Source organism: Pseudoalteromonas sp. MQS005, assembly GCF_001661605.1.
GTDB classification, from domain to species: domain Bacteria; phylum Pseudomonadota; class Gammaproteobacteria; order Enterobacterales; family Alteromonadaceae; genus Pseudoalteromonas; species Pseudoalteromonas tetraodonis.
In genome coordinates, this window is record NZ_LYRQ01000029.1 from 1 (window position 1) to 55,470 (window position 55,470).

A 55,470-nucleotide genomic window follows, 5' to 3' on the forward strand; every position below is an offset into this window, starting at 1 on the left:
ATTCTTAATTTTAAAATTAATAAACACGAAACCTTTATCCATTATTAAAGGATAAATAGGTCATTAAAAATTAATCTAATTAAGAAATGGGCGGACGAAGTATCGCTTCAAGAAAGGTACTTGTTTGATCAATTTGATAAGGCGTTTTATTGATAATGTTTAGTTTGCCCGTGGTATTTGAATTACTGACTAAAATCCAAGATAAGTGGCTGCCACTGCAATGTCCGCAGTGATGACAATCTTTTTCATTATGCTGCTCATCACCTACATTATCATTTGAGACATTTCGATCATCTGCATGATCATGTTGAATTTGAAGGTGCTCTATATCTATTTGGTGATTCTCAGGTGTTGCGGATACAACAGCAGTTAACGATTGCAAAACAATCGAAACGACTAATAGTATTTTTAACGCAACATTGAATTTCAAAATAAACACCTACTTAAATATGAAAAATTATAATATCAAAAAAAGGTTTTCTAAACTAGCCATGCGCATGTTTTTCATGCTCGTCACGGCAAGTTTCTTGAGGAAACTCAAACTCAATGGTTGTATGAGATAAATTATAAGAAGAAAGTTCCTTAGCCACTTGTTGTTTTAGCCTAATTAATTTATCAACCTCAAAGTTATGGGCTAACTCTAGGTGAGCAGTTAATACGTGACTTTCCCCGTCTAATGACCAAAAGTGCATATGATGAATCCCATTAATTTCAGGTATAGCCTTTATCGCTTTTTCAATATTATTCTGCACTTCTTCATCAGGTGTAGCTTGAAGAAATAGTGCCAATGTTGTTTTCAGGTTTTTCAAAACGTTAAACAATATAAACAGTGTAAAGCCTATAGAAAGCAAAGGATCTAATATTGGTAGATCTACAAAAAGCAGCACGATAGAAACAATTAGGACTGCAACCCAGCCAAGTACGTCTTCAAGCAAATGCCACGTAAGTACTTTTTCGTTCAGCGTTTTACCCGCTTTTAGTTTAAATACTGCATACCCATTAACAGCAACCCCAAGTAATGCAAGACCCAACATTCCTTCAGCCATTGGCATTTCAGGATTAGATAATCTTGGTATTGCTTCAAATAGCACCCAGACAGAACCAATAACTAATACAATACTGTTAATTAATGCGCCAAACAGGGTAAGACGACGATAGCCATAGCTAAATCTATCGGATGCTTCTTTATCCGAGAAACGACTCAGTATCCAAGCGAATCCTATAGATAAACTGTCACCCAGGTCATGTACAGCATCAGCCATAATAGCGGTACTGTTGGTTAGCCAACCACCAATAAATTCGATAATAGTAAATGAAACATTAAGGAAAAATGTCCAACCTATACGGTCGTCTTTTCCATGCGAATGGCTATGGCTATGATTGTGCATTTTCCACCTCAAGAACTTTTAAATTTCTTACATTGACTACGTTAAAATTGATAAAGTGACGGATCACTCGTTGATACATCCAACGTTTGATTCCTGATAAGTTAGTTCCTTTTTCGAGATAAAACTCATCAGGGGAATTATAAACACCAAAATCATCATGAATACCTTCTTTTTGTATATAGGTATCTTGACCACGCCAATCTGTATCTGGCGAAGAGAAACACTTTGTTGCAACACCATAACCACAAAATTCGTTTTTTATTTGACTAAATTTGTGCTGTAGTGAACTTAAATATTGTTCATCTAATATAAAGCCTTCTAAGTTTATCCAACGATCCTTGAAATAAACTTCAATCCAACTATGAATGATATATTTAGGTGCTAACCAAAATACATAAGTTGGAATAGCTCCTTTTTGTAATCGCTGCTCAATAGTAAAGCCGTGAAAACGACATTGAATACCTAATCCTCGTAACAAAGCCATCAGCAAGTTACCCTTGGTATTGCATTGTCCGTAACCATCGGCTAAAACACTGCTTGCTGAAATATCATCACTCTCATTGTAACCAAATAATATTTCATCTTTAACAAATTGGTAGGCTGCACCAATTTTGTTGAAGTCATCGAGTTCTTGCCAATTACGCTCAGAAATTAATGATTGAATTGTAGAGTGTTCAAAATTTACTATCTTGGTTTTTTCTAGATATTTGCTATTCATTGATGTTTCCTTACTTTGAACAACCAAAGGTTGATTGTTTATCTTCATTTGGTGTTTAACGTGTTTTCTCAGCAACAGCTAATTCTTGTTTAGCATCGATTAGTATTCGGTAAGCGCCTCGAAGAATTAACATTGAAATGATGCTACCAATGACGATATCAGGCCAACGCTGTTTCAGCACCATAACGAGTATGCCTGCGATAACGACACCAAGATTTGCAATTACATCATTCGCTGAAAATATCCAGCTAGCTCTCATATGTACTTCATCGTTGTTGTGCTTTCGAATAAGGATGAGACAAATCACATTTGCAACTAAAGCAACCATGCCTACGCCAATCATAAACCAAGAGTGAGGCTCACTTTCACCATACAGCCTTCTAGCAATATCCATTAGAATTAGCACGCCTAACCCCAGTTGGAAATAGCCACTCACTAAAGCAGCATTAGCCTTATGTTGGATTGACTTTCCCACCGCGTATAGTGCAATTGCATAGACGATTGCATCCGCTAGCATGTCTAACGAATCTGCAATTAAAGCCGTTGATTCTGATAACCAACCAAAGCCAATTTCAAAAACAAACATCGAGGCATTGATAGCCAGAAGCCAATAAAGCACCGTTTTTTGCTGGTTATCTTTTAGCTCAACTTCACACCCACAATCGCTCATTTTCATCTCCGATTAACTTGTATGCTCTAACTATAAATCCTATAGTGACTATAGGGTCAAGTTTATTTGGAAATTTTATGAAAATTGGTGAGTTATCGAAAACATCGGGGTATTCAGTACAAACCATCCGATATTATGAAAAGGAGGGCTTGCTGTCAGATCCTGATCGCACTGAAGGGAATTTCAGGTTGTATTCTAATAAGGCATTTAAAGAGCTAGAGTTCGTAAAGCATTGTCGAAGTTTAGATATTCCGCTTAATGATATTAAGCGACTCATTGAATTAAAAAACAAGCCAGAGGAGAGTTGCTCTAGTGTAAATGCATTAATTGATCGGCAACTAACTTTAGTTAATCAACGAATGAAGGAATTGAATGCACTCAAAAAAGAGTTAAAACTAATGGCAAGCTCTTGCGGGTCTGACGGTACAATTGAAGTCTGTGGCATTATCAAGTCATTAGATAGTTGAACTAAATATAACTTTAGATTAGTAGTATTCACAAAGGCAATAATGAAAACCATTGGCAAATTAGCACAATCATTAAATTTAAATGTAGAAACCATTCGTTTTTATGAACGAGAAGGACTGATTACACAACCTGAAAAACCAATATCTGGTTATAGACAATATGACGAATCAATAGCAGGACAACTTAGGTTTATCACAAAAGCCAAAGCGCTCGGCTTTACGTTAAGAGAAATAAAATCGCTAATGTCTATGGACAGCAACTGCGCTCAAGTTGAGCTATTAAACCGACAAAAGTTAGCAATCATTCGAGACAAAATTAATGACCTTCAACGTTTAGAGAAAGTAATTGTGGGTATGACAAATACCTGTATGCAAAACGAAGATCCAACACATTGCCCCATAATTGACTCATTAAAATGATTGACTCCGTACTTGTATACGGAGTTTAGAATGATGGTAATATCAACCAATAGACTTTCAAATGATAAATAAAATATTAGACAGAGTAGGCTCTAGTGGCGTTTGGCTAGCGGCACGGCCTGCCTCCCTGCATTAAGGTCACTTGCATCGGCATTAGGACTAGGCTTCTTCTCTCACTTCGAAGGAATAGCTGTAAATACGCTTTTACCTATTTTTGCATCTTTGGAACTATTGGTAAACTTATACAACTGGCACAAAAATAAAAACCATACCAGAGCTGTCTTCAGCATTCTAGGGCCTGTAGCAGTGCTATTAACGCTTTATCCTCTTTGGCTATATGATTGGAGCACATACCTATTTTACTTTGGTATTTGCTTAATGGTCGTTATGTCGGTTTTGGATATCGTAAAACCAGTAAGGGAGCAAACATGCAACGTATGGCTAATTGCCGTCGTTGAAACGATTAACGGTCAATGTCTGCTTTTCGCTCTTAGCTGCCTGTTAGGTGAAGTCCTAAGCTTTTATTTACGTCTTCTATTCGGCGCTCTTTGCCCTGTAATACGTTTTTTATCACGATCTTTACGCGCTTTGTTGGTGTTTTTGCGGTTATCTTTAGGTGGCTTATTTAAGTCGGGCTCGTAGCCTTCAAGCCATTGTGGTGCTAAACGCGTATCAAGCAGTACTTCAATTTCTTCAAGTAGCCATTGCTCATCAAGACTCACTAACGACATAGCAAGGCCTTGCTCGCCAGCTCGTCCTGTACGGCCAATACGGTGTACATAATCTTCAGCTATGTATGGCAATTCAAAGTTAATTACGTATTTAAGTGCCGGTATGTCTAAACCGCGCGCCGCTACATCGGTGGCTACTAAAACACGTGTACTGCCCTCTTTAAAGTTTTGTAATGCGCGGTCGCGAGCTCCTTGTGATTTATCACCATGAATAGATTCGGTTTTTAAACCATCTTTACACATTTCTTTGGCAAGCTTATCGGCCATTTGTTTAGTGCGGGTGAATATAAGCACTTGGCGCCAGTTTTTCATGCCAATCATGTGCGAGACCAGTTCGCGCTTTCTGTCTTCATCTACTGCGTAAATAACTTGTTCAACCTCTACAGCAGCAGAGTTGCGCTTATCAACTTCAATAAGCTCAGGGTCTTTGAGCAATTTTTTACTCAGCTCAAATACACTGTCATCAAAGGTCGCGGAAAACAGTAAGGTTTGACGATCGCCTGGGATATGACGCAGTATTCTTCTAATTTCGTCAATAAAACCCATATCAAGCATACGGTCTGCTTCATCAAATACTAAAGAGTCGACGCTTGAAAGCACCACACTGCCCTTCACTATGTGATCAAGTAAGCGCCCTGGCGTTGCCACTATTACTTGCGCTGTTTTAAGTGCTTTGATTTGTGGACCAATGCTTGCGCCACCATAAGCAAGCGCACCTTTTATATCTGTACCTTGTGCGTATTTTTCAAAGCTTGCAAATACTTGCTGAGCAAGTTCACGGGTGGGCGTTAAAATAACCACACGAGCAATGCCAGGTTCGTCTTTTTTAGCGATATTTAAAAGCTTATGTAATAGCGGCAAAACAAAAGCAGCTGTTTTACCAGTACCAGTTTGAGCGCTGCCCATAACGTCTTTGCCCGCTAAAATTGGCGGTATCGTTTTGTGCTGAATGGCGGTAGGCGTAGTGTAATTATTTTGCTCTATTGCCGTTAATAGTAACGGGTCTAGGGCTAGTGATGAGAACGATGTGGCAGACATAAGCTTGGCTTTAAAATAACAAAGAACGCTATTATACCTGAGCTTTAGTAATAAAAAAGGCGCTAAATAGCGCCTATATAAAATGAAGTATTTAAGCTGGTTTTAATGTGGCTTTACGTTCATTATAAAATGCAATTAAATCATCTACGGTGCTTTGACAGTATTCACGAATACCCGATACCACCATGTGTTTTTCACCAAAACCCACCTTTTCGCCGTTTTCGAGTAAATTAAAGCGCAAGGTTATTTTGCCGCGTTTACCAGCGTATTCAAAGCTAGGCTCTGCAAACTCAAGGGTGGGTGATTTAATATCAATGTTATTAAGGTTTATTATCATTGATTCATAAATAATCATAGGCCGCGCAGGATTTATCATTACCTCTTGCTTGCCCATTAAAGGAATAATTACATGCGGGAACGCAGCACCTGAGAACTCAACATAATTTTTTATTAAACTGTTTGTAAGTGTTGGGCATTTACTGGTTTTACCGTCGCGTTTAACCTTTAAAATTACTTTTTCGCCATGGTTTACATCAAACTCTTCTCCAGGTTGTTCTGGAAAATTTAGCTTGGTATTTTCATCAACCATACCGGCAAAGGTAAACTCCATTCGCTCACTAATGCCATAGCGGTCTAACACTAGAGAAAAAAGTAAGTCTCCTGGTGCGCAAAACTTTTTAGCGTCTTTATCATGAAGCGGGTTGTAGTCGTCGGCTACACATTTAGCAAAGCGACAACCTTGCTCACGAGAAATTGAAACATAATCAGCATGCTGCTGATAGTAAGGACTTAACATAGTGTGTTCACTGCTTAAACTGCTTATAACCTAGCTATACTACCAGAAAAAAAATCTTGAGAGGTCGAATCTGTTTAATAAAGGCGAAAAATGATAATTTGCAACTCGCTAATTAACTAAGTAAATTAAGCAAATACGAGTTTAAGGGATTAACTAATGAAGTATTTTTCTTTATTAATATGCGCGGTTTCATTATTAACTGGCTGTAATAACATTACTTACACAACCAATATCGACGACGAGGTTTTATCAGAACACGTTTCAAGCCACATTAAAAAACGTGGTCTAGAGCAATTTTACAGTGTTCAGGACGCTCTCGATAGAGGTGCAAGCCCCCTTGGTGGAATAAAAGGCGAAAGCTGCGATGTATCAGATGATACGCGAACATCCTCAATTAGCTATAACCGTTTGAAATCACAAGCTATAGAATCCCTTAAAAACGATGTGCTTTATTTAGGTGGCAATGCATTTACACTAGAGCAGTGCCAATCAGTATCCCGCTACAATTGTGATTTAGCCGTTATTTGTACCGGACAAGCCTATAATTATTAATAGCTCAAAATTATCTAATTGAGACTATAACGCTATGTGATTCGTTTTCTCTCATTTCCCCTATCAAACAACAAGCAGTATTTGCCAATGACTTTTTACTTTTTAGCTGCCGCTATTTTATGTGTTTTCCCGCAGTGTAAACTCACTGTATTTCGCCAACCATTATGGCGATACTTATTGCTGCTAAGTATTATTAGCGCCTATTATCAAGAATATATAAATTTAAACGCGGTTGCTGTTATAGCTGTTTATGTGGGATTGTTTCACTTTACGCTATTGGCAACCTCAGCGTTAAAACGTAATGTTCTAACGTCTTTATTTATAACAGCCTCACTCGGGTTGGCCTTACATTGGTTTGCGGGTTTTAATAACCTGCCTATTGTTGTTAATGAACAAATCACCAGTAACGCAATTGCATTTACCCTGTATGCTAATTTCGATAAAGCATTAGCGGGTTTAATGCTGAGCGCTTATTTTTTTGCAAAAAATAAAACGGCAAAGCCAGTGACTATCGGCTACCCCGTTTTAATTATAACTATCACTATTTTAGCGGCGCTCATAACTGCTTTAACGTTAAACCTTGTTGAATTTGCGCCAAAAGTACCTGAATTTTGGTTGTTATTTATAGCCATCAACCTACTTTTTACCTGCGTTGCAGAAGAGGCATTATTTAGGGGAGTGATACAAACTAAGCTTTCAAAACTAATAACCCCGAGCAGGTTTGCACTGCTCGCACCGGCTATCAGTACTTGTGTATTTTCACTGGCACACTTTTCAGCGGGTACTCATTATATGCTTGTGGCGGCCGTTGCAGGTTTTGGATATGGCTATATTTACTATAAAACAAGCCGGTTAGAATGGGCCATTTTATGTCATTGGCTCGTTAATGTGTTTCACTTTTTCTTATTTACTTACCCTATGCTGGCAACTCCATCTTAGAATTACAGGCACAAAAAAGCCGCTTAAATTAAGCGGCTTTTGAATCTGTATACGCGATTACGCACTTGGGTAATCGCGGTATGCGCGCTCAATCTTTTTAGCCTGCTTTTTAGAAATACCTAAATGGGCAAGCGCAACACGTAAACGTGCACGCGATAGGTCAGACCCTAAAATTTCCATTGCATCTAATACCGAAGTTGATGATGTTTTGCCGGTAATAGCCACAAATATAGGCTCTAAGAAATCTTTAATTTTAAGCTCGTGGAAGGTGGCTACTTCTTTTGCAATTGCAAAAATAGCAGGCTTTTCAAAGCTACGTAAGCCTTCTAGCTGCCATACAAAAAATTGTAATGCTTGGCGAATAACATCTTCGTCAGCTTTACCGGCTGTTAATAGCGCTGGATCGTAAGTCGGGATACCGCCTACAAAGTGCCCTGCTAAATCAACCATGTCAGAGAGTGTATTTATACGCGTTTTAGCTTCAGGTAAGACTTTAGCCAGCATGTCGCCATTAAATTTCCAGTCAACAAAACGCTGCATTAGCTCTGCATCAGTTAGGTTTTCTCGGATCCACATACCGTTTAACCAGCTTAACTTGTCTACGTCGAATACTGGGCCACCAAGCGATACACGCTTCATGTCAAAATGTTCAATCATTTCATTAAGGGTGAACTTTTCACGCTCATCAGGCATTGACCAACCCATACGGCCCAAGTAGTTAAGTACCGCTTCTGGTAGGTAACCCATTTCTTTATAGTAATTAATAGAGGTTGGGTTTTTACGCTTGGACAATTTTGATTTATCTGGATTACGCAATAATGGTAAGTGACCTAGTACGGGTGCTTCCCAACCAAAATCTTCATACAGTTTTAATAGCTTAGGCGCTGAGTTTATCCATTCTTCACCACGGAAAATGTGGCTAATTTGCATATGGTGATCATCCACCACGTTAGCTAAAAAGTACGTTGGAAAACCATCCGCTTTTAATAGCACTTGCATGTCTACGTTTTCCCACGGGATCTCAATTTCACCACGTAGGTAGTCGTTAAATTTAAACGTGCCTTCGCTTGGGATTTTCATACGAATAACGTAAGGCTTACCGGCTGCTAAGTTTGCTTTAATTTCGTCTTCGCTATGGTTTAAGCCTCGGCCATCGTATTTAGGACGCAGACCTTCGGCCATTTGTTCTTCACGCATTTGGTCCAGCTCTTCGCTGGTTGCGAAACAATAAAATGCTTTGCCGTCTTCAACTAACTGATGAGCGTATTTTTTATATAAATCACTGCGCTCAGATTGACGGTATGGACCAAACTCACCACCTACATCAGGACCATGATCCCACTCAAGGCCTAACCAGCGTAAGCTATCCATGATGGCTTGTTCAGATTCAGGTGTGCTGCGAACTTGGTCAGTATCTTCAATACGAAGTACAAATTCACCGCCTTGCTGTTTAGCAAAACAGTAGTTAAATAAGGCAATGTAAGCGGTGCCAAGATGCGGGTCACCAGTTGGCGACGGAGCAACACGGGTACGAATTGTCATGGTAATGTCTCTTTTAATAAGTGAGATGGTATGAAATACCAATAAATATTTTAAGCGGCTACTTTGTTTAAGTAAGCAATAATATCGTTTGATTCATAAAGCCATTTTACTTGGCCATCTTGCTCAATACGTAAACAAGGTACTTTAACTTTTCCGCCTTGCTCTAATAGCTCTTGGCGGTATTGCTCATCATTTTTTGCATCGCGTGTTTCAATTTTTAAGCCTTCACGCTTAATTGAACGGCGCACTTTTACACAAAAAGGGCATGCTTTGAATTGATAGAGCTTAAATTGTGCGGTTTGCTGATCAAGCTTAGTTTGCTCTTGCGGATCACGTTTTTTGCTACGCGGCGTAAAAACAAAATTAAAAAATAAGATGATACAACCTAAAACCCAGCGAACTAATTTCATCTTCAATACTCTTTACAACAAATTTAAGGTGCAAGATTTTAACACAAAAAAGCGCAACACTATAAGCGGATTATACGTTGCGCTATATCGTTAAAAAAGTGCTTAATTACAACACCACCATATCATCTCTGTGTAGTACTTCCACGCCGCTATCGTAATCAAGTAATTGGCTGATTTGATTAGAATGTGCGCCTTTTATTTTATCGATTTCAAGATGGCTAAAGCGCGTTAACCCGCGTGCAATAATTTGCTGGTTTACATCAATTAAGTTAATTAAATCTCCACGTTCAAATTCACCTATTGCACGCGTAATGCCTTTAGCAAGTAAACTGGCGCCCTTAGATTGCAATGCATGCACCGCACCGACATCAATTAAAATTTGGCCGCTACTTTTAGGCCCTGCTAATAACCATTTTTTTCGGCCATCTTTAGGAGCAGTAAGTTTTAAAAAACGGGTGCCTGGCAGTTGCTCGCTCATGCATTTTAAAATCACGTTTTCATCAGCGCCTTTGGCAATAATCACCTCAACCCCAGCTCTTCTGGCAATATCGGCTGCCTGTAGTTTGGTTGCCATACCCCCTGTGCCTAGGTTTGTACCGCTGCCACCCGCAAGTTGGCGTAACTCATCATTAATATGAGTAACTTCGTCAATCAAGGTGGCGTTAATGTCAGTGCGCGGATCGCTGGTAAATAACCCTTGTTGATCGGTCAGCAATAGTAATTTATCGGCATTGGCCAAAATAGCCACTAATGCCGATAAGTTATCGTTGTCACCTACTTTTATTTCACTGGTAGCAACCGCGTCGTTTTCATTGATGATCGGCACAACATCATAATTTAATAAGGCATTGAGAGTATCGCGGGCATTTAAATAACGCTCTCTGTCGTCAACATCGGCGCGCGTTAGTAGCATTTGCCCCACGTTAACACCATACAACGCAAATAAGCTTTGCCAAATATGAATGAGTTGCCCTTGCCCAATAGCGGCCAACATTTGTTTGTCTATTAATGTGCGCCCACAGGGTTTTAATAACTGTTCGCGACCTGCGGCAACCGCACCACTAGAAACTAAAATAACCTGGTGACCTTGCTTTTTTAGCTCACAGCATTGGCGAACAAGTTCCACCATATGTGCTTTGTCTAACTTATCGGTACCGCCAGTGAGTACGCTTGTACCTAGCTTTACAACTACGACCTGATCCCTTTGCATGTTTTTTACTTAGCGCAATAAATGATGAATTTATTTATACCAGTTCGGTATTTTTGAACAAGTAAAAAATATTCAAGCCCCCCCTCTGCGTGCTAGGATCGCACTATATTCAACCGATTAAATTACACCTTATGCCTGCCAGTTTATGTTTAATTATTGCCACCTTTTTGTGGGGTAGCTCCTTTATTGCACTTAAATACGCGATTGCGATTTATGATCCGGCCTTGGTGATATTTTTACGTATGCTCACCACTTTACTGATTTCGTTATGTTTATGGCGTTACGTAATTCGTTTTGAATATTTAAAAGGCGATTGGAAGTATTTATTAGGCATGTCGCTGGCAGAACCTTGTTTGTACTTTTTATTTGAAGGCCACGCAATGGAGTACACCTCAGCGTCCCAAGCGGGGGTTATTGTGTCTTGTTTACCCATTATTGTGGCATTTTTAGCATTTTTCATGCTCAAAGAACATATTAGTAAAGCTATTGTGGTGGGTTTTACGCTATGCATTGGCGGCAGTATTTTATTGACCTTACTTTCACCCAGTTCAAGCCAAGCACCAAACCCGTTACTGGGTAATTTTTTAGAATTAATGGCCATGGTGTGCGCGGCATTTTATACCGTGTGTATAAAACATTTAGCTAACCGCTATTCCCCACTCACATTAATTGCTCTGCAAGGCGTGAGTGGTAGTTTGTTTTTTGCTCCATTTTTATTGTTTATTGACCTACCCAGCGAAAACCAACACGATTTAACCGCACTAATGAGTATTTTGTACTTAGGCTCTTGTGTTACTTTGGGTGGGTACGGCATGTACAACTACGCGATTAGTAAAGTGTCGGTGTTAACCGCAGCAGCTTATTCTAATTTAATCCCAATTTTCACTTTAATTTTGTCAGCCATTATTCTTAACGAAGTACTGACACTTGGCCAGTGGATCAGCATATTTGTGGTGTTTATAGGCGTAATGATAAGCCAACGCCATCAAGAACTAGTGGTCGATATTCCTAACGCCACCTCGGGTGAGGATATTTCAGCCGACACTAGCCACCTTAAATCGGTCCCCGAGGCCAGCGAATCAAAAGGGTAACAGGTCAGTAAATACAGCCCTGCTTGATGCAAAAAATCGGTGTTGTACTGATTAATTACCTCAACATGTGTCACTGAATAATGCTGCACTTGGCCATTTTGTAATTGCAGAGAAAATTGCTCCCCCACTTTAGCGTTTTTTAAAAATGCAAAGTGGGTATCGTTGTGCCCGGCAATAAGTGCTCCTTGCGAATTACCAACATCAGCCCCACCCAATTCCCCCGCAGCTAAAAAATGACTGGGCGCAAACGCTAAATTTCTACCACTTGCGCCATCGAGCACGGTTAGTCGTTTATTATGCTTTGGCCATATTATTTGTGCCACTGGGTAACTATCAGCATAAAACCACGGCTTAATTTTTTTATTGGGTGATTTAAGGGCTGTTTGCCATGCTTGCTCTATTAACACTTGTGCAAGCCATGCCTTTGCCTGCATATATGCACCATGGCCAAATAAGGTCAGTCCTAAGGCTAGTAAACCTATGCTCAACCACTTTTTCATTTACAGCGCCTTACTAACAACAGGCCAGCTAGTAGCATTAAAGCTCCAAACACAATATGCATTTTGCTTTGCCCATCAGTTTGCGGCAAGCGCATACTCATTCCTTGCGGCATTGAATTAGCCACTTGTGTAGTTTGTTTGGCAACTTCTTTAATGGTGCTCTCTTCTATGGCAATAAACGCAGTAAATGGGCTAAGTAACTGATGCTCAAGCGCAAGTTGCTGCACTTGCTGTTTTACTTCACTTTGTTGGTTGTATAGCAATAATGACTTTATTTTTTGACGTGCCCAAAGCTTATCAATTCCTGTGGCTTTTGAGCTTGCTTGCGAATTAAGCTTAACCTTAAACTCCCCATGCGTTGTTTGCCCAGTAAAAGTAATTGTATCGGTATTATCTAATTTAATAGCCACCATAATAGGCTCAGCAAAATACAGATCCGGTAATGGGGAGGGCCAAAAATCTAAGCTGTCTCCATTTGTATTTGTTAACGCTAAATTAGTCATCGCCGGGTGAGCGAGTTTATCAAACAACTGCTGCATTTTTGGCTGCACATCAAAGGTGCTACCAATAAAGGTATACGACCCCTTGCCTATATCAGCAGCGCGGCGCATAAAAAAGCGATTAGGTGCGCTACCAATGCCGACGGTAAATAAGCGGCTGTCACCTAAAGTGCGCGCAATACTTTTAAATAACTCATCTTCGTTACTCACGCTACCATCGGTTAAAAACACCACTTGGCGTACAAAACCCTCAAACTGCGCACCATTAAGTACGGCATCAAGCGCACCTTGTATTTCAGTACCACCGTCGGCTTGCAAGTTATAAATAAAGCGCCTTGCACGGCGTAAATTAAAGTCACTAGCAACTAAAGGGGTATCACTCATGGCAGTAACCTGATTATTAAAGCCAATAATATTAAAGCTATCATCACTATCAAGTAACGAGAGTGCGTAAAACAATGCTTTTTTAGCTTGCTCCATAGACTGCCCATGCATAGAGCCCGAGGTATCAACCACAAACACCATTTCACGCGGCAAACGCTCAGACTGGGTAAACTGATCGCTTGGCGGCATCAACATCGCTAACGCAAACTGCTCACCATTTTTTGCTTGCTGAGTAAAAAGTGCGGCTTGAGCTTGCGCTTTTTGTAGTGGCTTAAACTCCAGTACAAAGTCTTTATTTATTGCTTGCTGTGGTTTTAGCACAATGCTGTATTGCCCAAACGCAGAGTTTTCAATATTTACCTGATGGTACTTAGCGTTTATATCAACCAATTCTAAGCCTATATCCATGTTAATTGTTAAGCTTAAATCGCTGGCATTAGCCGCCTCATTGGTTTGCTTTGTATAAATAGGGCTTAACCATCCTTGTGGAGTAAACGAAGATGTATGATCACTTTTTACCGTACGCTTATCTTGATCTTCGTTCAGTTTCCCTGTTGTTGCATGATAGCGTGGCGTTATTGTGGTTGGAAAATGAATCGCAAAGGTTCCATGCTGGTAATCAATAATCTCTTGATATTCAAGCGTTATAACAATCTCTTCACCAGGCCCTATATTCGCCACATTTGTCATAAACATATTTGCACGCTGCTGACGAACCAAAGATGCCTGTTTCCCTGCTTGCTTGGCAGCTTGGTACTGTTTTTCTGCTTGGTGTTTTTTTGCTATTTTACCGTGAATCACTCGCTCACCAATACGCATGGTCATTGCTTGCACGGCACTTTCATCGGGTAAAGGAAAAACATAACGTGCATTTACTGCAAAAGGATTTTCATTTATGTAGTGCTGCGTTACTACAACATGATTAATTAGTCCTGTTAGGGTCATTTTTGCATCACTTTTTAAAATAACCCCCGGATTAACCGCCACTCCTTGGCTATCAAACAAGGATAGTTTTGGCGACTGTGCATGGCTTTTAAAGCTGGCCAAAAGCACGATAATAATAAAAATAAAAAGGCTTACCTTGGTAAGCACTTTGGTGGGTTTACTCAACATAAATCACTCCCTCGAACGCACGTTGTTAATTGCTTGCTGTTTGATTACTTGACTGATTTAACGCACGGGTAGTGAGGGTAACGCGTCTATCAAAAAAGTTATCTTCAAGGGTGTTACTGTTTGCTATGCTTTGCTGCTCGCCAAATGCTTGTGCGCTTAAGCGTGTATGGCTAACCCCCTGTTTAATTAAGTAACTTTGTACGGCGTTTACTCTGGCTTTTGAAAGTAATAAATTTGCTTGCTCTTCACCACGCTGATCGGCAAAGCCACTTAAATCAAGTGCGAGTTGCGGCTGGCTTTTTAATAACGCTACCAATTGATCAAGCTGCTTGGCAAAATGAGGAGCAATATCGCTAGAGCCTGTTTTAAATTGCACTGTCATCGCCAATAAATTATTAAGCTGTGATTGCGTTAGTTGCTCATTTTGCTGAGCCAGTAGCTCAAGTTGCGCTTCTAAGTGGCTGTTATGATTAAGAACATGTTGGTAGTCGTTGGTTTTCTCTGCCATAACTGTTAAAGCTTGTTGCTGCTCGGCAATAGTTTGCTCAGCCACCTTGGCATCGCCAATTAAGCCACCAGCAAATGCGCCTACAAACGCGCCAATTGGCCCACCAACAACACCACCAATAATGGCACCTGTGCTCAGGCCGACTATGGTTTCTTTTTTTGCTTCTTTTGATGGGGTATCCGCGGCAAAAGCAGGAGCACAAAAAGTGCTAACAAGTGTTAGTGCGATTAATGTTTTCTTCATGGTCTATTCCTTACTATTAATAATGGTTGCAAGCTATTGGTTGGCACTTGCGTTGTATCTGTAATTTCAATATTTGTATTAAAACACCATGAAGTGGCAACAAAGGGGATCAAAAATGGCAAACTGCTGAGCAATTGTGGCAAAAAAATGGCAATTGTGTTTTTAACCGTACTTAGCGCAAAAACTTCGCTATAGTGCGCCTAAGTCAATAAGAGTAATTAATAAAAATGAAGAAAATAGCCATCATTGAAGATGAAACCGCTATCCGCGAAAACTACATAGAAATGCTGAGCGCTCAAGGCTATCAGGTGAGTGGTTATGAAAACCGCCCTCAAGCAGAAGCGGCCTTTAAAGAAGCGCTTCCCGATTTAGCCATTGTTGATATTGGTTTAGGCCATGAAATAGATGGCGGCTTTTTACTGTGCCAAACACTGCGTTCACTTTCTAAAACCTTACCAATTATTTTTTTAACCGCTCGCGACAGCGAAATAGACACCGTATGTGGCCTGCGCATGGGCGCCGACGACTACTTAACCAAAGACATTAGCTTAGCCCATTTAGCTGCGCGTATTGGCGCGCTATTTCGCCGTATGGAAGCATTAGAGCAACCCGCCGATGCTAACGCACTGATAACACGCGGCCAACTAACACTCGACACGCAACGTATGCAGGTGCTTTGGCAACACCAATTAGTTGATTTAACCGTGACTGAATTTTGGATGCTGCATTCACTCGCTCAGCGACCAGGGCACGTTAAAAGCCGTAACGATTTAATGAGTGATGCTAAAATTTATGTAGATGACAGCACCATTACCTCGCATGTAAAACGTATTCGTAAAAAGTTTATAGCACTCGATAGCCAGTTTGACTGTATAGATACCGTGTATGGCATGGGCTATAGGTGGGAGCAACCCACATGCTGAGATTTGGCCTACGCAGTAAATTTATCCTACTTTCGTGCTTTTTGTTTTTGTTGCCATGGCTTGGCTACGAATATGTATGGGAAATGGAAAAGTTTTTACGCCAAGGCCAAGAAAAAACGTTGGTAGGCACTACACGCGCACTGGCCACGGCCCTGCATGAACGCCCCGCTTTATTTGACGAACAAACCAACTTTTTAGATCAGGTGGTAAAAGGTCGCGATCTCTATGCTTATAATTTAAAAAGCCCGATTCAGCTCGATGGCAAACTCAACGACTGGGACGCTTACCAATCGCTGTTTTGGCTTTATGATAAACGCTACTTACAAACAGCCAATGATAACCATCAACTGAGCGACTTATCATTTGAGCACATGGTGGGTAAGTTTGATAATTACTTATATGCTTTATTTAAAGTCACAGATGACACTGTAATTTACCGTGCTAAAAACAGCCTCAGCATTACCAATAATGACTATGTAAAAATTGGTCTAAAAAATCCTGATGGGCTATTTAATACTTATATTATTGCTCCGCGCCAAGATGGCTGGGTCAACGCATTTGATGCCTACAGTAAAATGCCTTTTACTAAAATTCAGGGTTTCTTTAAAAAAACTGAAACAGGTTACAACCTTGAGCTGCGCTTTCCTTTGAGTATGCTTGGCAATAAACTGGGGTTTGCCATTGCTGATGTTGATAGTAAACAGCCAAGCCAAACACCTAATATCATGTCTACATCCAACTTAAATAACCCAAATGATTTAGGCTCAGTACTGGTGCCCTCCCCTGAAATAAACCGTATATTAAAAGGCATGGGCCACAGCGGCAGTCGCATTTGGGTGGTCGATAATCATCACCGTGTTTTAGCGCAATCGGGCAGTATTCAAAATGCCGATGGCGTATGGGCTGATGGGCTAAAAAATCAAGCGCCAAAAACCGCATGGCAACGCTTTGAACAAACCTATTTGCATCCTTTGTACTATAAAATTTTAACCCGTCCCGAAGATGAGTTTATAGACACCCTACACGATGTCGCCTCAATGCAAGGCACTCATTTAGCCAAAGCACTGAAAGGCCAACCCGCATCGTCGTGGCGACTCACCCCCGACAATAAAGCGGTGATTTTATCGGCCGCGTATCCTATTTGGATTGAGGATAAAGTTATTGGGGCAGTTATAGCCGAAGAAACCACTAATGGCGTGCGCACACTGCGTAATAAATCGCTGGAAAAACTGTTTAATGTGATTTTAGCGGTCATGTTAATTGGCACAGTCACTTTGTTCTTTTTTGCCTCACGTATATCAAGTCGTATTAGGCGACTACGCGATACAGCAGAGCAAGCCATTGATGCCCAAGGGCGGGTAACAGGCCATATAAATTACAGCGATGCCAATGACGAAATAGGCGATTTATCGCGTAGCTTTTCAAATATAGTGAGCCGACTTGGAGGGTATACCGATTATTTAGAAAATATGTCGTCGCGCTTATCTCATGAGCTGCGCACACCGGTTGCTGTTGTACGTTCATCACTTGAGAACTTACAAAGCTTGCAGCAAAGTGAACTGAGTCAAAAATACCTTGAGCGTGCCAGTGAAGGAGTTGAGCGTTTAGGGAAAATAATTACCACTATGAGTGAAGCGACCCGCCTTGAGCAAAGCATTCAAAGTAATGAGCCAGAGCCGTTTGATTTACAAAAAGTAATTAGTGGCTGTATGCAGGGCTACCAACTTACTTATCCTAACCAGTTATTTACACTCAACATTTGCCAAAGCACACTGCCAATGCAAGGTGCCCCTGAATTTATAGCGCAACTACTCGATAAGCTAATAAATAATGCCTTGGAATTTAGTGAAGCCAACACCGCGATTGAAGTCAGTCTGAAGCAAAGCGAAAACAAAGCAACATTAACGGTAAGTAATACAGGTACTTTATTGCCTGAGGGACTTACTGAACATATTTTTGACTCTATGGTATCGGTGCGCAGCCAGCAAATGCAGCAACAACCGCATTTAGGTTTAGGACTTTATATTGTCAGGCTGGTGTGTGATTACCATAACGGTACAGTAACAGCACACAATAATGAGCAAGGCAACGGTGTGGTGTTTACCGTGAACCTGCCTTTAAATAATTAAACAAAAAGCGGTTTAATTATAAACCGCTTTATTTTAAAGCTTTGCAGTTACAATTTAATTCACACTCAAGTGTAACGATTCACTTTTAATTCATTCGCTCAGTCTTAGTCTACTCACCTAGGAGGAGTCAAAATGAAAGAGTTACTAGAACCCGAAGAAATAGAGTTTATTCTCGATTTATATCGTCCTAATGCAGCCAATAACCATGCTCAACAGGGCGCGACTAAAAAACACAAGGTAAGTAATAAACAAGCCATGCAAGCTGAGGTTTTAGCTCGTAGTGCTTAACTACACAAACCTTACAAGTTAGCCATTAAGCTGTAAAAACGCTTTAATACAGTCTATTTCTGCCTGTTTGACCGTTTCGCCTATTTCGGGGCCTTTTTTACCGCTTTTAAGTGCATGTTGCACAATTTGTTTTTTATCCATTTTTTGTAGTTCGTTGTGAATAGCACGTAATTTAGCGGCTTGTGGATAAGGCTTATCTACCAGCGTTTCGCCTCGTCCTTGTGCATCACACTGACATGCTTGAGTAAAGGCAATAAAACGCTCTGGGTGCACTAATGCATTTAAATTAGTGACGATTAATTTATGAATAGTTTGCGGTCTTAATTGTTCAAGCGTGTGACAAAGGGTATGGTTATCACTGGTAAGCACGCCGATATCGCGAAAGCGATTAGGCACTTTTAGCCGCTCACAAAACGCCTCAACTACAGCAACCCCTTCACGTTCATGGCCGCGTAAATTACCGCGTTTTTTATAACTGAGCGCTTTACCAAAATCATGAGTTAAAGCAGCAAACCGGGTTTCTAGGTTAAAGTTTAAATCGGCTGCTCGTCTAAGGACTAACATAGTATGTACAAACACATCGCCCTCTGGGTGATGATTTGCCGGCTGTGGGGTGTTTTTCATCTGTTCAATTTCAGGAAAAATACCTAAGCCATCTAATGCTTGAAAATAAAGCTCTGGGTGTTTTTCACCAAGCGCTTTTTCAGTTTCTAACCACACGCGCTCTGGCACTAAATGCGCCAGCTCGCCTTTATTTTTAAGCTCCTGCATTAATGCAGTAGTACTTGGATGAATAGACCATTCACTGCCATAACGGGCTAAAAAACGGGCAATACGTAATACCCGAACCGGGTCTTCTACAAATGCGTGTGTGGTGTGGCGCAGCACTTTATTTTTTAAATCATCTTGACCATTAAAAGGGTCAATAATAGTGCCGTTTTCGTCAAGTGCCATAGAGTTTATGGTTAAATCTCGGCGTGCTAAGTCTTCTTCAAGGGTTACGTTTGGGCTCGCATCCACCACAAAGCCGGTATAACCTTTACCACTTTTACGCTCGGTACGCCCTAGTGCATATTCTTCTTTGGTTTTTGGGTGCAAGTAAACGGGAAAATCGCTGCCAATGGGTAAAAACCCAAGCGCTTCCATAACCTCTGGCGTTTCACCAATAACAACGTAATCGTTATCTTTTGATTGTATGTTTAGCAGTTTATCTCGCACTGCTCCGCCAACTAGGTAAACTTGCTTTAAGCTTTGTTGCACTTTATCCCCAACCACTACTTTTAAGGTTTTCTTTGATGTTAATCATACCTAATCGCAATTTAAAAATCAGTGTTGTTTGCCAAGCTTTAGTAAGCTCATTACAATAGTGCATTATTTTTTTATACCTCAACTCATCTTAACTAATGAAAAAACACTCAGCAAAAAAAGAACTTAGGTTACTGCCCATCCTTTTGATCGTTATTATTATGTGTGTTGCGGGGCATTTTTTGCTGCAAGCTAATTTTCAAGACAGTCATCTGGTCGAATACCTATTAGCCGCTATTCCATTTGCCATGTTTGGTTTAGTGATAGTGGCCTTTAAAATGGCCGCTAAAAGTGAGCAACAAGAAAGTGATGAGTAAATAAGTTACTGATAGTTTTTTTCTGCTTTAGTGACTTTATATAGGTAGCGTCTTGATTCCGCACGTGAGTGCTTAGTGGTGAGAATGTTATAAAATTGGCTTGAAGTAAGCTGATTTATTTGTGAAAACGCCACACTTCTATTTTTATTAAATATACGCAATACATTACCCGCCCCACCGTTATAAGACGAGATCATGGCAAAGTGCTTACTTTTATCGGTATTAATTTTATGTAAGTAATTATTTTTTAAAATACTTAAATACGCGCTGCCAATATCAATATTATGTTTTGGATTAAACAACACCGCTTTGGTTGGCTGCCCAGGTACTTTTTTAATTTTTTGATACACATCCCGCCCGGCAGTTGCGGGGATCACTTGCATTAATCCATATGCATTTGATGAGCTCACCGCATGTGGATTAAAGCTACTTTCGGTTTCAATAATGGCATAAATAAGCGCTGCCGATATTTGATATTTTTTCGCAGCCGCCAATACATAATCACTGTACTTTTGCTTTCTTAAATGGGTGTTTTGCTCGACTAAATCAAAACTAACCGACGAAATAACATGTCCATATTGTCGTTGCTTTTTTAAGTTATTATTTACTAAATAACGCGCAAATCGATTAGCACGCCAGCTATATTTTATTGGTAACTTATCTTGGTCGAGTACTTGTTGGTATAAAAACGGCTCACCTTCTAAAATGGGCGCTTCGCTGGTAAAAATATCGGTTTTATCGGGATCGCTAGAGGTCAGTAAGGTCATAACAATAGCCTGCTGTAACAAGCTTATTGTATTTTTTAAAGCGATGGTTTCTACTTTTACAGTGCCTTGCTCAAAATCAATAATGGCACGAGCTTGGTAATCATTGCTGTATTTGACGTATATTTTTGCACTAGGCTGTTGCGTATTTTGCTTACCCCACTTGCGCCCAACAACGCTTTCTAATGCGGCTAAAAGCTGTTTTACGCTACCAACCTGCGCTTTAATAGAGCGGTGTGTTTTTTGAGCTTGCTTGTGAATTGCAACCACATTGGTCGGGTCGTTTTTTACTTGCTTTACCAGTTTATTTAAATCAACAACGGGCGGTAAACCCGACAGTGATTTACAGCCACTTAAGCCAACTAGCAAAAGTATAAACGCATACTTTTTCACACAATATCCAAACAAATGCTTAGCAACTATAATACATGATAACCGAACCAGTCCGGTTTAATTGGTTGCGCTTGGCCGCTTGGGGTTAGCTTAATATTAAGCTGACTATCGAGTAAATCAATCGCAAAGCAGTCATCAACATCATATAAATCATCTTTATGAAGATGACCCAGCCCTGCTAATAAGTCATTTTTAGCGCGTTGTTTCGCTTCTTCACTACTACTGGCAACATACAAAGCAAAGTCGTGTTGCTCTGCCATTGAGTCGCTTCTGTAAGCACCTAAGTTAACAAAATAAAGTTGCTTATTTTGCTCTACATAACTATCAACCACCTCGATTTTATAACCATCAATATGATTAACCGCCATGTAGCTATCCATGTGTACACTGTTTTTATCACCCACCCATTGGCTTTTTAGTTTGGTATAGGTTTGCTCAATATTTTGGCCTACCACAAAACGTACGTCGTGCATTTCTATGTGACAACCTTGAATGCGTCCACCTAAATACACCATGAATAACTGCATGCTCACTTCCTTTTAAAAACCAAATTAAATTAAACTATCTACGTCAATCTCATGCTTTTTAATCAACTTATAAAAATCAGAACGATTACGCTTGGCAAGTTTGGCGCCTTCTGCCACATTGCCCCCTGCCATTTTCAGGGTATTAATTACATAGTCTCGTTCAAATTCTTTTTTAGCTTCATTAAGTGATAATGGCTCAACGTTACTTTCATTACTGTTTAGCGCACTAAGCACTAAATGTTCAGATATAACCTCACTAGGAGTCAACGCAACCACCTGCTCCACTACATTTTGTAATTGACGTATATTCCCTGGCCAATCATACCTTACTAGGGCATGCATGGCATCGTTTGCAAAGCGCTTTTCTTTTTGCTCCATACGCTTTGCGATGTTGGCACTAAAAAAGTTGGCTAATAAGCTAATATCTTCACGGCGTTCACACAGCGGGGGCAACTTTAAGTTTACGACGTTTAACCGGTAGTATAAATCTTCTCTAAACTGTTGATTACTTATCGCTTCAGGCAGGTTTTTGTGGGTTGCAGAAACAATTCGCACATTAATAGGAATTTCTTCTTGAAAGCCCACTGGGCGAATGGTTTTTTCTTGCAGCACACGCAACAACTTAACTTGTAAATTAAGCGGCATATCACCAATTTCGTCTAAAAATAAGGTACCGCCTTGCGCTTGCTGAAATAGGCCTTGGTGATCTTTTACAGCTCCTGTAAATGCCCCTTTTTTGTGACCAAATAGCTCTGATTCTAATAGCTCACCAGGCACGGCCCCACAGTTTATTGCCACAAATGGACCATCACTAACATGGCTATGCTGATGAATCGCCTGCGCAAGCAACTCTTTACCGGTACCGCTGGCACCAGAAATAAGCACGTTAACTTGTGTAGGCCCTAATAGTTTAACTTGCTCCAGCAAATGCAGCATAGCGCCACTGCGGGTGACAATATTACTTTGCGGCGCGACTTCATCATTATTAACCCCATGTATCTCAATGGCTTTGGCTAGGCTGTCAAACAGCTCATCTTTATCAACGGGTTTTGTGATAAAGGCAAAAATACCTTGCTTGGTGGCCTCTACCGCATCAGGGATAGATCCATGAGCCGTCATCATAATAACAGGCAACGCAGGGTAGCGGTTTTGCAACTGTCGGTGCAGCGCCATGCCGTCCATTTCATCCATTCTTAAATCGGTGATCACCGCATCAAACACTTGGTTTTTAAGTAGTTGTAATGCGTTCATACCACTATCACAGGTCGTTACTTCATAACCCTTTGATTGAATTCGAATCGCCAGTAATTGCAGCAAGCTGGCATCATCATCAACGAGTAAAACTTTAGCACTTGATGGAAGTGTGACTGACATAGTTACTGCTCCTTGGTTTCTTCACGTAATAAAAGTTGCTGTTCAATTGCGGCTAATGACGACAAGGTTTTTTGCATTTTGGCGTTCAATGCTTGCTGTTGTTTTTTTGCATCTATTTGCATTAATACGTGCTGTTTTTGCAGCCATAAATAGTGCTTTATATCATCGGGCCAATAGTACGCCTGATCCAGCTTAAGTAATTGACTCATCACAGTATTGGGGTCACTACTAAGCTTTAAACATGCTGTACTAAAAAACGCTTTCAGTGCTTGCTCCCCTAAGTAGGTTTCATTGCTAGGCGCTAATTTAAAACCACCGCACTGATTGGCATGCCAAGCAATAACTTGCGCTGCAGAGGGATATATTGGCTCTGATTTTGGCCGAGGTTTGGGGTTTGGCTGATTCGTTTTGCTATCTGGCTGAGAGGGTACATTTAATGCTGATTCACCCTGTGTTTGAGTGTTTGTTATTTCACACCCAGATAAAAAAACAAGACTGCTGGTTAGCCATACAATAGCCATTAAACGCGCAGACATATTATTTAACTCCTTTATTTTTATAGGGGATGACAATGTTAAATCGACAGCCTTGCGGCTCATTATGCTCAATTTTTAGTTGCCCATGTAACTGTTCAACTGACTCTTTGACTATAGTAAGACCTAAACCACTGCCTTGTAAGCTAATCTCTTTGGTATGTTTACCTTGATAAAACGCCCCAAAAACATGCTCTCTTTCATGCTCTTTAATGCCACAGCCCTCATCTGCTACCTGCATATTTAGGCCGTTATTTTCTAGACTCAAGCTAATAGTAACGACTTGGTTTGGCTGAGAAAACTTTAAGCCATTGGAAATTAACTGAATTAAAATCATTTCAATTAACTCCCGTGGCAAACTAAGAGAAATATTAGGTAAACTATTGTGCCAAATAAGCGATTGTTCTCGCGCATTTAAGCGGTGCTCAAAGTGGTTATTTACCTTTTTTATTAGCTGATTAAATTCCACTTCACTGACGTTGTCTTTACTGGTGCGAATGGCGTTATAACTCAATAAACTGTCTATCATAGTACGTAACCTCACCATCGATTGACTGATCAGCCCAAGTACCGCTTTTTGCTCGTTATTGATGGGGCCAACGATTTCATCGGCTAGTAATTCAGTGCCCTCAACCATAGAAGCCAAAGGGGTTTTTAATTCGTGAGTAACGTGGCGTAAAAATGTATCTTTTTGTTGTTCTAACATATGCAGCTGCGCTTGCACCCACTGCAACTTGTTACCTAACTCTATGAGTTCAGCTGATCCCTGCACCGATATTTTTTGCTGCCAATCTCCTTGGCCTAATTTATCAATCACTGAGGTTAAGCTTTTTAAACGCCCGCTTATACGCCACAAAAACCCGCCACCAACAAGTAGCGTTAAAGGCGTAAGTGCAACCAACCAGTTTATAAAGGAAGCTTGTAAATTTGTGAGCCTAATTTGGTTTTGAGTGATTTTTGCTTCATTTTCCTCACGTAACCACAATGTTAGCTCCGCTAGTATTTCGCTGATTGGCACAAATAATTCAGCTTGTTGACGCGCTTCAACCACAAGTTGAGTATGTGCCGTTTGCAAAGTATCCGTTAGCCGTTGCCATTGGTGTGTATTTGCTTGGTTATTTGAAAGCTGTTTTAGCTCATTGATGTTTTGCAATGATGATTGCCATTTATCTACGATTAGCTTATCGAGTGAGTCGCTCTTTAATACCCAGTTTTGCCTAGTTGCCCTTTCTAAACTATTAAGCTCTTGCTTAAGCACATTAAACGACTTAGTTACTTGGTAATTATTACTCACAATTTGCTGAGTGACCGCTAATTGCTTATTTAATACATTTAAAAACACAATAACCACTATAGATAAGGGCAACAGCGACAACAGCATGCTCATTACAAATTGGCCAATTAAATTGGGGCGCCAATTTATCAATGCTTTATATTTTTCAGCCATGACTGCGGGCATACAAAAGTCCTTTACTATTTTTAAACGTTCTATTATTAAGCGCTCAACTTATACACTCGCTGAACCATCAAGGATAAAAACCCCTGCTGTCTCTAAATAGCGACAAGTTAAGCAATTGATTTAAAAAATTTTAAACGCTTATAACTGCAAAATTGTTGCATAAAACACACAGTTACTTGTAAAAATTACGCACCAATCATCACAAAAAAACATAACTCACTGATTATTAATAAAAATAAATATTGGCATCATTTTTGTTACGAGAACATTAATATTAATCTAAAAAGAGCCAAGGAATGTTCAAAAACAATTTACAGAACGCTGTACTTATCGGTTTGTGCCTAACCAGTACTCATTTATTCGCCCTTGATGTAGATGCTGAATTTAATCGTTTAGACAAAGACAGTAATGGCACATTAAGTGAAGCTGAAGCAGGTGAAGATGCTTTATTACATGAGAACTTTGCACAGATAGACACCGATGAAAACGGACTCATATCTCTAAACGAATTTAAGCTGTTTATAAAATAAAGGAGTACATTCATGAAACAACTAATTGGTGCTTTTTCACTCCTATTTTTAGCTATTAGTGCCACCGCACTGGCATCGCCATTAAATGTACGTTTTATGCATTTAGATAAAAATATGGATGACCAAATATCGCTTATTGAGGCAAAGCAAGATAAACAATTACTTAAGCAGTTTGCCGATTTAGACAAAGATAATAACGAGATGATTTCTAAAAAAGAATTCCAAAACTTTAAACCTTAAGTTTAGATTCAAGTTTAATCTATTAGTATAGAGTTAAAAGCACTTGCCATAATCCCTGAGGGAGTGTGTAAACGGATTTAATGTTGGGATTTAAATTATGGCAAGTGCTTTATTTCATTATTGCCAGCAATTAAAATATGCCTTGGAACGCCAACCATGAAAATACAGCTTCTCCTTATTGGTGCTTTACTATTTGTTAGCCATAGTGCCTGTGCACTTGACGTAAAGCAACGCTTTGAACATCTAGACACCAACAACGACGGGTATTTAACCCATAGTGAGCTTGCTGCTCAGCCTCAGCTATTAAACTCATTTTCAAATTGGGATGAAAATCAAGACAACAGAATTTCTTTAACTGAGTTTAAAAACTATCTAACCACCAATTTGTACTGAGTATTTAGATGAAACCTATCCGCCATATTATTTTACTAACGCTTACTGTTGTTAGCTGCATGAGCTTTGCGACAAATAGCTATATTGCCTCAGAATTTGAAAAACTTGACCGTAATCAAGATGGCTTTTTAACTCGTTCGGAAACTGCCAGTGATCCTGCTTTATGGTCACGCTTTGGCAGCTACGACCGTGACAAAGACGCACAATTGTCATTAAGTGAATATAGTTTGTACGCCAGTAAATAAATAGCTCCCTCAAATAAAGCCTAGTTAATTAGGCTTTATTTGAGAAGATTAAACAAATTCTTTCCTGTTAACACGCAACCTATCCTACCCTGAATTTGCTTACTCTAGCTAAAAGCTGGGCTTATTCGACTATTAATAAATTATGCTATTGGTATTCTAAATTTGAGTTTGCTACTGTGATAGTACAAATAATAACAACATACCTCTTATGCGACTCAATAAATTAATTAAACCGGTATTACTAGCAAGCCTCTGCGCCTTATCTAGTGTGGCAATTGCACAAACGAAAGTAATATATAATGCCAATGGCTACACCCCTTTATACAAAGGAAAAATGCGCCACGGCGAAGTAAATACATTTACAACCTTAGTCATAAAAGATGGCAAAGTTGTAAAAACAGGTCCTGACAGCTTAAAAAATAGCTTCCCGGGCGCAACCCTAATTGACGCCAATGGAAAAACCTTATTACCAGGGCTCATTGATGCCCACGGACACGTAATTGGCCTGGGTGAAAACTTGTCACAGCTGGATGTGCGCGGCGCAAAATCGGTAGATGAAATAACCGCTAAGCTCAACGAATTTGCCAAAGGCAAAGAAGGTTGGATTATTGGTCGGGGCTGGAACCAAGAGCTATGGTCCGACACGCGTTTCCCTACCGCTGCTGATTTAGACAAAGTCGTCAGCGACCGCCCTGTTATTTTATCGCGAGTAGATAGCCATGCTATTTGGGTTAATTCAAAAGCACTAGAACTTGCCAATATTAATGCTGACACACCAGCCCCAGCAGGTGGAGAAATTATAAAAGACGAGTTTGGCAAACCAACCGGTATTTTTATAGATAAAGCAGAAACATTGGTTACTCAACATATGCCTGCAACATCTGCGCAATCGGTTAGCAATGCATTAGATGCCGCAGGTAAACATTTATTAAGCTTAGGCATTACCTCAACCCACGATGCAGGTATTGATAAAACCACGTGGCAAGTTTATAAACAGCGCGCTGAGTTAGGTACATTACCGCTTAGAATTGTAGCGATGTTAAGTGCAGCAAGCCCAGATTTAAACATGATGCTTAAAGCGGGTCGGTATCAAGATGCTCAAGATTTTTTATCTATTCGCAGTGTAAAAATTTACGCTGACGGTGCCTTAGGGTCACGCGGTGCCGCGCTTATTGAAGAATACGCAGACAGAGCAAACCACTTTGGCCTAATGCTTGAAACCCAACAAAAGCTAGAACAATTATTTACACTCACTTTTAAAAGCGGGTTTAGTGCAAATACCCACGCCATTGGCGATAGAGCAAATAAAATTGTGCTCGATGCCTATCAAAATGTATTTAAGCAAACCGGTGGTATACTACTGCGTAATCGCATGGAGCATGCACAAATCGTCTCGCCGGAGGATATTCCGCGCTTTAAAACCCTGAAAATAATTCCATCAATGCAACCTGTGCATGCTACATCTGACATGCATATGGCAGAGCAGCGTTTAACCGATAAACAACTCCAAGGCGCATACGCTTGGCAAACATTCTTAGAGCAGGGGTCGACTATTGCAGCGGGTTCTGATTACCCTGTCGAGCTGGCGAACCCGTTTGATGGCTTATATTCTGCCATTACACGTATGGATCATAATCAATTGCCTGAAAATGGTTGGCGCGCCAGTGAAGTGTTAAGCAGAGAAGATGCATTACGTGCGTTTACCCTTGGCGGCGCGTATGCAGCGCATCAAGAGTTTAAGCTAGGGAGTTTAGAGCAAGGTAAATGGGCTGACTTTATACTGGTTGATCAAGACTACTTTAAAGTCCCCATTGAGCAGCTATACAAAACTCAGGTGCTGCAAACGTGGATTGCGGGCACGTTACGCTACGAAAAAGACGCCACAAAAGCTGAATAATTAAAAACAAAAAAGGGTTAACTTGCGTTAACCCTTTTTTGTATCAACTTTTGACTGACGATATAGCTTAATAATGTGATAAATATTGACCAAAGCCAACAAGCCGTTGGTAAAAGCCACCGGCACTGAGCCTATAGCCGCACCGTAAAAAGTAAACGCAATACAGCCCAATAAATTAAACCAACGTAGTTTGGTTACATCAGTCATGGTTAATGATATGACTAATAAGACGGATGCTAAATAACCTAAATATTCCCAACTCAATTGTTCTCTCCTAGGCTTTAGGTTAGTATTACGCGTTAAATTTTAGTACATTATTAAGCTACGCTACGCAGTAGTTAAAATAAAAAAGCTAACTTACCAATAAAACCTTAAAATATACTGGTAAATACCACAATTTTTAATCATTACACGGAAGAATGAAGGTCATTTAACGCTATTAATTATCTTAACGGCGTGGGCAAGTTAGCATAAATTCTTAATCTTAATGCTATCGTCATTAAGGTGTAATAAATAGGACAATTGTCCGAAGAGCATGATTGATGTTTCAATACCATTTTTCCAGTTACCTTGTTGATCAACTGCTGACGTTTGCCGGCAGTAGTTTTCAGCAATCAAAAAAAGAAATATTAATACAGCAAGACCAGCCGTTAACTAAGTTGGTATTAGTGCGAAGTGGAACTGTATCGTTTAGTTACGATGTAGGTAATGGCAGGCGCCTGCTACTTGGCCAACTCGACTGTAACAATACCCTAATTGGCGAAATTGAAGCACTTAATAATAACCCCTGCATTTACACGGTAACCTGCTTTAGTGATGTCACGTATAACTTGATTGAATTAAAACATTGGCGCGCATTATTGCTCGATAAACCCGAGCTAAGCTTATATACGGCGCAAACGATTGCGGCTAAGTTTCAAGAAAATCAAAAAATTAATTTAGATAAGCTGTTACTGCCGTTGAGCTACAATATTGCCAAAGATTGCTTATTACGTGCAGAGAATAACAATCCCACCTTGTTACGTGCTTACCCTACGGTAAATGCAGAAGCTGAGCGCTTTGCAACCACTGAGCGTGCATACAGGCGTGTAGTGAGTGAGTTAGTAGAGAAAAACTTAGTGCAAAGAAGCACACAAGGACTACAAGCTGTCGATATTCCTAAATTAAGTGACTATGTAGATAGCTTTGCACAGCTTTAAAGACAATAAAAAAGGCCATTAAGGCCTTTTTTATTGAGCAAAATCACATTTACTTTTCAAGTAAAATATCGTGGATTTTAGCTAAATCAGATTTACCTTCAATAATTTCATCCGGCGTTAAACCTGATAATTCATGCGGGAATACTAACCATTCTTCAGATTCATGAATGTAGTAATCAGGCACTGTATCAACTTTTGAATTTTTTGGCTTGTAGTATGGACAAGCAATACGAATATCACGTGGTAAGTTTAAACGCATTAGCTCAGAGAGCTTCTCTTTTAACGCTACAATACTACGACCTGAGTCAAAAACATCGTCAACAATCAATAAAGAGTCACCTGCATTTGCGTTTTCAACTATGTAGTGTAAACCATGTACTTTGATTTCTTTTGATTGCTTACCAATACCGTAATAAGACGAGGTACGAACCGCAATGTGATCCGTTTCTATGCCTTTGTAATCATAATATTCCTGAACCGCAATCCCAATTGGAGCACCACCGCGCCATATACCAATAATAAAATCTGGACGAAAGCCATCTTTATACACTTGTGCCGCTACGCGGAATGAATCTTCAAGTAATTGTTGAGCCGTGATATAGCACTTTTCTGACATAGTAAGGATCCCAGTGGTATGTATAATATTTGAGCGAGGTTTAAATAAAAATAGATGCCCAAACACGTAATGGCGAAGGATTTTACCGTAAATAAAACAAAATTGCTTGTTTGGCGGATAAAAAAATAGGCACCCTAAGGTACCTATTTTTTAACTAATGCGTAATCTCAGTAGATTATGCCTTTTCAAGTAGGGTACGTGCTACGGTGCGCATACCTTGTGTAGTTGCACCTGAAGCCCATTGACTTGTGCTACCACCCATATTAAATGCAGCAGCTAAATCGATGTGTACCCAGCCTTTGCCATCGTTTGGCACAAAGCGAGATAAGAAACCAGCGGCGTTAGATGCACCACCGAAACCACCGCCTTTTTGGGCGCGGCTATTTGCTGTATCCGCATACGGCGATGGGCAGTTTTGTTGATGCCATTTTTCAAGTGGTAATGGCCATGCGGCTTCCATTTCTTGTGACGCAAAGTCTTCCACTTCACGCACTAGCTCTTTATCAAGGGCAAACAATGCGTTGTACTCTTGACCAACAGCAACAAGGGCGGCACCAGTAAGGGTTGCCGCATCAATAATAAGTGGAGCGCCTGTCTCGCCTGCGGCCATTAAGCCATCAGCCAATACTAAACGCCCTTCAGCATCAGTATTTACAATTTCAACGGTTGTGCCATTTTTGTAAGTAAGAATGTCACCTAGTTTGTATGCATTACCCGAAATTAAGTTCTCTGCACAACATAAAAACAACTTAATACGCTTTTCTACGCCACGGCTAATTGCCAGTGCCAAACCTGCGGTTACCGTTGCTGCACCACCCATGTCGCACTTCATACCCAACATACCTTCGCTTGGTTTAATTGAGTAACCACCTGAGTCAAACGTAATACCTTTACCAACAAGTGCTGCGCTTACCGGTGCGTTCTCATCGCCAGTTGGGTTGTAATCAAGCTCAAGTAATACTGGCGGACGCTCACTACCACGACCAACGGCATGAATACCAATCCACTGCTGTTCTAATAGCGCATCGCCTTTTATTATTTGATAGCTAACATGCTCTGGTGCAAGTGATTGAATAAATTCAGCGGCTTTTTCAGCTAAGCTTTCTGGGTAAATGTCATTGGCGGTACCATTGATCATTTCGCGCGCCCACGTTGCCGATGCTTTTAAATCAGCGAGTTCTTTAAGATCAGATTGTGCGTTATCAACAAACTCAACACCGTTTAGTACTTTTGGTGATACAAAGCCTTGGTAAAAAGCCCATTGGCTCTCTGTGCACCATACATCACCTTCAAGAACAACATTTTTAATGCCTTGATTTGCAATTGTACGACCCGCTTTTTGCACATTTTTTAATGTTTCTTGCTCAGATAAATGAACCGTTGCGCCGTGTTCGTTAAAAGATAATGACGCACTTTCGCCCCAATGCCCTGGTGCCAACTGCTCGCTTAATTGAACAACAAATTTTTCACTCATGTTAGAATATCCTTGCACTTAAATGTGCGGTTGAGTTTACTATAGAGCGCTTAAGTTCCCAACTGCTTGAGGTGAATAACCTCAACCGGCCTGTAAACCTCAATTTTACTTACCCTAAACTCGGGTTAATAAGTTTGCTAACATATTGAGCTATAAAAATATTTAAGTTTATTATCTCTAGAAAAAATGAACTCAACGCAGTTAGCGCTAAAACAACTACTTGAAATAAACTTATTATCCAGTGCTCAGGTTACATAAGGAAGTCATAAATGAAATACACCCCGTCATTACAATCTGCCACTTTATTAAAGCGTTACAAACGCTTTTTAGCTGATTTAGAGCTCAGTGATGGCACTACTTTTACCGCTCACTGTGCTAATACGGGTAAGATGACGGGCTGTGCCGATGTCGGTTTTACTGCCTTTTATTCCACCAGCAGTAATACCAAGCGAAAGTACCCGCAGTCATTAGAGCTGACGCAAAATAATGTATCACAGCTTATTTGTGTAAATACCGCTATCGCCAATAAAGTAGTCGAAGAAGCACTTAATAATGAGGTTATTGATGAGCTTACAGGCTATCAACACATACAAAGTGAAGTGAAGTATGGCAGTGAAAACAGCCGCATCGACTTTTTACTTACCCACAGCAGCAAAGCCAATTGCTATGTTGAAGTTAAATCAGTCACGCTGCTGAGCGAAGATCGTCCACAAAGTGGTCAAGGCTACTTCCCTGACGCCCAAACTCTTCGTGGGCAAAAGCATATTCGTGAATTAATCGACATGGTAAAACAAGGGCATCGAGCGGTATTACTATTTGCAGTGCTGCACCAAGGCATCACACAAGTCAGTGCTGCGGTGCATATTGACCCAACCTATGCAGAATTGCTTAGCGAGGCCATTGAGCAAGGCGTAGAAGTATTAGCTTATAAAGCACACATTTCAGCGAGTGAAGTTACTTTAATTGAAAAAGTGCCGTTTATTGACTAGGTAAACAGCGCGCCAGCATTCGTACTGGCGCTCAAAGTGTGCTTACTCTTTACTCATTGATAAATCCATTTCATTAATTAAATTTAGATTAATATCTGCATCTTTAAATAAGATGGGTCTTAATACTGGCGTATTTGAGTAAAAACGCGATTGATCATCAAAATGTTCTGAGCTTGAATCTGAACTCTGCGACATAGTCAGTAATCCTTTTGCCACAGGACCATCATCGGTAAAGTTCATCACAAACATCCAGCTCGATCCGTAATTAACAGGGTAACCACTGGCTGTTAAATTTGACGCTAACGGTTTACCTGTGATCGCATCATCCAATGTTTGATGATCGATATATGGGATCACCGTAGAAAATGAACGACTGCTACTGCGATCAAAACGATACACATTAAAGCCTCCTTCCACACTCATTGGCCCACTCCAAGGAAGTTGCTCGCCTGAAGCAATGCCGCCTGCTAGCGTTTTTTCAACAAATTGCAGCTCACCTAAAGTACTGTTTAATGCCACGCCATTGCTTTGTAAATTAAGCACTGCATGCGCTAATGCCATTAACGCAGAGCCATCGGCAAGTAAGGTATTTGGCGTATTTGCAGGGTTGGTCACATCAAAATTATCATATAAGTATTCATCATCATTAAATAAGTGAGCAAACTCTCTGATTAACGCAGCACCTTGTGTATCAAGGTTCATAGCGCCATTCCAGTCCTCTAACACGGCACAGGCAGCTGTTAGGTCAATACTTGCTCCATTAGTTAGTGTAACCGGTGTTGCGCCACGCGCTTTACACTGGGCAACTAAATCATCAAATACTAATTCACCTAAATAGATACGATTGCCTACTAGCGCATTTTCAAGTTCAGCCAAATCAAACTTACTGTCTTCACCGCCTCCCTCTTTTATGAGCTTCAAACCCATACGGGTACGCAATGATAATGGCTGATGAACATCGCCATATTGCGCAGCAAAGCCCACAAGAGGTTGTTCAAGATTAGTAACCCAATAGCTGTCATTTGAGTTTTGTACGTAGTCAGTGCGACTTAGTTGGGGAGCTTGTTCAAAAGGCACAACGCCTTGCGGTTCAAATAGTTTTAAGTTACCAGGTACTAAATCAAAGCCCGTCGATTCTCTAAGTGCAACCAATTCAGGTTGCAAACGAATTGCCATATTTGCGGTATCACCCAGTTTCAAAACGGTGCTGTCATCAACAAAAAAGACATTACCTTCTTTATCGCTGGCCATGGTGTTATTAAAAGAGACGCCATCGTATTTAGCAAACGAGGCCTTCATCTCTTCTAAGCTGGTTGCTTGATTAATAGCTGACCACTGAGCAACCACATCCATATTAAATTCATTGGCATCTTTGATGGTAAATGCTTGGCTGTCGTTCCACCCTAAACCATTTGCGGCAGGTGTTTCAATCATTAAACCATGGTGGCTATAGTAAAACGGTTTGCTAAGTGTAATTGTGGTCCCTGGTGCCACAGTTACCTCAACGTTAATTGTTTTTGAAGTAATTTCATAATTATCACCTTCAACGCTGTAACCCACGCGATCATTTTCATTTAGTGCTAGCTGATAAATTAAAAAATGACGTGCTGTAGAAAAAGTATGGGTCCAAGCTATGTGCTCATTAAAACCAATATTGATCACTCCTGGCATCCCTTGCAAACTGCCCCCCATTACATTCATAGCGTTGGGAATGGTTAGGTGTGATTGCCAAAAGCGTAAATTGCCCTCGTGAGGAAAATGAGGATTTGCTAATAGACCACCTTTACCATTGGCCATCATATCTTTACCAAGCCCCCAACCATTTGACCCTAAGTGATCAAATTTTTTCTCTAGCTTAAATTGCTTTGCTCGCTGATTAATATTGCCTACTATTGAAGACACAGCACTTGGCTGCTCTGACGTAGGCATTGGCAGATACTCATTCGCATCACCCGGGTTTGCTAAAAAAGCGAGCTCTAAAAAGTTAGCCGAGCTGGCTAGCTGCACTGTAGCCATAGAGTACGCCAACATATCTTGTGCTGTTAAACTGGTAACCCAAGGTGCAGAGGCACACTCCGGCGCTAAATTATCAACCCCCGTATCAGTAACGTATTTATTAAAGCCTTGCACAAACCCTTCAAAGTGCGCTCGGCTGTTCTCTTCTAATTGATCATAATTGGCTTGAGCATATTCATTCACACCCAAGGCTTTATAACCAAAGTCAGAAATTAAATGCGTTGAGTCGCCACTGCCTGGTACTTTATCTGGACCATAGTATTTCGAGCGTTCACCGCGCACTTTAATAATTTGATCCATTAATAGACACGCATGATCTTTAGCATAAGCATAACCACTACCAAACGCTAAGCTCTCTAAGTTATCAGCAGTGATATGCGGCACACCGAAGGTAGTCCAACGGATATTCGCATCAAGTTTATTATCGTCATCAAATGCAATTATTGGCGCGCTTGTCTCTGGAACGGGATCAGGCACCACGACAATTGGTGGTGCAACGTTATTGTCATTGTCTTCGCTACAACCAATTAAAAGTAGGCTACTGGCGATACAAAGTGAGAGTAAATGGGGCTTCATTGTGGTGTTCCTTGTCATTATTATTGTTTAACTTTACAACCATGCCGTAAATACTTATTAAAATCTTGACCTCAAACGCACAAAATTGACTTTGCGCGCCAGTTAGGGCAGCTTAAACTTTAACCGTCTAGAAAAGGATATTTTATGTATTTTGTAAGTAGCCAAATTATTCGTTCTTTAACTAGTTACTTAGCTTCTCAAGGTCTGAATAAAGAACACTTACTTAATAATATTACTCAAGGAGGGCAGCAACTTAATAACAGTCGCTATAAATACCCGCTTGCTGATTACGAACAGCTCATGGCCATTGGCGCAAAACACTTAAATAGGAACACAGTAGGATTAGAGTTTGGTCAAGCGCTTAATGCGCAAAACTGGGGATTACTTGGGCATATTGCTTTAGTGAGTGACTCTTTATTAAGCGCATTACAACATGCTTTAAAGCTGCATACCTTAGTTAGAAACATTGGCACTATTAGCCTACATCATCACCCACAACACAGCAGCCTAGAATGGCACCCCAAAACACCAGTCACACACTTCATGGCAGATGAGCTTTTTAGTAGCTGGCTTGCTTTTGCTCAACAATGTTGTGAATGGCAAGCCCCGTTGATGCTCAGCCAAGTAAAATTAATGCGCCCACAACCGCCCATCAATGAAGTTAAACAGTATCAAAGTGTATTTAACTGTCCTATTGAGTTTAATAGCACAACAAATAGCATGATCTTTGATAGCCAATTACTACACTGCCCACTAAAAGGCGCTAATAACGAGCTAGAAACTTTATTAGCCGCACAGGCTATTAACTACAACCACGAAGCTCAGTATATTAGTCAGCTCAAAGCGCTAATAACACAACACCTGCCAGAGCGTTTAAGTGTTCAGCAAGCTGCTCAGGCATTAGCGCTATCAACTCGCAGCCTACAGCGTTACTTAAAACAACAACACACCAGCTACAGCAAAATTATTGACGAAATATGCAAACAACAAGCCCTTATATTACTAAAACAAGGACTCAGTTCGTTAAACATTGCCACTGCGCTGGGCTTTTCTGAACAAAGCGCTTTTCAGCGTGCTTTTAAACGCTGGTATTGTATTACGCCTAAAAAATACTTAACCGAAAAGTAAAAGATAAGTTGTTTTTATTATTTTTGCCCACATAACAACGCCAGTTTATAAACCGATACTGTAATAAAAAAGTATAAACACTGCTTTTGCTACTTTTATATGGGTAAACAGGGTTGAAGCTAATTCGATTATTTAAAAATAAATTTGCCTAGGGTATGAGTTTCTGTTATTTATACCGCCGGCTAATGCTGAGGCATTAAATTAAGGATTTAGGAGAGAGTTATGCCAGACCAAAAAAGACATGGTTTATTGGCTCAAGCCGGTTTAGAACCATACCAAGAAAAACCGGGTGAAGAGTACATGAATGAAGCACAACGTGCTCATTTTAAAACAATTTTAGAAACTTGGCGTAATGATTTACGGAACGAAGTTGATCGTACTAAGTCACACATGCAAGACGAAGCAGCTAACTTTCCTGATCCCGTTGACCGCGCAGCACAAGAAGAAGAGTTCTCATTAGAGCTTCGTACTCGTGACCGCGAACGCAAATTAATTAAGAAAATTGAAAAAACAATCAACTTAATTAAAGAAGACGAGTTTGGTTTTTGTGAGTCTTGTGGCATTGAAATTGGCATTCGTCGTTTAGAAGCACGTCCTACTGCCGATTTATGCGTAGACTGTAAAACACTTGCCGAAATTAAAGAAAAGCAAGCTGGACGCGGCTAATTAAGTTATAGCCATGTCTTCTACAGCCGTTACCGCGCAAGTATCTGACTATCGCGGCCGATTTGCACCGTCTCCTTCGGGGCCGTTACATTTTGGCTCACTTGTGGCGGCTGTAGGTAGCTACCTAGATGCAAAAGTTAACCAAGGGAAATGGTTAGTACGCATTGAGGATATAGACACCACTCGCGTTGTTAAAGGCGCAGCCACCGATATCCTAAATACCTTAGGCGCCTACTGCCTTAATTGGGATGAAAACGTTGTGTATCAAACACAGCGTCTTACTATTTATCAAGATGCAGTAAACTCACTGTCAAAACAACACCTTATTTATGCCTGCCAATGCTCTCGTAAGCAAATAAAAGCGCTAGGTGGAATTTATCAAGGGCAATGTAAACATAGCCAACTCAGTGAACAGGGTCATGCCCTTCGCTTAACTCAATGCCATGCAACCGTGACTTATAACGACCTTATTCAGGGGCGTATTGACGTTGACCCTGCTCTGGCCCATGAAGATTACATTATAAAACGTAGCGACGGTTTATTTGCCTATCAACTGGTGGTGGTTATTGATGACATTGAGCAAGGGATCAATCGAATTGTACGAGGCGCTGATCTACTTGAACCTACCGCCCGTCAAATAAGTCTGTTTAAGCAACTTAATAACCCTATTCCAGAATTTGCTCATTTACCTTTAGCGGTAGCAAAACCCGGATTTAAACTCTCTAAACAAAATTACGCCCCCGCTATTTGCAAACAAAATCCCAAACCGACTTTGATAGCGGTATTTAACTTTTTAGGTTTGCCAACCCACGACCAACTTATGGATTTAACCACAGAGCAATTACTTGCTTGGGGCGTGGCACATTTTAACTTAAGCCGCGTTCCCACTACGCGTGAAATACAGATTTAACGCTCTTTCGCGGATTGGGTATAACAAATTCAAATAAAATCGTTAAAAATGGCTTAATTTCAGCACTGCAACTTAATTTTTCCACCTTGCTGGTATATGATAGCCGCCTAAATATATGCTAATTACATAAAACAGTAAGTACAGCTCTATGAGAAGGTACTTGTTGTCATTTTGATTGCAATGGCGAGTCAATCAACCGCTTCTCTAGGAGACAGACTATTATTTCCAAGCTTTTTCAATTTTGTCGACAAATTATCGGCCCGAATGCCAGTGCCGAAGATGTCGCAATCAGCAGTGAACCGTTGGTGATCCCTCGAGGTGAGCATGGTATTTCTCGCAAACAATTTAGCCCAAATGCAATCAAAGTACTCTATCGCCTAAAAGATGGTGGCTATGATGCCTACTTAGTTGGTGGTTGCATTCGCGATGTATTGTTAGGTCAACAACCCAAAGATTTTGATGTTGTAACCAATGCAACCCCTGAGCAAGTTAAAAAACTGTTTCGTAACTGCCGTTTAATTGGCCGCCGCTTTCGTTTAGCGCACATTGTTTTTGGTCGTGAGATTATTGAAGTGGCCACCATGCGCGGCCATCACGAAGCACAAGAAGACAAAAATCAAATTAGCCAATCAAGCGAACATGGGCAACTACTTCGCGACAACGTATTTGGCAGCATTGAAGAAGATGCCGAGCGTCGTGATTTTTCAATCAATGCCTTATATTACTCAATCAATGATTTTTGTATTTATGATTACGCCAATGGTTTAGCGGCCATAAAGGCAAAACAAATTGAGTTAATTGGCGACCCTGAAACACGCTATCGTGAAGACCCCGTGCGTATGCTTCGTGCAGTGCGCTTTGCTACTAAACTCGATATGCAAATAGCACCTGCAAGCGAAAAGCCAATAACCGCTCTAGCTAGCTTGCTTGATAACATTCCACCAGCACGTTTGTTTGAAGAAATACTCAAGCTGTTTTTAAACGGCAAAGCACAACAAAACTTTTTAATGCTGCGCAAATACGGGTTATTTAAATCGTTGTTCCCAGAACTTGACCGCATTTTGGATAAAAACCCAGGCGGGCTTGAAGAAACTTTCATCAAGCAAATGTTTGCAAACACTGACATCCGCATTAATGCAGAGAAAAAAGTCACCCCTGCGTTTGTATTTGCAGCGTTACTGTGGTTTCCATTGGTTGAACGTACTGAAAAAATTCGACGTCAAGAACAACTCTCTGAATACGATGCCTTTGCCCAAGCAATTAATAAAGTACTTAGTGAGAACGCTCAGCATATTGCAGTGCCAAAACGCTTTACGTTAGGCGCCCGTGATATTTGGCATATTCAACAACGTTTAGACAAACGTGCAGGCCAACGTGCCTATCGCTTAACACAGCAGCCTCGTTTTAAAGCCGCTTATGACTTTTTACTACTGCGTGTTGATGCCGGTGAAACTGAGCATACAGAGCTTGCACAGTGGTGGACACAGTACTTGAGTCAAGATATTAATGGCCAAAAAGAAATGGTGCGAGAGCTAGGTCATCAAGGTGGACCAAAACCACGTAAGCGTCCTCGTCGGCGCACCACTAAAAAACCAGCTGAGTAAATAATGCAACGTGTCTATTTAGGCTTAGGTGCCAACCTTAATACACCTAAAAAACAACTTGATGATGCTGTTGTTGCACTTAAAAACTTGCCTAACAGCGAGTTTATCGCTTGCTCACATTATTATGCGAGCAAGCCTATGGGGCCACAAGATCAACCCGATTATGTGAACGCGGTTGCCTGTATCAATACCTCGCTACAGCCAGAGCAGTTACTTGATTTAACGCAAGCCATAGAGCTGGAGCATGGTCGAGTCAGAAAAGCTGAGCGTTGGGGCGCACGCACACTGGATATTGATATTTTATTATTTGGTGAGCAGGTTATAAATACAAAACGTTTAACGGTGCCTCATTACGGATTAAACGAGAGAGAGTTTGTTGTTTACCCGCTGCAAGAAATTGCACCCGAACTTATTTTACCAAGCGGCGCATCTATCAAACAGATAGCAAATAACCTACCGCTTAACGACTTACAACAATTACCGCTGTAATTAACTAAGGCTTATGTCTGCGAGAATATTATGTCTAAAATAACCGTTTCAACTTTGAATAAAATGAAGGCTGAAAGTAATAAAATCACTGCGTTAACAGCTTATGATGCCAGTTTTGCTAAGTTATTTCATGAGAATGGCGTTGAAGTTGTTTTAGTCGGTGATTCTTTGGGAATGGTATTACAAGGTGGCGATGACACACTCGCTGTGACAAACCAAGAAATTGCGTACCATACTCGCTGTGTTCGCGCTGGAAGCCGTGACCTATTTGTTATTGCCGACCTACCGTTTATGACCTATGCAAATCCAAATGATGCGTGTAAAAATGCCGCAGAGTTGATGCGCGCAGGTGCTAATATGATCAAGCTTGAAGGTGGCGAATGGCTGCATGACAGCATTAAATCACTTACTCAGCAAGGTATTCCGGTGTGTGGGCATTTAGGGCTTACGCCGCAATCTGTGCACGTATTTGGTGGTTTTAAAATTCAAGGCCGTGAAGAAGCACAAGCACAAAAAATTATTGCCGATGCAAAAGCATTAGAGGCAGCGGGTGCTCAACTACTCGTGCTTGAGTGTATTCCAAGTGCCTTAGCAAAACGTATTACTGACTCATTAAGCATTCCGACTATAGGGATTGGTGCGGGCAATGTAACCGATGGCCAAATTTTGGTTATGCACGATTTAGTCGGTATTTCTGCAGGCTACATTCCTAAATTTTCAAAAAACTTTTTACTCGAAACAGGCAACATGCCTGCCGCTGTTAAAAAGTATTGTAACGATGTTAAAAGCGGCGTTTTTCCAAGCGCTGAACACGAGTTTAAATAATGCAGTCAATCACTGAAATTAAATCATTACGCAGTCAAATAAGAGCTTGGCGCCAAGCGGGTTTAAGTGTTGCACTAGTACCTACTATGGGTAACCTGCACCGCGGTCACTTTTCGTTGGTAGAAAAAGCAAAAACACTGGCCGACAAAGTCGTTGTTAGTGTTTTTGTTAACCCGATGCAATTTGGTGCTAACGAAGATCTAGACAATTATCCGCGTACCTTAGATGCCGATAAACAAGGTTTAGCCGATCTTGAAACGGATATTTTGTTTATCCCCAGTGTAGAGGCTATTTACCCAAATGGCTTAGGGGTGCAAAGTTTTGTTGATGTACCAGGTATTTCGATGGGCTATTGCGGCGGCTCACGTCCTGGTCATTTTAAAGGTGTAGCAACAGTTGTCACTAAACTATTTAACTTAGTCCAACCTGATTACGCCTGCTTTGGTGAAAAAGACTTTCAGCAGCTGCAAGTTGTTAAAACAATGGCTCGTGATTTGTCGATACCAGTAGAAATTATTGGTGTGCCAACGATGCGTGAAGTTAGCGGCCTTGCCATGAGCTCACGCAATGGGTATTTATCAAGTGATGAAAAGCAAACCGCTACGATTTTATTCAACACTTTAAATCACTGTGCGCAGCAACTAAAAAGCGGAAATAAAGCGTTTGCTACTCTTGAAGCTGATGCTAAAGCGACTTTAGAAAGCGCAGGGCTAAAACCAGATTATTTTTCGATAGCTCAACGAGATACATTAAAAGCTGCTACACTCGAAGATACACGATTTGTTATTTTAGCTGCCGCCTTTTTAGGAAGTGTTAGATTAATCGACAATATACAGGTTGAAGTTTAATACTGGTGTAGCCTCACTTTAAGGATAAGTATGAAAACTTTTATTAAAACCACTCTAGTGGCTTTTTCTTTTGCAGCATTGGCAGGGTGCCAAAGCCAAGCAGGTAATCCAGCACTTAACCAATGCGCTCAGCAAAGTTATCAATGCGAAACCAGCTGTGAACAACAAACAACCACCGATAGCCTTAAGTCACAGGTTTGCTCATCTAAATGCATCGAAGCGTATAATCAATGCAAAGTACAAGCTGAAAACTTAAGTAAAGCTGACTAATATCAATTGGCATAAATTGTAAACCAAAAAAACCGCTCATTTGAGCGGTTTTTTAATTATTAGCGGTTTATTTTAAGCCTAACTTTTTCAACTCAACTTCAACTAGCTTTGCAGAAAGTGGCACATAACCATCTTTTTCTACAATTTTTTGACCTTCTTGCGAAAGTACCATCTTTAAAAACTCAGCTTCAACTGGGCCAAGTGGCTTATTTGGGTGTTTATTTACATAAACATATAAGAAACGTGATAGTGGGTATTTACCTTGAGCTACGTTTTCAAGCGTGGCATCAACAAAGTTAGTACCTTTTTTAGATAACGGAACAGTACGCACACCCGATGTTTTATAACCAATGCCAGAATAACCAATGGCATTTAGTGATGCTGAAATTGACTGTACAACAGAAGCTGAACCCGGTTGCTCGTTCACGTTATTACGAAAATCGCCTTTACATAAGGCTTTCTTTTTAAAGTAACCGTAAGTCCCTGATACTGAGTTACGTCCATATAATTGCACGTCTTTTGCAGCCCAATCACCTTCTAGACCAACATCACTCCAGCGGTTTACTTGCTCTGGTGCGCCACATTTACGTGTTGATGAGAAAATAGCATCGATTTGGTCAATACGCAGCCCTTCAATTGGGTTATCTTTATGAACAAATACCGCTAATGCATCAATTGCTACACGTACTTGTGTTGGCTTATAGCCATAGCGCTTTTCAAATGCTTCAATTTCTTTCGACTTCATAGCACGGCTCATTGGACCTAAATTTGCCGTACCTTCTGTTAATGCTGGTGGCGCAGTAGACGAACCTGCCGCTTGAATTTGAATATTTACATTTGGGTAAATACGCTTATATTCTTCAGCCCAAAAGGTCATCATGTTGGCTAACGTATCAGACCCTACCGATGAAAAGTTACCTGATACACCGCTAATTTTTTGATACTCAGGCATACCGTCTTCTAATGCTACTGCTTGCGCAGATACAAATGTTGTAACAGCCACACCCATTGCGGCAACTAAGTTTTTAAATTTCATTTTGGGGTTCTCCAGTTTGTTCGTCCCATTTCCTAACTGCGGTTCACTCTAAAGTGAGTACATGACAATGGTGTGACTCTTAAATGACACTTTTATGACTAGCAGTATTACTCGTCACTAATGGCGGAATAGAGATCAGCCTATCGCTTGAAAACGCAAAAGAAAAACAGGAGCCTTTACCCAGTTCACTGTTAATTTTTAATTGGCTACCATGGCGAGTAAGTACATGTTTAGTAATTGCTAAGCCTAATCCTGAGCCACCTGTGGTGCGGCTTCTGGCTTTATCGACCCGATAAAAACGCTCAGTTAAGCGATTTATATGCTCTGGTGCAATACCATCACCATTATCGGTAACACTAAAACATGCCTGTTCATTGTTGCGCTGCCAACACACCTCAATTTTACCACCTGGCTTAGTATAATGAATGGCATTAAATACTAAGTTTGAAAACGCACTTCTGAGCTCATCCTCAGCACCGGTAATATCAACTGACGCATCAATATTAAAAATAAGTTGATGGCCTTTATCTTGATTTATAGACTGTGCTTCAGTTTCAATCAGTTTTAGCAATTGCGGTACATTTACTGCCTTATCATTACTGTGGCGTTTTGCGCCTTCAATACGTGATAACGAAAGTAACTGGTTCACTAAACTATCCATGCGTTTACATTGTTCTAGCATGGTAGTTTGTGCCTTATTCCACATTGCAGGCGGAGGAAGCGAATCACTGTCGAGCATTTCAAGGTAGCCGGTAACAACCGTTAAAGGGGTTCTGAGCTCATGAGACACATTAGCAACAAAGTCTTTACGCATCTGCTCAAGCTGCTTTAAACGGGTGACATCACGTACTACCACCAATAACTGAGTGTTAGCATAAGGCATCACCCTAAACTCAAGTACTTGTTCTACACTGTGGCCACTTTCAAGCTCCAGTGCATCACTAAACTCTTTACGGCGCATATATTTAGCAAATTTAGGATCGCGAATGAGGTTATCTAAACGCTGACCATGATCAACCGGCCATTGTAACCCTAACACTTTGAGTGCAAGTTGATTACACCACACAATTGATAAATCGTTTTGCAATACAACAACAGCATCAGGCACCGCCTCAGCACCGTCACGAAAACGGCGTATCAGCTCTGCCAGTTCGTTACGCTTTTTACGATTACGATGTTGCAGCTGATAGATGCCTTCAAATACTTGCTCCCACGACCCTTCACCTTCTGGTGGGTTAAAACTGCGCTGGTTATGCAGCCAATCACTTAACCGATAAAGTTGATGGTAATGCCACATAAGTAGCGAAAAAGCGCCCAAAAACAACATCAAAAATGGGGCACCAATAAGCACCCCAATTAAAAGTAAAGGTATAAAATAGACAAACAGCCGCTTTGTTAGCGCCTGCTTGTTAATAACTCGATACATACACGCTCTTTACCTTATAAACGCTAGCAGACAAGTTGACTGAGCTAGGTTAATAGATTGCTACTTAACTAAGTAAGCTTAATTGTAAGCACACTATAATTTACTCGAAAAGCGATAACCAGCTCCGCGTACCGTTTGTACTAAGCGGTCGTGTCCAAGCGTAGCAATCGCTTTACGCAAGCGACGAATATGAACATCTACTGTTCTGTCTTCAACATACACATTCGTGCCCCATACATGATCAAGCAGTTGCTCACGGCTGTAAACCCGCTCTGGATGGGTCATAAAAAAGTGTAATAGTCTAAATTCGGTTGGCCCCATATCAAGCTCACTGCCCCCTGAGGTAACACGATGCGAAATAGGGTCTAGGCGCAGGCCGTGCACTTCAATTGCTTCTTCTAAAGAGGTAGGTGCTACTCGGCGAATAACCGCTTTGATACGCGCCATTAATTCTTTAGGTGAAAACGGCTTTGTAACGTAATCATCAGCGCCCACTTCTAAACCGCGTATTTTGTCTTCTTCTTCGCCGCGAGCAGTCAGCATAATGATAGGGATTTGGCGTGTGTGTTCATTTTGTTTGAATTTTTTAGCAATTTGAATTCCACTACCACCAGGTAGCATCCAATCGAGTAACACCATATCTGGATAAGGTTCAACCATTGCGGCTATTGCAGAATCATAATCTTCAGCCTCAATGGCTTGAAAGCCATTTTGCTCTAAAACAAAAACCAACATTTCCCTGATAGGTGCTTCGTCATCAACGACTAATACTTTACGTGACATTCCAATTTATCTCTTAGGCTATTGAGTAGGTTTCATTATTATGACTAAGTATGACATTTTTATTAAAGTGTAACGTCTAAATTAAAATGAGACTAAAAAAAACACAAAATAGTAACAAAAAATTGAATATGTCATATTTTTATCATCTTAAGCAGTAAATAAAAAAGTGGTTTGCAGTAAAGTGAGTCGTTATTAAAGGCATTATTTATGATATTAACTTGGGATCATCAAATTACTAACTAGCAGCTATTTTTAGGCTTAATAATAAAAGTCGGCACCTATTTAGATCAGGTTTATTATGATCTTAAATACAAGGATCAGAGTTTTATCAAGCAGATCCCTTTTCGGATCACTATTTTACCCACTAACAAAGCTAAACCAATGATTTACTGTGTGATTTTTATCCATTAATTATGATGTTCGACACTTAAAAGTACAAAATGCGTCACTTTAAGCCCTTCACTTAGTAAAGTAATGATCCCAGATAAGGTTAGTTAGTAATCGAGTGATCCCAGATTTATCGGTAAGTAAAATACTGATCTCTTACAGATCAAAAAAGCCAGTGCGTAAGCAACTGGCTTTTTATAATGAGTGCGAGAGTATCGCCGTTATTGGCTCATTATTTTATTTTTGGGTTTAACTCACCGCTTAAGTATTTAAGGTGCATTTCATCCAATGAAATTGGCTTAATTTTACTTGCTTGACCCGCAGTACCAAACGCTTCGTAACGGGCGATACAAATATCAGTCATCGCTTGTGTTGCAGCGGCTAAAAACTTACGTGGGTCGAAGTTAGACGGGTTCATTGCTAAATGACGACGGATTGCACCGGTAGACGCTAAACGTAAGTCAGTATCAATGTTTACCTTACGCACACCGTATTTAATACCTTCAACAATTTGCTCAACTGGCACACCGTATGTTTCAGGAATTTCGCCACCGTATTGGTTAATCACTTCTAACCACTCTTGTGGTACAGAAGACGAGCCATGCATTACTAAGTGCGTGTTTGGAATACGCGCATGAATTTCTTTAATACGATCAATCGCTAAAATGTCGTCGGTTGGTGGACGAGTAAATTTGTAGGCACCGTGTGATGTACCACAGGCAATAGCCAGCGCATCAACATGGGTTTTATTTACAAAATCAGCTGCTTCTTCTGGATTCGTTAGCATTTGCTCTGTGGTAAGTTTACCCTCAGCGCCAACGCCGTCTTCTTCACCCGCTTCACCGGTTTCAAGTGAACCTAATACACCTAGCTCACCCTCAACTGAAACACCACATGCGTGTGCCATTTCAACTGTTTTACGTGTTACATCAACGTTGTAATCGTAGCTTGACGGAGTTTTACCATCGCTCATTAACGAGCCATCCATCATTACTGATGAAAAACCTAACTGAATTGAGCGCTGACATACACCCGGTGATGTACCGTGATCCTGATGCATAACCACGGGGATATGTGGCCATTCTTCAACTGCCGCTAAAATCATATGACGAATAAAAGGTGCACCGGCATACGCACGTGCGCCCGCAGAACCTTGCACAATAACAGGGCTGTTTGTTTTATCAGCCGCTTCCATAATTGCGCGCATTTGCTCTTGGTTATTTACATTAAACGCGGGTACACCGTAACCATGCTCAGCGGCATGATCCAGAAGTTGTCGCATACTGATTAAAGCCATTGGGTATTCTCCAATTTATCGATAGTCATTAAACTATCTAGTTTGAACGGATTTGTTAGTTTGGTGCAATAACTGCACCTCGAACCTTAAAGCTCAATGCCTAAAATTCGAATTAAATAACTAATAAATAAAAGTGAGAGGTATTTATCAGTTAAGTGTAGCAGATGCGGACACTCCACATCTGCCTAACGGCTAGTTAATACTTTACGTATTACTTAGCACGTGATTCTAACATCACTACTGCTGGCAGTTTTTTACCTTCTAAAAACTCTAAGAAAGCACCACCACCGGTAGAAATATACGAAACTTTGTCACTAATGCCGTACTTGTCAATTGCTGATAAAGTGTCACCACCGCCTGCAATTGAAAACGCTTTTGAATCAGCAATTGCTTGGGCAATAGCACGTGTACCATTACCGAACTGATCAAATTCAAAAACACCGACTGGGCCATTCCATACAACGGTGCCCGCATTAGCAATAATTTTTGCAAGTTTGTTTGCTGTATCAGGGCCAATATCAAAAATCATATCGTCGCTGGTAACTTCGCTTACATCTTTAAGTGTTGCTACAGCTGATTCTGAGAATTCATTACCCACGACGACATCAGTCGGTACTGGAATTTCACCATTGTTAGCTTTTGCTGCTGCACATAAGCGATTAGCTTCGTCCATTAAGTCAGCCTCAAAAAGTGACTTACCTACAGGGTAACCTGCAGCGGCAATAAAGGTATTAGCAATACCGCCACCCGTAACAAGCTGGTCAACAATTTTAGATAACGAATCAAGTACAGTTAACTTAGTTGACACTTTAGAGCCACCCACAATCGCCACGAGCGGGCGTGCTGGGTTATCAAGTGCTTTGCCTAGCGCTTCAAGTTCAGCCGATAATAATGGACCGGCACACGCTACATCAGCAAATAAACCTACACCATGCGTTGATGCTTGTGCGCGATGCGCAGTACCAAAGGCATCCATTACGTACACGTCACATAATGCAGCTAATTGCTTTGATAAGGTTTCGTCGTCTTTTTTCTCGCCTTTATTAAAACGCACGTTTTCAAAAACAACGACTTCGTTATCTGCAACATCAACGCCGTTTAAGTAATCTTTTTCTAGGCGAACTGTTTGCTCAAGTGCATCATTTAAGTAATCGACAACCGGAGCCAATGAAAACTCTTCTTCGTATTGCCCTTCCGTAGGACGGCCAAGGTGTGACATAACCATCACTTTCGCGCCTTTCTCTAACGCTAGTTTGATAGTAGGTAACGCAGCACGAATACGTGCATCTGACGTCACTTTTCCTGCTTTAACGGGTACATTTAAATCTTCACGAATTAATACGCGTTTGCCGTTTAAATCTAAATCTGCCATTTTAATGACCGACATGAACATCTCCTTAGTTAACGATACTGAACCTGAAAAATACGTTTTAAATATTACTTAAATGCCATCATAGCACGCGCGGTATCGAGCATGCGATTCGCAAACCCCCACTCGTTATCACACCAAACTAATAACTTTATCAGTCGTTTATGACTAACACGTGTCTGTGTGCCATCTATGATACAAGAATGTGGGTCATGGTTAAAATCAACCGATACCAATGGCTCTTCGGTGTAACTTAAAATACCTTCAAGGCGGTCTTTAGCTTGTGCTTTAAGGGCATTATTAACCGCACTTAAATCTACATCTGCATTAACCGTGACACTTAAATCCATCGCCGTCACATTAATGGTCGGTACACGGACCGCAATGGCCTCAAAGCGACCTTTAAATTTAGGTAAAATACGGTCTATACCACGTGCTAATTTTGTATCTACAGGAATAATAGACTGGCTGGCGGCACGCGTACGGCGTAAATCATGATGATACGCATCAATTACTTGCTGATCGTTCATTGACGCATGAATGGTCGTAATAGCACCTGATTCAATGCCAAAGGCATCATCGAGTACTTTAATAACAGGAACAACGCAGTTGGTGGTACACGAGCCATTAGAGACAATAGTATGCTCGCTTTTAAGCTCATCGTCATTAATACCGTAAACAATAGTGGCATCAACATCATTATCCGCAGGATGTGAAAACAGCACCTTTTTTGCGCCCGCAGTCAAATGTAATTGCGCGTGTTCACGCGAGTGATAAACACCCGTACATTCAAGCACCACATCAACATCTAACGTTTGCCACGGTAATTCAACTGGATTTTGTTCACAAAATAACGCAATGGTGTCATCAGCTACGCTGATAGTGTCTTCACCTAGTTTAACTGGAAAAGCAAAACGACCATGAGAGGTGTCGTATTTTAATAAATGGGCAATAGCTTCAGGGTCGGCTAGTTCGTTAATTGCAACAATTTTGATCTCGTCGCTTAAGCCTGATTCGTATAGTGCACGGACAATATTTCGACCAATACGACCAAAACCATTAATTGCAAGTTTGATTGCCATGAAATATAAAATCCACTCTAGTTACGTACAGAGAAAGGCAGCGTCGCCTTTTAGATGGCGGTATTGTAATCGACCTTGCTTGTGATTATAAGAGCCAAGCATTAGAAACTTTAAATTAACGTCATAATCAACACACACTGCACTTTTACTTTTAGTCCTGCTAGTGGGTATTTGCACTGTTTGCTATTTTAGTTTTAAATCAAACACCACCTTTATTGATGCTTTAACGCTTATTGTTGCGCCTAAATATTGCTGCTGCATAAATGGATTCTCGTTATTACTAGCAACCATACTATTTCTGTGGCTAGATAAAATAATGTGCTTAACACCGCCCGCGTCATAATCGTAATCTGAGCTGCCGGAATTTGCACTGATACTGTAAACGTTGCCAAGTTCAGCGCCAAAAGCTTGAGCGAGCTTATTTCCCTTCGCTTTTGCGTTATCGATTGCTAATTGTGTTGCTTGTGCCTCTAACTGATTAACTTTAGAGGATAAACCATTAATTTTTTCGATATTGTCTATTTTTAAGCTTTGAGCAAAATTAATAAATTCATCGACTTTTTTAATATCTTTTAATGTGACTTTAACTGTTTTCAGGGCTAAATACTTATCGCCTGAAACAGTCCCAGATTCTGTACCAATCATAGTGTATACCTTGCTTTTTAAACCAGATATATAAACATCGTCTTGGCCAAAACCGTATTTGTCTGATTGTTCAAGTAGCAAGCTAATCCGGCCATCAAGCTCACGTTTAGCCTCAAGTAATGTATCTTCAGTGCTTTTTACTTCAAATATAATTTGAGCCATATCTGGCTCAACAAATACCTCAGCTGACCCCTGCACTGCAATATGACGATTAGCTGGCACGCTTGAATTAGCAAAAGTAATAAGAGGGAATAAGGTAATAAAAATAGCGATGATAAGTTTCATATTCGTTCCTTGAATTCATAATAAATCATACGTTCCCATAATTATACAAATTAAAACAAAAGTAAACTGCCTCATTAACCAAGTATTTATGCATTCTTTATAGGTTGGGTTTCGCTTCGCTCTGCCCAACCTACGTCAACTCGCCTACTTTGAGCTCCTTACCGGCGCTTATTTGATGGCATTGGGCTAATAACAACTCAGCAGTAGCTTGTGCATCGGTAAGGGCGTGATGACAATGATAGCTTGGTAAGTCGTAGCGTTTACGACATTCATTAAGAGTTAAATCGTCTAATTTTATATCTGAGCTATGTTTTAGCAGACGCTTTTTTTCTATTTGTAAGGTATCGATAATCAACTTGGGGCGCTGGGTGATCCCTGCATTTTTTAGTGCTAACTTTAAAAAACCCCAATCGAGCATGGCATTATGAAATACTAAAATACAGTCACTAAAGTGAGCGCTTAAAGACGTTATAATGCTTTGTAGACTTTGCCCTTGTGCCACCGAGTCAGTACTAATGCCATGAAAAACGGGGCTCTGCTCTAGACTTTTCACCTCTTTATTAACCAAATGCTGCGACTGACTGTTTTTGATACATTCGTTATCAATCAGTACCCAAGCAACCGAGACAATTTCATGTTGTTTAGGATCAAGCCCTGTTAATTCCAAATCAATTACTAAGTAACGTTGCTTTAAAGCACTTTGCACGAGCAAATGGCGGCGCTTTAAATAACGAGTAATAAGCTGCTTAACCATTGTTGTTACAAACTCCCACGCGCAAATTTAAACGCCGCGCCTTGCTGCGCCTGTTTTACTAGATAAAACGCTTCTTTAAGCTGATGACGCTCTAACGAATTGAGCTTATCTGGGTTTATACAATTGCTGGGTAACCCCTCTTCGTTTATTTGTGTACGCAACCTAAGCTGAGTTAAAAATCGCCAACAATCTTTTAAATTATAAATATCTTCTTTGCTTAACAATGAATACTTTAATAAGGCGTCTAATCGCTCTTGGGTGTTAGCACGGCGGATGCCTACTTTTAATGCATACAGCCTTGCCAGATCGTTAATGATCACTACCCCGCGCTTTTTAAGATCGATGTATTTGTGATGCTGCTCGGTTTTTTCAGTTTTAAAGTTATTGAATAAACCAATCGGCGCGCTGTTGGTATTCACATCGCTGGCCATTGCCGCATAAAAAAGATCGTTACGGGAAATATGGGTTAACTCTTCACAAAACTGGCTATAAAGCGTGGTTGATCCTTCAATAAAACGCAGATCAAAAAATATTTTACAGTTGAGCATTGCCTGGGGTGTGGGGCTGGTGATCCACTTTAAAAACTTCGCCCGCCAATCACTAACACTCATTCGACACGCATCACTGCTGGCCATAATGTTACCAGGGCAACGACGAATACCGCATTCAACTAAGTTTTCACAAACAAATTCACCCATTTGTTTAAAGTACGCGTGCTGCTCATCGTTTAGACCATCGGGTAATAACAAGCCGTTATCTTGATCAGAATGCAGTGTTTGCTCTTCGCGCGCTTGAGAGCCAAAACAAATAAAGCTAAAGCTCGTGGGCGCAACGCCATGTTGTTGTTGAAATAAAAATATCAGCCGCGAGGTTAGCGCATCGGTTAAACCGCTGAGTAGTTTTCCAATCAGTGAAATATCATCAATATTATTAGAAAACCCCTTTAATAACTCAGGAATTTCTTTAGCGTAACGCTTTAAATCAGCGACATTATGCGCTTTATAAATACGACCAATGAGCTGGACAGGGTCGCTTTTTTGTTGACGTAGTAAGTCTGTACTAGTGATCATACCTAGCGGTTTATGATTTTCATCAAGCACAGGTAAATGATGAATATTATGCTTAAGCATTAAGTGTAGCGCTGAAAACACACGATTATTTTCAAATATAAACTTAGGCTTATTGGTCATAATACTATTGATAGCTTGCGCGGGGTCCACCTCATCAGCAAGCACTCGATTACGTAAATCACGGTCAGTAACCACCCCAACAAGGTGCGAGTTTTCGGTGATCATTATTGAAGAAACCCCATGCTCTTGCATTTTTTTAGCACTATGACGGATGCTGGCATCGGGGGGCAGCGTTATCGCTTTGCGAGTCATGATCTCTGATATTTTACGCTCAGACCAGCTGTCGTTGTTGCTCTTATAATGCGATGACAGTAATCGATTTGCATGTGCACGGACAAAGTATTGCTCAAAGGCTTTATATTCTCGGCGTAAATAATCAAAATGCGTTTGGTCGAGCATATACACTATGCCCTCTTTTTGTACTTCTAAACTGTTTTGAATTGCATCTCCCGTTAGTAAAGAGGGGTAACCAAAGTAATCACCTTGAGTTAAACGCGTTACCGTATCGCCTTTGGCATCGACTAAATCGTATAACCCGGAGCGGATTAAAAATAACTTAGGCTGTTCACTGTTAAGCCATTGCGTTTGGTTTTCTCGGGTCAAATAAATACTATCGAGATGGTTTACAAAATAACTGCAGGCACTGTCTTGTAACATTGAAAATGGTGCTTGCTTGTTAATAAACTGCGCGACTTCCTGTTGCTCACTACTCATAAATCATCCTCAATAAAAAGCGACTTAACCTGAAATGTAGTCATTTTTTAAACAAATAAAAAGCCCGACTTAAGTCGGGCTTTGATGCGTTATATCATTAGCTATATGGATTAGTGAGCATGTGCTTCACTAGACCCTTTAGGATTACGAATGCCTTCCACCATTTCTTGGATTTCAATTGGTGTTGGTTTAGTCATTTTCATTACAACTGCTGCTACTGCAAAGTTGATCATCATACCGATTAGACCAATCCCTTCAGGTGAAATACCTAGGAACCAATTTTCTGGGCTATTAAGCTCAGGGCTCACAAACTTAAAGTAGATGATATAAGCCGCAGTAAAGGTAATACCCGTTACCATGCCTGCAATCGCACCAAATTTGTTCATTGATTTAGAGAAAATACCCATAATAATTGCAGGGAAGAAGCTCGCTGCCGCTAAGCCGAAGGCAAAGGCTACAACCGAGGCCACAAATCCTGGCGGGTTAATCCCAAAGTAGGCGGATATTACAATAGCAATCATCGCTGCTAACCTCGCTGCAAGTAATTCTTGCTTGTCGGTTATATCCGGTTTGAGTGTCCGTTTTAGCAAATCGTGCGATACTGAGGTTGAAATAACCAATAGTAAGCCCGCTGTAGTCGATAGTGCCGCGGCAATACCACCAGCAGCAACGAGTGCAATAACCCATGCTGGTAAGTCGGCAATTTCAGGGTTCGCTAGTACCATAATATCGCGGTCAACGTTTACTTCGTTCGCGCTATTAGGGTCAGTGATTTTACCTGATGTGTAAAACATTTTGCCGTCACCATTTTTATCATTAAAGGTAATTAGGCCCGTACGTTCCCAGTTTTTGATCCATGCAGGCGCATCTGCATACGCTGTGCCGCTACCGTCTTTACCATTAATGGTGTCAATCATGTTTACACGGGCAAACGAAGCTACTGCAGGTGCTGTTGTGTAAACAATAGCAATGAACACCAGTGTCCACGCCGCTGAAATACGTGTGTCCTTTACGCGAGGTACAGTGAAAAAGCGAACAATTACATGTGGTAAACCAGCAGTACCCACCATAAGAGCACCTGTGATTGCAAATACATCAATCATGCTCTTCGAGCCTTCAGTGTATTGGCCAAAGCCCAACTCAGTACTTAAACCATCTAATTTATCCAATACATACATGCCTGAACCATCACTTAGCGTGGCACCAAACCCTGTTTGTGGGAAAAAGTGACCGGTTGCCATCATCGAGATGAAAATAGCCGGTACTAAATAAGCAAATACCAGTACACAGTACTGCGCAACTTGCGTGTAAGTAATGCCTTTCATGCCACCAAGTACAGCATAAAAGAAAACAATTATCATGCCGATGTAAACGCCGGTTTCAATTTCAACTTCTAAGAAACGCGAGAACACCACACCCACACCACGCATTTGACCCGCAATGTAAGTAAAACAAATAAAGATGGCACATAAAATAGCCACTAAACGCGCAGTACGTGAGTAGTAACGATCCCCGATAAAGTCTGGCACAGTAAACTTACCGAATTTACGTAAGTAAGGCGCTAAACACATGGCCAGTAGTACATAACCACCCGTCCACCCCATTAAGTAAACACTACCGTCATAGCCAGCAAACGAGATAATACCCGCCATTGAAATAAATGACGCAGCACTCATCCAATCCGCAGCAGTTGCCATACCATTGGCTAGTGGAGGTACACCACCACCGGCAACATAGAATTCATTTGTTGACCCTGCACGAGCCCAGATTGCAATGCCGATATAAAGCGCAAAGCTTAAACCGACGATTATAAAAGTGAGTATTTGAACATCCATTGCTTAGCTCCTATTCGTCTACGCCATATTTTTTATCTAACGTATTCATTTTGAAAACGTACACAAAAATCAAAGCTACAAAGGTATAAATCGCGCCTTGCTGGGCGAACCAGAAGCCAAGTTTAAACCCAAAAAAACGTACTTCATTTAGTACATCTACAAGTAATATGCCAAAGCCAAAAGAGACCACAAACCATACCGCTAATAACTTAAACAGTAATGAAATGTTTTCTGCCCAATAAGCTTTTGCTTGTTCTTCATTTTTAAAAGCCATTTTTATTTTCCCCTTTAAACATCGCAAGATTACGATGGGTGGTTTTTTATATTCGTTAATCAATTTAGCAACGCTACTCAAATATTGAATTGCGACAATAGTCGTAACAACATGTTAACGTTTTCGTAAACTGTAGGCGCTTAATTAGTAAACAACAAGTGAACTACTTTAATTTCAGTAAGTTAATTAATTTATTTGCGAGGTGTTTACGCCAATTTTTGAGTAAAGCGTGGGAATAAGACATTAGTCTAACTAAATAACCAATTTAGAATAAATCATTAAAAATCAATTTTTTATTTTATTTAT

General features: G+C 40.6%; 57 protein-coding genes and 1 pseudogene. 25 read left to right on the forward strand and 33 right to left on the reverse strand.

The genetic code is table 11. From position 1 onward, the window contains the following. Nucleotides 1-79 precede the first annotated feature (79 nt). From A9479_RS11210 to A9479_RS11225, 4 genes are read right to left on the reverse strand one after another with little or no spacing between them, the layout of a single operon-like run. Nucleotides 80-430, reverse strand: a complete 351-nt coding sequence (locus A9479_RS11210) for a hypothetical protein (protein WP_004588885.1) — start codon at nucleotides 428-430, stop codon at nucleotides 80-82. 55 nt (nucleotides 431-485) lie between these two features. Next, complete coding sequence (locus A9479_RS11215) at nucleotides 486-1,388, reverse strand: cation diffusion facilitator family transporter (protein ID WP_004588886.1); 903 nt, start codon at nucleotides 1,386-1,388, stop codon at nucleotides 486-488. Further along, entirely contained in the window at nucleotides 1,375-2,106 is a 732-nt protein-coding gene (locus A9479_RS11220) for a transglutaminase family protein (protein ID WP_004588887.1), read from the reverse strand. The genes A9479_RS11215 and A9479_RS11220 overlap by 14 nt, the downstream gene beginning before the upstream one ends. Nucleotides 2,107-2,161: 55 nt before the next feature. After that, the gene (locus tag A9479_RS11225; protein ID WP_064663489.1) at nucleotides 2,162-2,776 is read right to left on the reverse strand and encodes a cation transporter; all 615 of its coding nucleotides are present in this window, start codon (nucleotides 2,774-2,776) and stop codon (nucleotides 2,162-2,164) included. A 77-nt stretch (nucleotides 2,777-2,853) separates the two neighbouring features. Between A9479_RS11225 and A9479_RS11230 the strand changes: the two genes are divergently transcribed. From A9479_RS11230 to A9479_RS20100, 3 genes and pseudogenes are all read left to right on the forward strand, one after another. Next, a complete protein-coding gene (locus A9479_RS11230) occupies nucleotides 2,854-3,243 on the forward strand; it encodes a Cd(II)/Pb(II)-responsive transcriptional regulator (RefSeq protein ID WP_004588889.1) in 390 nt (129 codons plus the stop codon). 42 nt (nucleotides 3,244-3,285) lie between these two features. Further along, the gene (locus A9479_RS11235; protein WP_004588890.1) at nucleotides 3,286-3,663 is read left to right on the forward strand and encodes a MerR family transcriptional regulator; all 378 of its coding nucleotides are present in this window, start codon (nucleotides 3,286-3,288) and stop codon (nucleotides 3,661-3,663) included. 102 nt (nucleotides 3,664-3,765) lie between these two features. After that, nucleotides 3,766-4,008: pseudogene (locus tag A9479_RS20100) on the forward strand (MerC family mercury resistance protein); the annotation flags it as partial. A 176-nt stretch (nucleotides 4,009-4,184) separates the two neighbouring features. Here A9479_RS20100 and A9479_RS11240 read toward each other — a convergent pair. Continuing rightward, nucleotides 4,185-5,432, reverse strand: coding sequence for a DEAD/DEAH box helicase (locus tag A9479_RS11240; protein WP_064663469.1), 1,248 nt, complete (start codon nucleotides 5,430-5,432; stop codon nucleotides 4,185-4,187). Nucleotides 5,433-5,523: 91 nt separating this feature from the next. Further along, nucleotides 5,524-6,228, reverse strand: coding sequence for a DUF3581 domain-containing protein (locus A9479_RS11245; RefSeq protein ID WP_016900441.1), 705 nt, complete (start codon nucleotides 6,226-6,228; stop codon nucleotides 5,524-5,526). Nucleotides 6,229-6,384: 156 nt separating this feature from the next. Here A9479_RS11245 and A9479_RS11250 point away from each other — a divergent pair, with 156 nt between their 5' ends. Both A9479_RS11250 and A9479_RS11255 read left to right on the forward strand, forming a co-directional pair. Continuing rightward, entirely contained in the window at nucleotides 6,385-6,780 is a 396-nt protein-coding gene (locus tag A9479_RS11250; RefSeq protein ID WP_028835734.1) for a hypothetical protein, read from the forward strand. Between the two features lie 87 nt (nucleotides 6,781-6,867). Then, nucleotides 6,868-7,719: a CPBP family intramembrane glutamic endopeptidase gene (locus tag A9479_RS11255; protein WP_064663470.1), complete on the forward strand. Its 852-nt coding sequence runs from the start codon at nucleotides 6,868-6,870 to the stop codon at nucleotides 7,717-7,719. 57 nt (nucleotides 7,720-7,776) lie between these two features. Here the strand turns inward: A9479_RS11255 and gltX are convergent, their stop codons facing one another. The 3 genes from gltX to proB all read right to left on the reverse strand — a co-directional run bounded on the left by gltX (nucleotide 7,777) and on the right by proB (nucleotide 10,881). Next, the gene (gene gltX / locus A9479_RS11260) at nucleotides 7,777-9,261 is read right to left on the reverse strand and encodes a glutamate--tRNA ligase (RefSeq protein ID WP_013465713.1); all 1,485 of its coding nucleotides are present in this window, start codon (nucleotides 9,259-9,261) and stop codon (nucleotides 7,777-7,779) included. A gap of 50 nt (nucleotides 9,262-9,311) precedes the next feature. Next, a complete protein-coding gene (locus A9479_RS11265; RefSeq protein ID WP_008111110.1) occupies nucleotides 9,312-9,671 on the reverse strand; it encodes a glutathione S-transferase N-terminal domain-containing protein in 360 nt (119 codons plus the stop codon). Nucleotides 9,672-9,777: 106 nt separating this feature from the next. Beyond that, nucleotides 9,778-10,881, reverse strand: a complete 1,104-nt coding sequence (proB, locus tag A9479_RS11270; protein WP_064663471.1) for a glutamate 5-kinase — start codon at nucleotides 10,879-10,881, stop codon at nucleotides 9,778-9,780. A 131-nt stretch (nucleotides 10,882-11,012) separates the two neighbouring features. Here proB and A9479_RS11275 point away from each other — a divergent pair, with 131 nt between their 5' ends. Next, nucleotides 11,013-11,972 carry a DMT family transporter gene (locus tag A9479_RS11275; protein WP_041695769.1) on the forward strand — a complete coding sequence of 320 codons (960 nt, stop codon included), beginning with the start codon at nucleotides 11,013-11,015 and terminating at the stop codon, nucleotides 11,970-11,972. On the opposite strand, the gene A9479_RS19725 is transcribed toward A9479_RS11275, so the two are convergent. From A9479_RS19725 to pdsO, 3 genes are read right to left on the reverse strand one after another with little or no spacing between them, the layout of a single operon-like run. Beyond that, a complete protein-coding gene (locus tag A9479_RS19725; protein WP_082918330.1) occupies nucleotides 11,867-12,472 on the reverse strand; it encodes a class GN sortase in 606 nt (201 codons plus the stop codon). The genes A9479_RS11275 and A9479_RS19725 overlap by 106 nt on opposite strands. Next, nucleotides 12,469-14,469: a marine proteobacterial sortase target protein gene (locus A9479_RS11280; RefSeq protein ID WP_064663472.1), complete on the reverse strand. Its 2,001-nt coding sequence runs from the start codon at nucleotides 14,467-14,469 to the stop codon at nucleotides 12,469-12,471. The genes A9479_RS19725 and A9479_RS11280 overlap by 4 nt, the downstream gene beginning before the upstream one ends. A 25-nt stretch (nucleotides 14,470-14,494) precedes the next feature. Continuing rightward, entirely contained in the window at nucleotides 14,495-15,220 is a 726-nt protein-coding gene (gene pdsO / locus A9479_RS11285) for a sortase-associated OmpA-like protein PdsO (protein ID WP_016900447.1), read from the reverse strand. Between the two features lie 227 nt (nucleotides 15,221-15,447). On the opposite strand from pdsO, the gene pdsR reads away from it, so the two are divergent. The 3 genes from pdsR to A9479_RS19950 all read left to right on the forward strand — a co-directional run bounded on the left by pdsR (nucleotide 15,448) and on the right by A9479_RS19950 (nucleotide 18,560). Then, a complete protein-coding gene (gene pdsR, locus A9479_RS11290; RefSeq protein ID WP_028835728.1) occupies nucleotides 15,448-16,143 on the forward strand; it encodes a proteobacterial dedicated sortase system response regulator in 696 nt (231 codons plus the stop codon). Beyond that, nucleotides 16,137-18,272 (forward strand): proteobacterial dedicated sortase system histidine kinase, encoded by a 2,136-nt coding sequence (pdsS, locus tag A9479_RS11295; RefSeq protein WP_064663473.1) that lies wholly within the window; start codon nucleotides 16,137-16,139, stop codon nucleotides 18,270-18,272. Before pdsR ends, pdsS begins: the two co-directional genes overlap by 7 nt. A 132-nt stretch (nucleotides 18,273-18,404) precedes the next feature. Next, nucleotides 18,405-18,560 (forward strand): hypothetical protein, encoded by a 156-nt coding sequence (locus A9479_RS19950; protein WP_175610026.1) that lies wholly within the window; start codon nucleotides 18,405-18,407, stop codon nucleotides 18,558-18,560. Between the two features lie 18 nt (nucleotides 18,561-18,578). Here the strand turns inward: A9479_RS19950 and A9479_RS11300 are convergent, their stop codons facing one another. Then, the gene (locus tag A9479_RS11300; protein WP_064663490.1) at nucleotides 18,579-19,820 is read right to left on the reverse strand and encodes a multifunctional CCA addition/repair protein; all 1,242 of its coding nucleotides are present in this window, start codon (nucleotides 19,818-19,820) and stop codon (nucleotides 18,579-18,581) included. A gap of 143 nt (nucleotides 19,821-19,963) precedes the next feature. On the opposite strand from A9479_RS11300, the gene A9479_RS11305 reads away from it, so the two are divergent. Next, nucleotides 19,964-20,182, forward strand: coding sequence for a hypothetical protein (locus A9479_RS11305; protein WP_024602373.1), 219 nt, complete (start codon nucleotides 19,964-19,966; stop codon nucleotides 20,180-20,182). A gap of 5 nt (nucleotides 20,183-20,187) precedes the next feature. Here the strand turns inward: A9479_RS11305 and A9479_RS11310 are convergent, their stop codons facing one another. The 5 genes from A9479_RS11310 to A9479_RS11330 are packed head-to-tail and all read right to left on the reverse strand — an operon-like array spanning nucleotide 20,188 to nucleotide 25,232. Continuing rightward, the gene (locus A9479_RS11310) at nucleotides 20,188-21,339 is read right to left on the reverse strand and encodes a murein transglycosylase domain-containing protein (RefSeq protein ID WP_064663474.1); all 1,152 of its coding nucleotides are present in this window, start codon (nucleotides 21,337-21,339) and stop codon (nucleotides 20,188-20,190) included. A 26-nt stretch (nucleotides 21,340-21,365) separates the two neighbouring features. Next, the gene (locus tag A9479_RS11315; RefSeq protein WP_064663475.1) at nucleotides 21,366-21,866 is read right to left on the reverse strand and encodes a DUF1543 domain-containing protein; all 501 of its coding nucleotides are present in this window, start codon (nucleotides 21,864-21,866) and stop codon (nucleotides 21,366-21,368) included. A 24-nt stretch (nucleotides 21,867-21,890) separates the two neighbouring features. Then, nucleotides 21,891-23,240 (reverse strand): sigma 54-interacting transcriptional regulator, encoded by a 1,350-nt coding sequence (locus tag A9479_RS11320; protein WP_013465725.1) that lies wholly within the window; start codon nucleotides 23,238-23,240, stop codon nucleotides 21,891-21,893. 2 nt (nucleotides 23,241-23,242) lie between these two features. Beyond that, nucleotides 23,243-23,776: a hypothetical protein gene (locus A9479_RS11325; RefSeq protein ID WP_033102858.1), complete on the reverse strand. Its 534-nt coding sequence runs from the start codon at nucleotides 23,774-23,776 to the stop codon at nucleotides 23,243-23,245. 1 nt (nucleotide 23,777) lies between these two features. Continuing rightward, nucleotides 23,778-25,232: a HAMP domain-containing sensor histidine kinase gene (locus A9479_RS11330; RefSeq protein ID WP_064663476.1), complete on the reverse strand. Its 1,455-nt coding sequence runs from the start codon at nucleotides 25,230-25,232 to the stop codon at nucleotides 23,778-23,780. 296 nt (nucleotides 25,233-25,528) lie between these two features. On the opposite strand from A9479_RS11330, the gene A9479_RS11335 reads away from it, so the two are divergent. From A9479_RS11335 to A9479_RS11355, 5 genes are all read left to right on the forward strand, one after another. Further along, nucleotides 25,529-25,762, forward strand: a complete 234-nt coding sequence (locus A9479_RS11335) for a cag pathogenicity island protein Cag25 (protein WP_064663477.1) — start codon at nucleotides 25,529-25,531, stop codon at nucleotides 25,760-25,762. Nucleotides 25,763-25,774: 12 nt separating this feature from the next. After that, nucleotides 25,775-26,002, forward strand: a complete 228-nt coding sequence (locus A9479_RS11340) for a hypothetical protein (RefSeq protein WP_013465729.1) — start codon at nucleotides 25,775-25,777, stop codon at nucleotides 26,000-26,002. A gap of 156 nt (nucleotides 26,003-26,158) precedes the next feature. After that, complete coding sequence (locus A9479_RS11345; protein ID WP_016900452.1) at nucleotides 26,159-26,395, forward strand: EF-hand domain-containing protein; 237 nt, start codon at nucleotides 26,159-26,161, stop codon at nucleotides 26,393-26,395. An 8-nt stretch (nucleotides 26,396-26,403) separates the two neighbouring features. Further along, nucleotides 26,404-26,640, forward strand: coding sequence for a calcium-binding protein (locus tag A9479_RS11350; protein ID WP_016900453.1), 237 nt, complete (start codon nucleotides 26,404-26,406; stop codon nucleotides 26,638-26,640). 208 nt (nucleotides 26,641-26,848) lie between these two features. Then, nucleotides 26,849-28,537, forward strand: coding sequence for an amidohydrolase (locus tag A9479_RS11355; RefSeq protein ID WP_064663478.1), 1,689 nt, complete (start codon nucleotides 26,849-26,851; stop codon nucleotides 28,535-28,537). A gap of 27 nt (nucleotides 28,538-28,564) precedes the next feature. Here the strand turns inward: A9479_RS11355 and A9479_RS11360 are convergent, their stop codons facing one another. Further along, a complete protein-coding gene (locus tag A9479_RS11360) occupies nucleotides 28,565-28,801 on the reverse strand; it encodes a YgjV family protein (RefSeq protein ID WP_024602364.1) in 237 nt (78 codons plus the stop codon). 278 nt (nucleotides 28,802-29,079) lie between these two features. On the opposite strand from A9479_RS11360, the gene A9479_RS11365 reads away from it, so the two are divergent. Beyond that, nucleotides 29,080-29,736, forward strand: coding sequence for a Crp/Fnr family transcriptional regulator (locus A9479_RS11365; RefSeq protein WP_013465733.1), 657 nt, complete (start codon nucleotides 29,080-29,082; stop codon nucleotides 29,734-29,736). A 49-nt stretch (nucleotides 29,737-29,785) separates the two neighbouring features. Here A9479_RS11365 and A9479_RS11370 read toward each other — a convergent pair whose 3' ends face one another. Together A9479_RS11370 and pepB are read right to left on the reverse strand one after the other, a co-directional pair. After that, entirely contained in the window at nucleotides 29,786-30,352 is a 567-nt protein-coding gene (locus A9479_RS11370) for a phosphoribosyltransferase (RefSeq protein ID WP_008111161.1), read from the reverse strand. Nucleotides 30,353-30,527: 175 nt separating this feature from the next. Further along, nucleotides 30,528-31,826: an aminopeptidase PepB gene (gene pepB / locus A9479_RS11375; protein ID WP_064663479.1), complete on the reverse strand. Its 1,299-nt coding sequence runs from the start codon at nucleotides 31,824-31,826 to the stop codon at nucleotides 30,528-30,530. Between the two features lie 269 nt (nucleotides 31,827-32,095). On the opposite strand from pepB, the gene sfsA reads away from it, so the two are divergent. Further along, complete coding sequence (gene sfsA, locus A9479_RS11380) at nucleotides 32,096-32,815, forward strand: DNA/RNA nuclease SfsA (protein ID WP_064663480.1); 720 nt, start codon at nucleotides 32,096-32,098, stop codon at nucleotides 32,813-32,815. A 42-nt stretch (nucleotides 32,816-32,857) separates the two neighbouring features. Here the strand turns inward: sfsA and A9479_RS11385 are convergent, their stop codons facing one another. Next, nucleotides 32,858-35,407 carry a penicillin acylase family protein gene (locus A9479_RS11385; protein ID WP_064663481.1) on the reverse strand — a complete coding sequence of 850 codons (2,550 nt, stop codon included), beginning with the start codon at nucleotides 35,405-35,407 and terminating at the stop codon, nucleotides 32,858-32,860. 144 nt (nucleotides 35,408-35,551) lie between these two features. Here A9479_RS11385 and A9479_RS11390 point away from each other — a divergent pair, with 144 nt between their 5' ends. The 8 genes from A9479_RS11390 (at nucleotide 35,552) to A9479_RS11425 (ending at nucleotide 42,147) form a co-directional block, all read left to right on the forward strand. Continuing rightward, nucleotides 35,552-36,535, forward strand: coding sequence for an AraC family transcriptional regulator (locus tag A9479_RS11390; RefSeq protein WP_064663482.1), 984 nt, complete (start codon nucleotides 35,552-35,554; stop codon nucleotides 36,533-36,535). 222 nt (nucleotides 36,536-36,757) lie between these two features. Continuing rightward, nucleotides 36,758-37,201 (forward strand): RNA polymerase-binding protein DksA, encoded by a 444-nt coding sequence (gene dksA, locus A9479_RS11395; RefSeq protein ID WP_013465738.1) that lies wholly within the window; start codon nucleotides 36,758-36,760, stop codon nucleotides 37,199-37,201. A 13-nt stretch (nucleotides 37,202-37,214) separates the two neighbouring features. Next, complete coding sequence (gene gluQRS, locus A9479_RS11400) at nucleotides 37,215-38,111, forward strand: tRNA glutamyl-Q(34) synthetase GluQRS (RefSeq protein ID WP_064663483.1); 897 nt, start codon at nucleotides 37,215-37,217, stop codon at nucleotides 38,109-38,111. A 305-nt stretch (nucleotides 38,112-38,416) separates the two neighbouring features. Next, nucleotides 38,417-39,715 carry a polynucleotide adenylyltransferase PcnB gene (pcnB, locus tag A9479_RS11405; RefSeq protein ID WP_024602358.1) on the forward strand — a complete coding sequence of 433 codons (1,299 nt, stop codon included), beginning with the start codon at nucleotides 38,417-38,419 and terminating at the stop codon, nucleotides 39,713-39,715. Between the two features lie 3 nt (nucleotides 39,716-39,718). After that, nucleotides 39,719-40,204, forward strand: coding sequence for a 2-amino-4-hydroxy-6-hydroxymethyldihydropteridine diphosphokinase (gene folK, locus A9479_RS11410; RefSeq protein ID WP_016900471.1), 486 nt, complete (start codon nucleotides 39,719-39,721; stop codon nucleotides 40,202-40,204). A 30-nt stretch (nucleotides 40,205-40,234) separates the two neighbouring features. Then, nucleotides 40,235-41,029 carry a 3-methyl-2-oxobutanoate hydroxymethyltransferase gene (gene panB, locus A9479_RS11415; protein ID WP_016900473.1) on the forward strand — a complete coding sequence of 265 codons (795 nt, stop codon included), beginning with the start codon at nucleotides 40,235-40,237 and terminating at the stop codon, nucleotides 41,027-41,029. Next, the gene (gene panC, locus A9479_RS11420) at nucleotides 41,029-41,877 is read left to right on the forward strand and encodes a pantoate--beta-alanine ligase (RefSeq protein WP_064663484.1); all 849 of its coding nucleotides are present in this window, start codon (nucleotides 41,029-41,031) and stop codon (nucleotides 41,875-41,877) included. The genes panB and panC overlap by 1 nt, the downstream gene beginning before the upstream one ends. Nucleotides 41,878-41,907: 30 nt before the next feature. After that, entirely contained in the window at nucleotides 41,908-42,147 is a 240-nt protein-coding gene (locus A9479_RS11425) for a hypothetical protein (RefSeq protein ID WP_013465744.1), read from the forward strand. 67 nt (nucleotides 42,148-42,214) lie between these two features. Here A9479_RS11425 and A9479_RS11430 read toward each other — a convergent pair whose 3' ends face one another. The 11 genes from A9479_RS11430 to A9479_RS11480 form a co-directional block, all read right to left on the reverse strand. Then, complete coding sequence (locus tag A9479_RS11430) at nucleotides 42,215-43,183, reverse strand: PstS family phosphate ABC transporter substrate-binding protein (protein WP_013465745.1); 969 nt, start codon at nucleotides 43,181-43,183, stop codon at nucleotides 42,215-42,217. A 79-nt stretch (nucleotides 43,184-43,262) separates the two neighbouring features. Next, nucleotides 43,263-44,609, reverse strand: a complete 1,347-nt coding sequence (gene phoR, locus A9479_RS11435) for a phosphate regulon sensor histidine kinase PhoR (protein ID WP_064663485.1) — start codon at nucleotides 44,607-44,609, stop codon at nucleotides 43,263-43,265. A gap of 93 nt (nucleotides 44,610-44,702) precedes the next feature. After that, complete coding sequence (gene phoB / locus A9479_RS11440; RefSeq protein ID WP_013465747.1) at nucleotides 44,703-45,392, reverse strand: phosphate regulon transcriptional regulator PhoB; 690 nt, start codon at nucleotides 45,390-45,392, stop codon at nucleotides 44,703-44,705. Between the two features lie 619 nt (nucleotides 45,393-46,011). Then, complete coding sequence (gene fba, locus A9479_RS11445; protein ID WP_008111197.1) at nucleotides 46,012-47,076, reverse strand: class II fructose-bisphosphate aldolase; 1,065 nt, start codon at nucleotides 47,074-47,076, stop codon at nucleotides 46,012-46,014. A gap of 211 nt (nucleotides 47,077-47,287) precedes the next feature. After that, entirely contained in the window at nucleotides 47,288-48,463 is a 1,176-nt protein-coding gene (locus A9479_RS11450) for a phosphoglycerate kinase (protein WP_064663486.1), read from the reverse strand. A gap of 50 nt (nucleotides 48,464-48,513) precedes the next feature. Then, entirely contained in the window at nucleotides 48,514-49,527 is a 1,014-nt protein-coding gene (gene epd / locus A9479_RS11455; RefSeq protein WP_016900482.1) for an erythrose-4-phosphate dehydrogenase, read from the reverse strand. Nucleotides 49,528-49,710: 183 nt separating this feature from the next. Then, nucleotides 49,711-50,457, reverse strand: a complete 747-nt coding sequence (locus tag A9479_RS11460) for an SIMPL domain-containing protein (protein WP_064663487.1) — start codon at nucleotides 50,455-50,457, stop codon at nucleotides 49,711-49,713. Between the two features lie 130 nt (nucleotides 50,458-50,587). Further along, nucleotides 50,588-51,211 carry a 3'-5' exonuclease gene (locus A9479_RS11465; protein WP_064663488.1) on the reverse strand — a complete coding sequence of 208 codons (624 nt, stop codon included), beginning with the start codon at nucleotides 51,209-51,211 and terminating at the stop codon, nucleotides 50,588-50,590. 5 nt (nucleotides 51,212-51,216) lie between these two features. After that, on the reverse strand, nucleotides 51,217-53,055 hold the full coding sequence (locus A9479_RS11470; protein ID WP_013465753.1) for a DUF294 nucleotidyltransferase-like domain-containing protein: 1,839 nt from the start codon (nucleotides 53,053-53,055) through the stop codon (nucleotides 51,217-51,219). A 110-nt stretch (nucleotides 53,056-53,165) separates the two neighbouring features. Continuing rightward, the gene (locus tag A9479_RS11475; RefSeq protein WP_016900488.1) at nucleotides 53,166-54,890 is read right to left on the reverse strand and encodes a sodium:solute symporter family protein; all 1,725 of its coding nucleotides are present in this window, start codon (nucleotides 54,888-54,890) and stop codon (nucleotides 53,166-53,168) included. A gap of 10 nt (nucleotides 54,891-54,900) precedes the next feature. After that, entirely contained in the window at nucleotides 54,901-55,164 is a 264-nt protein-coding gene (locus A9479_RS11480) for a DUF4212 domain-containing protein (RefSeq protein WP_008464847.1), read from the reverse strand. Nucleotides 55,165-55,470: the final 306 nt, after the last annotated feature.

What these genes read in the sequence shown, in the direction of transcription:
- A9479_RS11215 (WP_004588886.1), bottom strand. Translation starts at nt 1,388, where the DNA reads ATGCACAATCATAGCCATAGCCATTCGCATGGAAAAGACGACCGTATA.
- A9479_RS11220 (WP_004588887.1), bottom strand. Translation starts at nt 2,106, where the DNA reads ATGAATAGCAAATATCTAGAAAAAACCAAGATAGTAAATTTTGAACAC.
- A9479_RS11225 (WP_064663489.1), bottom strand. Translation starts at nt 2,776, where the DNA reads ATGAGCGATTGTGGGTGTGAAGTTGAGCTAAAAGATAACCAGCAAAAA.
- A9479_RS11230 (WP_004588889.1), top strand. Translation starts at nt 2,854, where the DNA reads ATGAAAATTGGTGAGTTATCGAAAACATCGGGGTATTCAGTACAAACC.
- A9479_RS11235 (WP_004588890.1), top strand. Translation starts at nt 3,286, where the DNA reads ATGAAAACCATTGGCAAATTAGCACAATCATTAAATTTAAATGTAGAA.
- A9479_RS11240 (WP_064663469.1), bottom strand. Translation starts at nt 5,432, where the DNA reads ATGTCTGCCACATCGTTCTCATCACTAGCCCTAGACCCGTTACTATTA.
- A9479_RS11245 (WP_016900441.1), bottom strand. Translation starts at nt 6,228, where the DNA reads ATGTTAAGTCCTTACTATCAGCAGCATGCTGATTATGTTTCAATTTCT.
- A9479_RS11250 (WP_028835734.1), top strand. Translation starts at nt 6,385, where the DNA reads ATGAAGTATTTTTCTTTATTAATATGCGCGGTTTCATTATTAACTGGC.
- A9479_RS11255 (WP_064663470.1), top strand. Translation starts at nt 6,868, where the DNA reads ATGACTTTTTACTTTTTAGCTGCCGCTATTTTATGTGTTTTCCCGCAG.
- gltX (WP_013465713.1), bottom strand. Translation starts at nt 9,261, where the DNA reads ATGACAATTCGTACCCGTGTTGCTCCGTCGCCAACTGGTGACCCGCAT.
- A9479_RS11265 (WP_008111110.1), bottom strand. Translation starts at nt 9,671, where the DNA reads ATGAAATTAGTTCGCTGGGTTTTAGGTTGTATCATCTTATTTTTTAAT.
- proB (WP_064663471.1), bottom strand. Translation starts at nt 10,881, where the DNA reads ATGCAAAGGGATCAGGTCGTAGTTGTAAAGCTAGGTACAAGCGTACTC.
- A9479_RS11275 (WP_041695769.1), top strand. Translation starts at nt 11,013, where the DNA reads ATGCCTGCCAGTTTATGTTTAATTATTGCCACCTTTTTGTGGGGTAGC.
- A9479_RS19725 (WP_082918330.1), bottom strand. Translation starts at nt 12,472, where the DNA reads ATGAAAAAGTGGTTGAGCATAGGTTTACTAGCCTTAGGACTGACCTTA.
- A9479_RS11280 (WP_064663472.1), bottom strand. Translation starts at nt 14,469, where the DNA reads ATGTTGAGTAAACCCACCAAAGTGCTTACCAAGGTAAGCCTTTTTATT.
- pdsO (WP_016900447.1), bottom strand. Translation starts at nt 15,220, where the DNA reads ATGAAGAAAACATTAATCGCACTAACACTTGTTAGCACTTTTTGTGCT.
- pdsR (WP_028835728.1), top strand. Translation starts at nt 15,448, where the DNA reads ATGAAGAAAATAGCCATCATTGAAGATGAAACCGCTATCCGCGAAAAC.
- pdsS (WP_064663473.1), top strand. Translation starts at nt 16,137, where the DNA reads ATGCTGAGATTTGGCCTACGCAGTAAATTTATCCTACTTTCGTGCTTT.
- A9479_RS19950 (WP_175610026.1), top strand. Translation starts at nt 18,405, where the DNA reads ATGAAAGAGTTACTAGAACCCGAAGAAATAGAGTTTATTCTCGATTTA.
- A9479_RS11305 (WP_024602373.1), top strand. Translation starts at nt 19,964, where the DNA reads ATGAAAAAACACTCAGCAAAAAAAGAACTTAGGTTACTGCCCATCCTT.
- A9479_RS11315 (WP_064663475.1), bottom strand. Translation starts at nt 21,866, where the DNA reads ATGCAGTTATTCATGGTGTATTTAGGTGGACGCATTCAAGGTTGTCAC.
- A9479_RS11320 (WP_013465725.1), bottom strand. Translation starts at nt 23,240, where the DNA reads ATGTCAGTCACACTTCCATCAAGTGCTAAAGTTTTACTCGTTGATGAT.
- A9479_RS11325 (WP_033102858.1), bottom strand. Translation starts at nt 23,776, where the DNA reads ATGTCTGCGCGTTTAATGGCTATTGTATGGCTAACCAGCAGTCTTGTT.
- A9479_RS11330 (WP_064663476.1), bottom strand. Translation starts at nt 25,232, where the DNA reads ATGCCCGCAGTCATGGCTGAAAAATATAAAGCATTGATAAATTGGCGC.
- A9479_RS11335 (WP_064663477.1), top strand. Translation starts at nt 25,529, where the DNA reads ATGTTCAAAAACAATTTACAGAACGCTGTACTTATCGGTTTGTGCCTA.
- A9479_RS11340 (WP_013465729.1), top strand. Translation starts at nt 25,775, where the DNA reads ATGAAACAACTAATTGGTGCTTTTTCACTCCTATTTTTAGCTATTAGT.
- A9479_RS11345 (WP_016900452.1), top strand. Translation starts at nt 26,159, where the DNA reads ATGAAAATACAGCTTCTCCTTATTGGTGCTTTACTATTTGTTAGCCAT.
- A9479_RS11350 (WP_016900453.1), top strand. Translation starts at nt 26,404, where the DNA reads ATGAAACCTATCCGCCATATTATTTTACTAACGCTTACTGTTGTTAGC.
- A9479_RS11355 (WP_064663478.1), top strand. Translation starts at nt 26,849, where the DNA reads ATGCGACTCAATAAATTAATTAAACCGGTATTACTAGCAAGCCTCTGC.
- A9479_RS11365 (WP_013465733.1), top strand. Translation starts at nt 29,080, where the DNA reads ATGTTTCAATACCATTTTTCCAGTTACCTTGTTGATCAACTGCTGACG.
- A9479_RS11370 (WP_008111161.1), bottom strand. Translation starts at nt 30,352, where the DNA reads ATGTCAGAAAAGTGCTATATCACGGCTCAACAATTACTTGAAGATTCA.
- pepB (WP_064663479.1), bottom strand. Translation starts at nt 31,826, where the DNA reads ATGAGTGAAAAATTTGTTGTTCAATTAAGCGAGCAGTTGGCACCAGGG.
- sfsA (WP_064663480.1), top strand. Translation starts at nt 32,096, where the DNA reads ATGAAATACACCCCGTCATTACAATCTGCCACTTTATTAAAGCGTTAC.
- A9479_RS11385 (WP_064663481.1), bottom strand. Translation starts at nt 35,407, where the DNA reads ATGAAGCCCCATTTACTCTCACTTTGTATCGCCAGTAGCCTACTTTTA.
- A9479_RS11390 (WP_064663482.1), top strand. Translation starts at nt 35,552, where the DNA reads ATGTATTTTGTAAGTAGCCAAATTATTCGTTCTTTAACTAGTTACTTA.
- dksA (WP_013465738.1), top strand. Translation starts at nt 36,758, where the DNA reads ATGCCAGACCAAAAAAGACATGGTTTATTGGCTCAAGCCGGTTTAGAA.
- gluQRS (WP_064663483.1), top strand. Translation starts at nt 37,215, where the DNA reads ATGTCTTCTACAGCCGTTACCGCGCAAGTATCTGACTATCGCGGCCGA.
- folK (WP_016900471.1), top strand. Translation starts at nt 39,719, where the DNA reads ATGCAACGTGTCTATTTAGGCTTAGGTGCCAACCTTAATACACCTAAA.
- panB (WP_016900473.1), top strand. Translation starts at nt 40,235, where the DNA reads ATGTCTAAAATAACCGTTTCAACTTTGAATAAAATGAAGGCTGAAAGT.
- panC (WP_064663484.1), top strand. Translation starts at nt 41,029, where the DNA reads ATGCAGTCAATCACTGAAATTAAATCATTACGCAGTCAAATAAGAGCT.
- A9479_RS11425 (WP_013465744.1), top strand. Translation starts at nt 41,908, where the DNA reads ATGAAAACTTTTATTAAAACCACTCTAGTGGCTTTTTCTTTTGCAGCA.
- A9479_RS11430 (WP_013465745.1), bottom strand. Translation starts at nt 43,183, where the DNA reads ATGAAATTTAAAAACTTAGTTGCCGCAATGGGTGTGGCTGTTACAACA.
- phoR (WP_064663485.1), bottom strand. Translation starts at nt 44,609, where the DNA reads ATGTATCGAGTTATTAACAAGCAGGCGCTAACAAAGCGGCTGTTTGTC.
- phoB (WP_013465747.1), bottom strand. Translation starts at nt 45,392, where the DNA reads ATGTCACGTAAAGTATTAGTCGTTGATGACGAAGCACCTATCAGGGAA.
- fba (WP_008111197.1), bottom strand. Translation starts at nt 47,076, where the DNA reads ATGGCTTTAATCAGTATGCGACAACTTCTGGATCATGCCGCTGAGCAT.
- A9479_RS11450 (WP_064663486.1), bottom strand. Translation starts at nt 48,463, where the DNA reads ATGTCGGTCATTAAAATGGCAGATTTAGATTTAAACGGCAAACGCGTA.
- epd (WP_016900482.1), bottom strand. Translation starts at nt 49,527, where the DNA reads ATGGCAATCAAACTTGCAATTAATGGTTTTGGTCGTATTGGTCGAAAT.
- A9479_RS11460 (WP_064663487.1), bottom strand. Translation starts at nt 50,457, where the DNA reads ATGAAACTTATCATCGCTATTTTTATTACCTTATTCCCTCTTATTACT.
- A9479_RS11465 (WP_064663488.1), bottom strand. Translation starts at nt 51,211, where the DNA reads ATGGTTAAGCAGCTTATTACTCGTTATTTAAAGCGCCGCCATTTGCTC.
- A9479_RS11470 (WP_013465753.1), bottom strand. Translation starts at nt 53,055, where the DNA reads ATGAGTAGTGAGCAACAGGAAGTCGCGCAGTTTATTAACAAGCAAGCA.
- A9479_RS11475 (WP_016900488.1), bottom strand. Translation starts at nt 54,890, where the DNA reads ATGGATGTTCAAATACTCACTTTTATAATCGTCGGTTTAAGCTTTGCG.
- A9479_RS11480 (WP_008464847.1), bottom strand. Translation starts at nt 55,164, where the DNA reads ATGGCTTTTAAAAATGAAGAACAAGCAAAAGCTTATTGGGCAGAAAAC.